Raw genomic sequence first — 50,764 nt, forward strand, 5'->3', positions numbered from 1 at the left:
CCGCTGCTGACGAAGGGCGCATCGGTGATTCTCACGGGCTCGACGGCGGGCAGCGCGGGCACGGCGGCGTTCAGCGTGTATGCGGCGTCGAAGGCGGCGGTGCGTTCGTTCGCCCGCAACTGGATTCTCGACCTCAAGGACCGCCAGATCCGCGTGAACACGATCAGCCCCGGCGCGACCCGCACGCCCGGCCTGCTCGACCTGGCCGGCGACGACGCCGCCCAGCGCCAGGGTCTGGCCGACTATCTGGCCGCGCAGATCCCGATGGGCCGTCTGGGCGAGCCGAACGAAATCGCCAGCGCCGCGCTGTTCCTCGCCTCGGACGATGCGAGCTTCGTGAACGGCGTCGAACTGTTCGTCGATGGCGGCCAGCAGCAGATCTGAGCGTGATGCGGGCGCATTCGGGGCGCGCAGGAATCGAGCGCGCCCTGGCCGTCGCGTTCGAAGCGAACATCGGCCTGATCATTCGCGGCAGTGCCGCATATTTCTTGCGCGGCACAGCAATTGCTCATGGAAGGCGTGTCGACTATCCCGTCGATCCACCCACCACGGAGCCGGCCATGCAATTCGTATTTCAATCGTGCCTGATCAGCACTTGCGCGAGCATCGATGACGGAAGAATCGTGGCGAACGCGAGAATCTTCAGCCCGGCTTCGGACGGTTCATTCGACGACGACGTCCACGATCTGTGTCTCGACGAGAATTTCATCGACGAGCACGAAGCGCTCACGTTTGCCCGCGAGCGCGCGATGCTCTGGGTCGAGGAGCATTGCGTGAGCGCGATGTAAATCGCGCAATCGGCGTGTAATCATCGCTTAATCGCCGCTTGATAGCCGCTTGATAGCCGCTTGATAGCCGCGCAACGGCGAGCGAAACGGACCGCGCACTGCGCCGCTCGTCGCCGAATGGCGGTAAAGTCGCAACGTTATCGCGTCAATCCGTCCGCATAATCGGTTCAATGCTCGTGCGCGGTTGCAAAGCCAGGTTGCAAAGCCGGCGCAAGCCGCAACGGCTTCGACCGCGTCCAGTTCGCGCATCCAGAAGACGGTACAGGGCAATGGGACCATGTCCACCACGCAAGACCGGACCGCCGAACCGATTCGGCTCCCTCGCGAGCCCGAAGCTGCACCCGAAGCCCAATCCGCTACCGACGCCCGCTGCCTGATGGGACCCGGCGAAACTACGCCGCGAGCGTGGGCGTCGTGCCCATCGACGCCAATTCGCTGGCCTGCGGACTCGCGGCCTACAAGCGCGAAGCCGTGATCACGCCCGACGTGCGGACCGACCCGCGCTGGAAGGACTGGGCGTGCCTCGCGCAGGCGTATCGCTATCGCGCCTGCTGGTCGTTTCCGGTCGAGGCGACGAGCGGCAAGGTCGTCGGCACGTTCACGCTCTATCGCGAGGAGGTGGGCGCGCCGACGGCGCGCGACCGCGAACTGGCGATGCGCTTCGCGCAGTCGGCGGCCATCATCATTTCGCGCCAGCAGGAAGCCGACGAACGCGCGCACGGCGTCAAGGCGCTGCGCCGCGGCGACCGCCAGAAGGACGAGTTTCTCGCGATGCTCGCGCACGAACTGCGCAATCCGCTTGCGCCGATCGCCAACGCGGGCGAACTGCTGACGCGCGTGCTCACCGGCCATCCGGGCGCACAGGCGGCCGTCGACATGATCAAGCGTCAAGCCGCGCAGTTGACCCGTCTCGTCGACGAACTGCTCGATATCTCGCGCATCACGCAGGGGCGCATTACGCTGCAGCGCGGCCCGGTCGATCTCGCGGGCGTGGTGACGCAGGGCATCGAGCCCGTCGAGCCGCGGCTGCGCGAAAAACGTCATACGCTGACGGTCGAAACGACGACGAGCGACGAACCGCTGTTCGTCGAAGGCGACAGGGCGCGGCTCGTCCAGTGCGTGGGCAACATCCTCACGAACGCCGTGAAGTACACGGACCCAGGCGGCGTGATTCGCGTCTGGACGCGCCCGCGCGGCGCGCACGCCGTCATCGGCATTTCGGACAACGGCTCCGGCATCTCCGCCGAGTTGCTGCCCCACGTCTTCGATCTGTTCGTGCAGAGCACGCGCACGCTCGATCGCGCCCAGGGGGGACTCGGCATCGGGCTGGCCGTCGTCAAGCGGCTCGTCCACATGCATCAGGGCGAGATCGCGGTTCATAGCGAGGGCGTCGGTCACGGCGCGACCTTCGAAATCCTGCTGCCGCGCATCGCGCGGCCGAGCGAAAGCGCGGTCGAAACCGACATCGCGAAGATCAGCCCGCGCCGCGTGCTGGTCGTGGACGATAACCGCGACGCGGCGGATTCGCTCGCGATGCTGCTCGCGCTACAGGGACACACGCCGGTGGTCGCGTATCGCGGCGACGAAGCGATTGCGCGGGCGCAGACGTTCCTGCCCGAAGTGGCGTTGCTCGCCATCGGACTGCCCGGCATGAGCGGCTACGAACTGGCGCGGCGGTTGCGCGCGATGCCGCAACTCGCGGGCATTCGCCTCGTGGCGATCACGGGCTATGGTCAGCCCGAGGATGATCAGCACACGCGCGAGGCCGGCTTCGACGAGCATCTGATCAAACCGATCGACCATAAGGCGCTACAGCGTAGTTTGAGTGGGCGGGCGGGATCGGAGCGCAGTGGGGGCGCGTGAACCGCGAAGCCTGCGTTAGCGCGCTCGCTCGCCATCGTGATGATGGGTGTGTGCAGACCGCCGTCCTTCGACAAGCACGCGCCAATCGCCGACAATGGTCCGAAGCCATCGAATCCGCATGACAAACGGCACTACCGACCGCACTACCGACGATGAATCTGTCCCAGCCCTCCCGCCTGCGCGGCGGCCTGTTCGGCCTGTTGATCGGCGACGCCCTGGGCGTTCCCTACGAATTCCACAGCGCCGCATCGATACCCGAATCGAGCGCGATTGAGATGACGCCGCCGGCGCACTTCGAGCGCGCGCACGCAGGCGTCCCGCCCGGCACCTGGAGCGACGACGGCGCGCAAGCGCTCGCGCTGCTCGACGCGCTCCTGCACAACCGCGAACTCGACCTCGATACGTTTGCCGACAATCTGCTCGACTGGGCTCAGCGCGGCGCGTTCACGCCGGACGGTCGGGTCTTCGACGTGGGATTGCAGACGCAGCGTGCATTCGAGCAGCTTCGGTCGGGCGTTCCCGCAGCGAACGCGGGCCCCGACGACGAACGCGATAACGGCAACGGCTCGCTCATGCGATGTCTGCCCGTCGTCCTGGTGACGACCTCGCGCGACGAAGCCATTCATCTGGCGCGCAAGCAGAGTCGGGTCACACACGGACACGCGCGCGCGCAATTGACGTGTGCGCTCTATTGCGTGACGGCGCTCGGCATTGTCGAAGGCCTGTCTGCCGCAGATGCCGTGCGCGCCGCCGAAGACGAACTGCTGCAGCGCTACGCCGATTCACCCGATGAAGCCGAACTGAAGATCGTGCTGGACGGACGCTTCGACGCGCCTCAAGGGTCCGGCTATGTCGTCGACAGTTTCTGGTCCGCCATCCACTGCGTCTTGTCGACGCGTTGCTACGAAGACTGCGTCAAGCGCGCGATCTCGCTTGGCAACGACACGGACACGACCGCCGCCATCGCAGGCGGCCTCGCGGGGATCGTGTACGGCGAAGACGCCATACCCGGGCGCTGGATGGCCACGCTGCAGCACAAGGCCCTCGTCGACGTCATGCTCGCTAGAATCTAGCGACCGCCGGCATCACGGCGCGTTCTGCCACTCCGTCAACTTCTCGCGTGCATTGAGGTCCAGGAATGCCGGCCTCGCACGCAAGCGCTCGATGTAGCGCGCGAGATGGGGCCACGTCGTTGCCGGACGCGGCATGTTGCGCGTCCAGCGCATCAGCGTGATCGCGAGGAAATCGGCCGTACTCAGCCGATTGCCGACCAGATAATGGCGTCCGTCGCCCAGCAGACGATCGAGATTGTCCATGGATGTTTCGATCTGCCGACGCTCGAACGCTCTGACTGCGGCCGCACCTTCCGGCTCGCCGTCGGTGTCTGCGTAGAACCAGCCTCGCATGGCCGGCAACACGGCATTCGCGAGATAAATCATCATCTCGAGCCACTCGGCGCGTTCGGGTTCGCCCGGCAATGGCGCAAGCCCGGACTCGGGATGCCGTTCCGCAAGCAGCATCAACAAGGCGGTCGACTCGCCGCGCGGTGCGCCGTCGACAAGCAGCGTCGGCACACGGCCCGTGGGATTCAGGCGCAGATACTCCGGCGAACGCTGTGCACCCGTGTCGATATCGACGAGTCGCGTTTCGAACGGCACGCCCAGCTCCAGCAACATCCAGTGCACGGCCATACTCGCCGCGCCGGGGCTGTAAAACAAAACGTAGGACATAGGCGGATTCCTTGTTCAGGTTGCGCTGCCAGCAATATGCCCACCATGTTACATCGCGCCCGCCGAAGATTTGCACGGCGCACCGCCAGCCAGACGACGAGTGCGTTCGATGCGTCTGCGGCATGAAGGCATGAGTGTTACGCCCGCTTCGCCGTCAAATACGCAATCCGCTCGGCGCCAAGCTGCTTTCCGCTTTCAAAAATCGCGCGCATGCGCACTTCGAGATACGCGCGCTCGTCGCGTGTAAACGCCGTATCGAGAATCTCGTCCAAAGGCGGCGCCAACGGATGCGGCGAAGTGCGAATAAACATCTCCCAAGGCAGACAGTCCTCGGTGCGTACGTCGATATGCAATTCCAGATGAATGTCCGTGAATCCCGCGTCCATCGCATACCGCACGAGATCGCGCTCGCCATAGTTCGTAATGGGCATCGACCGCAACTTCTCCTCGGTATCGGGAAACTGCGCGGCGCGGCATCGAAGCAAGAGCGGAAAGAACGGATCGTCGGCGTGGAAAGTGCCTTCATCGACGAGGCGCTTGAGCATGCAAACCTCCAGCGCTTCGTCGCGCAGAATCGGCTCTGCGATTGCGAAACGGCCGCCCGGTTTGAGTATGCGGAACAACTCGCGCATCGCGGCAGGCTTGTCTTCCACATACGCCAGAACGGCGCGCATCGTGGCGGCGTCGACGGAAGCATTGGCGATATCCTCAAGCCGCTCGGCAGAGCCGTGAACGAAAGCGCACTGCCCGCTGACACCGCGACTGCGCGCGGTCGCTTCGGCATGTTGCAGCAAAGGCAGCGAAATATCCGTCATCACCACGTTGAGCGACGCACCGGCGCGCTCGATCGCCCGGAGCCCAACGAGACCGTCTCCCGTGCCGATGTCGGCCAATGTCATGCCTGGGCGCAGTCGAACGGAATCGAGCACACGGTCGGCGTATTTCGTAATTTCGACACGGACGTTGCGCTCATGCGCGCGGTCATCGCCATGACGCTGCCGGAGAATCCATGTGGACCAGTTATCGTGAGTGGCAGTGTTCGTGTGCAGTGACAAGGTGATTTCCACAGGAATTCGAGCGAGCGGCGCAATGCTAGCTTTCTATTCTGATGAGCACCTTAACGATTGCAATTCGAATGCAATTCGAAAGCAATCTCCAATCTGGCGCGTCATTTTCAAAAGAACGCAATCCGTCCGCTTTCAGACTGAATAAAAGGCATTGTCATTCCAGGCATTCCATCGACGATTTCGATGGGCTGGCTGACATGGTGCCATTTTGATTCGTCGCCGCGCGAATCAAACCGCAGCTTATGCAAGCCTTAAGGAAACTCATTACCGGAAAATAAATACTTCTTAAGAGTTTGAAAGATCCTCCGATAAACCGGGCGCAGTACGCGGTTTTCTTTTCTTTCTGGAGATTCTTCTATGACCATCCCCGCCGTTTCCAGCCAACCCGCAAGCGTAAGCGCAGCGGCAACCACGAGTGCCGGAACGCAGAAGCAAGCGGCAAGCGCCTCGCAAACGACTGCCACGACACAGGCGCAATCGCAAACGCAGTCCGGCACGTCGACGCAAAGTTCGACGCCATCGGCTTCCTACACGGTGAATATCAGCAGCCTCGCGCGCGCCGCATTTGCCGAGGCCACGGAAACATCGGTGCAAACCGCGCAGGAAGCCAACCGGGGCGACAGGCAGGCGCAACGTCTGCTTGCAAAGGAGCAGGCCAACAAGGTGGATTAACGTCGAAGCGCGTCATCAATCAATGACGCGCGGCGGCCTGCACTCAGGCGAGAAAGCGACGCTCGGTCGATTCGATCAAGTGTCGCGAACGGATCGTGGATTCAATAGCTCAATGAATCAATCGACACTCAACCACGCGTCGACGAGTCACGCCATATTGATCGCACAAACGCGCCCCTTCACGCGATTTTCGCCAGACGTCCGTGTGCGCCGACTGCATCCGTCGACATCGATTCGCGCACATAGCGCGCGAATTCCTGCGCCGTTGGCTTCATCGTCGCGGGTAATTGCAGGCAGATCGCGAATGGCGGCAGCGCGGGCAAACCCGCCGCGTGAGGCGCAAGCGTCTCCAGATCAGCGGGCACGGTGGAGACGAGCCACGCCGTGATGGCGAGTCCCGCGCGCACCGTGGCGGCCGTCGCCTCGATGTTGCCGCTCTCGAACACGGTGCGCCACGCAATGCCTTGATCCGCAAGCGCGCCGAGCACTACAGGACGAAACGCGCAACGCTCGTCCACCATCGAGAGCGGCAGCGGACGCTTCTGCCAGGCGTCGCTGCGCTGACCCGCGACCCACACCAGCGGCTCGATCCGCACCACTTCGCCCTCGGCTTCGCTCGCCACGTATTCGACCAGCGACACGTCCACGCGCCCGTTCTTCACCGCCTCGCTCAACTCCGGCGACGCCGCGCACACCAGCGAGATCTCCACTTGCGGATAGGCCTCGGCGAACGCCTTCATCGCGGGCGCGAGCGGCGTGACGAGATCGTAAGGCACGCCCACACGCAGGCTTCCGGCGAGCGAACGGCCGGTCATGTCCGCCCAGATTTCGTCGTTCAGCCTGAGCAACTGACGCGCCTTCACCAGAAACTGCTCGCCATGGCGCGACAGTTCCAGCTTGCGCGCCTTGCGCACGAACAGCAGACAATCGAGCAGGTCTTCAAGACGCTTCACCTGCTGGCTCACGGCGCCTTGCGTCATATGCAGCAGATTCGCGGCGACCGTCATGCTACCGCTGTCGGCGACGGTCACAAAGGTGCGGATCAAATCGATGTCGAGATTTCGGCTCATTCACGCATTATGCCGCGTAATGGATCACATCAGAATTATTGCCTTTGCTGATGTGTCGGCGGTCCGTACAGTGCAGGTCTTTACCACGTGAACCTGCGCCGATGACCTCGATCCTGCCACTTCTCCTGTTTGTCGCCGTCGCGACCGTGACGCCCGGCGGCGCCACCACGCTCGCCACCGCATCGGGCGCGCGCTTCGGCTTCGTGCGCTCGATTCCGCTGATATTCGGCATCGCGATGAGCCTCGCGTTATTGGCCGCCGTCGCCGGACTCGGGCTGGGCGGCCTGCTGATCGCGCTGCCCTCGCTGCAGGCGGCGGTGAAGGCAATCGGCTCCGCGTATTTGCTATGGCTCGCGTGGCGCATCGCGCGCAGCGCTCCGCCGGTCGGCGGCGCCGGTCCCGCGCGCCCGATCACGCTCGCAGGCGGCTTCGTCCTGCTGCTTCTGAACCCGAAAAGCTGGGCGATGACGGTGAGCGCGGCGGCGTCTTTCGCGCTGCTCGCCAGCAATCCGAACCGGCTTGCGATGCTGCTTGGCGCGTCGTTCGGCACCGCCGCCTGTCTGTCGCTCGCGCTGTGGTGCGCGCTCGGCGTGCTGCTCGCGCGGCTCTTTCGCACGCCGCGTCATTGGCGCATTCTGAATCTTGCGATGGGCGCGTTGCTGGCCGCATCCATCATTCCCGCATGGAGATAACGATGACTTCCCTTCCCTTCGCCGAATCGTTCGATCTCGAACACGTGTTCGCCGGCGTATCCGAATACTGGTCGCCGAAAGTCGTCGCCCAGGTCAACGATCAATACGTGAAAGTCGCCAAGGTACGCGGTCAACTCGTGTGGCACGACCACACTCACGAAGACGAACTGTTTTACGTCTTACGCGGGCATCTGAAGATCGAATATGAAGGCGGGCGCGTAGTGGATCTGCCCGCCGGTTCGATGCATATCGTGCCGCGCGGCACCTTGCACAATCCCGTCGCCGACGAGGAATGCTGGATCGTGCTGATCGAACCCGTGCAGACCAAACACACCGGCGACGTGAATTCACCGCTGACGAAGACCATCGACGCGCAATTGCGTTGATCGCATCGAGCATTGCGTCCGGCGTTACCAGATCGCGCCTGCGGAAGGCGAAAGCGCCAACGGTGTGCCCGTGCGCTCCCAGCCTCCGCCCATCGCCCTGAAGAGCGCGATTTGCGCGCTCAACTCGCCCACCTGCTCACGCACGAGCGCGGCTTCGCTGTCCACGAGCGCGAGTTGCGCGCGATCGAGATCCATGCGCCCCACTTCGCCCACGCGCAACTGCGTTTGCGTCTTGCGCAGAATCGTGCGGCGTTGCGCGACTTCGTTGGTGCGCGCGTCGCGCAACTGCGCTTGCCGCGAGAGCCGCGCGAGCGCCTGCTCGACGTCGAAAAGCGCGCCCTGCGCCGCTTTTTCGTAGGCCAGTTCCGCCGCGCGCGCCTGCGCATCGGTGGCCTGAACGCGCGACTCGCGCGCGCCGAAATCGATCAGCGGCATCATGGCGGCCGCGCCGAACAACCAGAGTGTGCTCGGCCCGAGCGACTGTCCCGCGATTTCCCATCCGTTGCGCGCGAGCACGGCGCTCAATGAAAACGTCGGCCAGTAATTCAGGCGCGCGACATCCGACTGACGCACGGCGGCAAACAGACGATCGCGTGCCGCAATCAGATCCGGACGCCGCTCCAGCAGATCGACCGGCTGTCCCGGCGCGATAGCCGGCAACGCTTGCGGCAGCTCAGTGGTTTCGTCGAGCACACTCGCGAGTTCACCGGGCTGCGCCGCGCAGATCTGCTCGATCGACAGACGCGCGCTCACGAGCGCACGATCGACTTCCTGTTCGCGCGCCTGAATTTGCGCCAGGGCGGCGCGCGCGGCATCGATATCCGTACTCAGCACGACGCCCGCGACGAAGCTGTGCTGCGCAATCACGACGAAGTCTTCGGCAATTGCGCGGCTCTGCTCGATCAGCCGACGCTGCACGATCAGGCCGCGGTAAGTCATATACGCGTCGGCCACCGTCGCGACGACCGCTAGCCGCGCGGCCTGTGCGTCGCCTGCCGCCGCCAACGTCATTGCACGCGCGGCGGCCAATCTCGCGCGGCCACGCCCGAATACGTCGATCTCCCATTGCGTCTGCAATCCGACGCGCCAGAATTGCGCGTCGAGATCGTTGACACCCAGAAACTGCGCGAATTCGAGCTGGGTTTCGCCACCATGATATTTCGCCGCCTCGACCCCGACGCCCACGCTCGGCAGCAACGCCGAGCGCGCGGCCAGAATATTGGAGCGCGCATCGTCGACGCGGGCGGCGGCGAGCCGGAGATCGTAATTGTTTTTCAGCGCTCGTTCGATCAGCGCATTGAGCGCCGGGTCATCGAACTGGGTCCACCAGTTCACGAGTCTGGTTTCGTCGATCGATTGCTGCGCGTTCGCTTCCGCCGCGTTCTGTTGCTGCTCGAAACCGGCGGGCATCGCGGGCGGGTGATCGAGCTTCAACGGTCCATTGCATGCGCAAAGCGCGGACACGACCGTGAAAGCGACGGCGCAGATCGACGCCTTACAGCTGCCGCGCACAGCGAATTCACGTGGCCTCATGACGTTCTCCGTCGGCCGCGCCCGGCCCCGTCTCGTCGCTGCGGATCGAGAAGAACACGACATAAAGCGCGGGCACCGCGGCCATCGTCAGCACCGTTGCGAACGCGAGGCCGGCCATCATCGTAATCGCCATGTCCTTGAAAAAAGGATCCCAAAGCAGCGGCACCATGCCGAGTATCGTCGTGCCGGCCGCGAGCGCCACCGGTCGCAAACGGCTCTTCGAACCGTCGATGACGGCACGCATGCGCGGCACACCGGACGCGATCTGAAGATCGATTTCATCGACAAGCACGACGCCGTTCTTGATCAGCATGCCGATGAGACTGAGCAAGCCGAGCAGCGACATGAAACCGAATGCGCCACGAAACGCCAGCAGGCCGATCGTCACGCCGCAGATCGACATGGGCACGACCAGCAGCACAATCAACGCGGGTTTCAGGCGACCGAACATAAAAAGAACGAGTAACAACATGCCTGCAAAACCAATTGGCAATTGCGTGAATAAACTCTCTTTCGCTTTGTTCGACGACTCGTATTCGCCGCCCCATTCAAGTTCGTAACCGGGCGGCAGCGCGATCGCCTCGATGGGCGCGCGCACACGGTCGAAGGCGGCCACGCTGTTCTCGCCATAGCGCGTGCCCGCCGACACCGTGAGCGTGCGGATTCGGTCGCGCCGGGCGATCACACCGTCTTCCGTGCCATACGTGACACCGCCGAGCACGTCCGCCATCGGCACATAGCGGCGCTGGCCGAGGCTGTACACCTGCAACCCCTGCAGACGCTCGATGCCACCCATGCCGGGCGGCTCGTTGAGCACGATGGGCAGCAGCAGATCCTCGTCGCGAAACAGGCCCACGCGCAGGCCTTCCGTCGCATACGCGAACGTGTCGTTGAGTTGCCGCCGCGTCACGCCGAGCGAGCGCGCCCGCGTATCGTCGAACACGGGACGCACGACGTTGACGCGGTTTTCCCAATCGTTGCTGATCGATTGCAGGCCACCGTCTTTACGCAATACGGCCTGCGCCTGCGCGCCCAGTTTGCGTAGCACGGCAGGATCGGGACCGAGAAAGCGCGCCTGAATCGGCAGCCCGCTGGAAGGACCGAAGTTCGGGCGCGTGACGGACCAGTTCACGTCGGGAAACTGTTTGCGCAAGTCGTGATCGAGCGTCGGAATCAGGGTGTCGATACGCGCGGCGTCATCGACTGTCACGATGAATTGCGCATACGACGGGTCCTGCGTCTCCGGATCGTAGACCAGAATGAATCGCGTCGCGCCGCCGCCAATATACGTTCCGACACTCTCCACACCGGGTTGCGCGAGCAACAGTTTTTCCGGACCTCGTGTTCGTTCCATCACGGTGCGAATATCGGCGCCGCGCGGCAAACGCATATCGACATAGAAAATCGGATTGGTCGACGCCGGAAAGAAACTCTGCTCGACGAACCGAAAACCCCAGATGCAAACGACCAGCAACACGACCATCGAGCCGATGACCCAGAGTCGCCTGCGTTCGACCCAGCCCAATAGCCGACCGTATTGCCGATACAGCCGCGTGTCGAACGGATTCTTCTGTTCGCCTTCGCCTCGTTTGAAAAAATAAAAGCCGAGCAGCGGCGTCAATGCGATGGCAATCACCCAGCTAAATAGCAGCGAAATGGCCGCAACCGCGAAAAGCGATGCGCAAAACTCCCCTACCGCATCGGGCGACATGCCAATGCCGGAAAACGCGAGAATGCCGACGACCGTGGATGCAAGCAGCAACCATTGCCCTTGTTTGAGCACTTCCGCTGCGGCCTCGATGTGCGAAAGTCCTCTTTGAACGCGGACGAGCATACCCTCGCACACCACAATCGAATTGTCGGTCAGCATGCCCATCACGATGATCAGTGCGCCGAGCGAAATGCGCTGCAATTCAATACCCGCCGCATACATGACAAAGAGCGTGCCGAGAATCGACAAGAACAATTCGATGCCAAGCACGACACCCGCGCGCCATCCCAGCCCGATACCGAGCGCGACCGTTACGATGCCGACCGAGAGCATCACATCCAGCACGAACCCGCGCACGGCGGCATCGACGGAATCGGGCTGGTCGTAAAGCACGTGCAATTCGATGCCTAACGGCCGGACCCGTTCGAGTTCCTTCAGCTTTTCTTTCACCTCGTCGCCGACCTTCACGACGTTGACCCCCGAGCGCGCGCTGATCCCGATCGTCAGCGCATCCTGCCCGTTATAGCGAATCGCCTGCGTGGGTATGCTCGCGTAGCCGAAATTCACGCGGGACACGTCGCCGAGCAGCAATTCGCCCGGCGTCGTGCCGACCGGCAATGCGCGCACCGACGCCAGCGTGTCGAGCGTGCCGGTCGGCGAAATACGGATCAACTGGTCGCCGACACGCTCGCGCCCCGCGCTGCGAACCTCGTTTTGCACGCCCAGCGCCTGAGCAATGTCGTCCGACGAAAGATTGTTGGCGACAAGCAGTGACTGGTCGGCCGTGATCGTCACCTGTTGCTGCTGATTACCCGCAATCACGATATCGGCGACGTCCGGCAAAGTGAGCAGGTCTTTGCGCAATTCGCGCGCGTAATCGAACAACTGCGCCTGTGAATAACCTTTGCCGGTAATAGCATAGAAAAGACCGTACACGTCGCCGAAACGGTCCAGCACGATTGGCGGACCTGCGCCTGGCGGCAGTCGTGGCGTGAGGTCGCCAATCTGCCGCCGCAATTGCTCCCAGATCTGCTGCAATTGATTCGACATGTACTGATCGCGAATCTGAATACGCACTTCGGAATAACCCGCCATCGAACGCGAACGAATAAAATCCACCTGCTCCAGTTGCTGCACGGCGCTTTCGATGCGATCGGTCACCTCGCTCTCGACTTGTTTGGCGCTCGCGCCCGGATAAAGCGTAACCACCACGGCCGTCTTGATCGTGAATTTCGGATCTTCCAGCCGCCCAATGTCGATATACGCAATGATCCCGCCGATCAACGACACCAACGCGATAATCCATGCGATTAGCGGCCTCTCGATTAGCGTGCGCGCCAGGTTCATGGATTCGTTTCCATCGGACGGACTTCTTCGCCTTCGGTAACGAATTGGGCTCCGCCTGCCACGACTTGATCGCCCACCTGCAACGCGCCGGTCACGACGGCATCGTCTCCGCGAATCTCGCGCAACGCCACGGCAGTGCGCGTCACGCGATGACTCGTCGTGTCGTATTTCCAGACCGCGCGGCTATCGTCGCCGCTAACGACCAGTGCGTTGACCGGCACGACGAGCGCGGATTGCGTAGTGGCCGACGCGGGAACGCGAACGCGCACACGCAGCGCCATGCCCGGCAGCAGATTGAGATTGTCCGGTCGCGCGAGAGAAAACAGCAGACGATACACGCTGCCGCCAGGTGTCGTGAGCGTCGAGTGCTCGCGATAGACGAGCGGAAAGATTGCCGAGGGCCGGTCGGGCGGCCATGCCTCGGCGCTCAATGTGCGATCGAACGGCAGTGAGTCGGCGATATTCTGCGGCAGCGCCACGCCGACTTCGAGGCGCGATCGCGCTTCCAGTTGAAACACCGGTGCGCCGGCTTGCGCAATCTGCTGCGCTTCGATCGTGCGCCGTGCAATCCGGCCGTCGAACGGCGCCAGCAGTCGGGTATTGCGTAAGTCGCGGCTCGCGAGATCGCGCTGGGCCCGCGCCATTTCCACGGCGGCTTTGAGTTGGTCGTACGCCGCGCCGGAGAGAATGTTTTCGTCACGCAACGCTGCCTTGCGCTTGAGGTCGTCGGCGAGCTGCTGATATTGCGCGTCCGCACGTTGCAGTTGAAGGCGGTAAGGCTCGTCGTCGATGCGGGCAAGCAACTGGCCCTGCGTGACGCGCGCGCCGTCGAGCACCGCAATCTGCACCACGCGGCCCGATACTTCAAAGGCGAGCGCGGAAACGTTGGTGGCTTCGACTTGTCCGGAAAACACGCGCAACTCACTTGCTCCGCTCTCACCCACGGGCGCGATTTCCACCATGCGCGGCTCGTTCGCCCGTTCACTGGGTGTGGGCTTTCCGCACGCCCCCAACATGAAAACGAGCAACACGAGAGAGCAGACCTCGCGACCGCGCACACGCGCAGAATGACCGGCCGTTGCGTTGGCACCGGAATTCGAGTGTGAACAGGCATCCACGATGCTCATCCGTCCCCTCTCAGTGACATTGCCCAATACCTATTCAACACATGATCAGCGACGCAGAAACGTTCGTGAACGTCGCTGAATGAATCGAGTGCGAAAAGTACGCGATCCGATTTGAGGCGAGCATAGCTGAATATTTAAAAACGAGTTTCATACGCGACGCGTGGCAATCTGCGCATCGACACGTTTAAATAGCGATTATGATCAGACCGTCGAACTCGCGCGGCACTGCTCACGCGGTTGAACCGATAAGAAATAGGTGAAGTGGAAATTCAAAACTCACGAGTCCGCCGTGTTATTGCCATTTCCCGCAAACGTATCCTAACGAATCGCTCACGATGACTCTCCCGTCTCGATGCGCCTCCTGGTATGGAAAAACTCCATGTCCATCCGCTCCGCCCTGAAACGATCCCAACTGGCGACGGCCGAACAGCGCGCCATGAAGGTGTCGATGTACGTGGTTTGCCTGGGCTTCGTCTCCAACGTCGGCTACGGCTTTTTCGTGCAGTCCGACACGCTGATCCTGACCGCGATTTTTTATCTGCTCAATTTCGTGAGTTCTGCCTTGGGGTGGATGGCGGCATCGCTCGTCAACCGTCCCGCGACCGACCGGTTTCAGTATGGATTCTGGTTTCTGGAGCCGCTCGTGAACGGCATCAACGGCCTGATGATGTTGATTGTCTGCGTCTACGGCCTCGTGAACGGCATAGAGGGCATTCGCTCGGGCGGTCATGCGATCGACGCGCGTGGCGTTATCTGGTTTAGCGTCGCGAGCTGCGTGGTCTGTTTCGCGATGGTCGTTTACAAAAAAGCAACAGCCAGACGGATTAATTCCAAACTCTTGAAGACTGACAGTTTCAAATGGATCATGAAGTTCGCGTTCAGTGCGGCCACGCTGCTCGGCTTCGTTGTGTATTCAGTGCTGCCGGCGGGGATGCGTGATCAATGGTACCCGTACGTCGACAGCGTCATGACAACGGGCTTGTCGCTGCTCTTCCTCCTTGTTCCTGTGAAAATCATTCGCAGCAGCTTTGCTGAATTGCTGCACATGACTCCGGATGAGAACAATCCGCGTCTGGGCATTGAAACCATGCTCGACGACATCAGTCGCGATTTCGGCATCATTCGCCATTACACCCATGTCGTCCAGGCGGGAAGACGTAATTTCGTCGAGATCAATATGCTTGTCGATGCCCTGTCGACGTTGCGCGACATTGGCGCGCAGGACCGCCTGCGGGAGCAGATATGGAAGTCGCTGGGGTCGATTCCAATAGAAAACCGTCTAACCATACAGATCACCGCCGATCCACGATGGGAAGACGGTCGGGAGCCGGATTGATCTCGACCGCCTGATTCAATTCATGTTGGGAAAAAGCGTCATAATTTTCAGAATTCACTCTTTATTCTGAACATTTATTAGTCATCCAAATCAACATGAAATACGCTGAAACCTGTCAATGCGACATCGATTTGAGATGTCACGTATGCGAATGTTGTTCTTCGACACTCAACCTGACAAGCGCTCGCTGGCATAACCAACCGTATGGCAGGGCATCGCGTGGTGGCACAGCGACGTGACAAAGGAGACACGATGAGGTCAATGCCCGTTTGCACCGTTTCCCTGGCGCTCCTTGGCGCCGCAAGCAGTGCCAGCGCTCAAAGCAGCGTCGCGCTCTACGGCTTGCTCGATCAATCGGTTCAATATGTCAGCAATGCCACACCGTCCGGCGGTCACCTCTGGCAAATGTTCGGCGGAAATCTTCAAGGAAACCGGTTCGGCCTGAAAGGCAATGAGGATCTCGGCGGCGGTCTTCAGGCCATATTCCAGTTGGAAAACGGCTTTGACATCAACACCGGAAAACTCGGCCAGGGCGGCCGTCTTTTTGGTCGCGAAGCTTATGTCGGGCTGAGCGCGGAAACATGGGGGACCGTGACCGCGGGACGGCAATACGATCCGCTCGTCGACATGATTCAACCGCTGACCGGTGACGGATATTTCGGCGCCCCCTTCGCGACACCCGGCGACGTCGATAATAACGACAACAGTTTCCGTGTCGATAACTCGATCAAGTACGTCTCGCCGAAATTCTATGGCTTGCAAATCGAGGGCATGTATGCGCTGGGCGGCCAGGCGGGATCGACCGGATCCGGGCAATCGTGGTCGGCCGCAGCCGGTTACTCGGGCGGTCCATTCAGCATGGCGGCGGGCTACTTTCACACCGACAACCTGTCCTCGTCGATACCGCGCACCGGATGGGGCGGAACGACCGGGGCAGCCACGTTCAACTCAGGATTTCCAGACTCTGCGGGCATCAACAGCGCCTACGTCACGGCCAAATCGATTGGCATTGCGTCCGTGGCATTTCAGTATGAAGACGGACAATTCACGGGCAACATCAGCTACAGCAACGCGCAATACAAGCCTGACGCCGCTTCAGCTTTCCAGAATACGCAGCGATACAACATCGGTCGCGCTTTCCTCGGCTATCAGATCACGCCTGCGAGTCTGATCGGCGTCGGTTATGCCTATGTCCGCGCAACGGGCGACGCATCGGCGACGTATAACCAGGTGTCGCTGGGCGGCGACTACGCGCTGTCGAAACGAACCGATCTGTACCTCGTGGGTGCCTGGCAGCATGCGGCCGGCGATCAGCGTGTGCCATCGCAAGGCGGTACGGGTGGCGGCCTCGTCCCGGCAACCGCATCCATAGGTTCCTATGGAAACCAGGCGAGCACCGATAACCAGATACTGGTGAGCTTCGGTATTCGACATCGATTCTAGGTTGAATGATCGATGCGCATGTCATTCAGACGCCTCGTTTTCCGACGCTTCCGTGGCCGCGTGAGAAGTACGCGGCATGCGGATGCCAGCATACGCAAACGCTATGGTGATGATCGGACTGAGCATGCAAAACACCGCGTAGGGACCGTAGACGAACGTCGATACGCCAAGCGTCGCGGCCATATACGCCCCGCAACTGTTCCAGGGTATCAATGCCCCCGTCGTAGTGGCCGAGTCGCCCACCGACCGCGATAGCACAGTAGGCGCATAGCCACGTGCAGCAAACGCGTTCTTGAACATTCTCGCAGGCAGGACGACGGCAATGAACTGGTCTGCCGCCACCACGTTCGTGGCAATCGTGGCTGCAACCACGGAGGCCACCAATGCACCACGGCCTTTGGCCCAACTGACCACGGGCGCGATGAGTCGTTCGATGACGCCGCATTTCTCCACCACGCCGCCAAATCCCAGCGCGGCGATGATCAGCCAGATCGTACTCAACATGCTATCCATGCCACCGCGCGTGAGGAGCGCGTCGATCACCGGTTCGCCGGTTGTCGATTTGTAGCCGCTTGCGATGGCAAGCCAGATGCCTTTGATCACGGCGATCCAGTTCGGCACGCCCTCGCGTGCCGCAGCGAATGTGATCACTCGCCCTGGCGCGACCACGGCGGCCACGACACCGCCGGCCAGTGCGCCAAGGAAAATCGTCGTAAAGGGCGGCAGTCTGAGCAGTGTCAGCAGCACAACCAGAATGAGTGGCGCAAACAGCACAGGGGAAAGATGAAACGCATTCTGCATGGCCGCGACTTCCGAACTGGCATCGAAGTGATTCGGTTCACCCAGCCAATAGAATACAAATAGCGTAATGACGAGCGCGACAAGCGAAGTCACCAGCGTCTCTCGCACGTGCTCGTAAAGTCCAACACCCGCCGCAGCCGCCGCCAGATTCGCGGAATCGGAGAGTGGCGACGACTTGTCGCCGAAATACGCACCCGAAATCACGGCACCGGCTGTGATGGCCGTGCTGAGTCCCATACTCTGCGCGATGCCCATCAAGCCAATCCCTATCGTTCCTGCCACGGTCCACGATGTGCCGATGCAAAATGAAATCAGCGCGCAGATCGACGCTGCCGTGACGTAAAAGTAATCCGGGCTCAGCAGTTTCAGTCCGTAATACACCATCGCGACAATAGTGCCGCAGAGCGCCCATGTTCCAATCAGTGCTCCCACAGCGAACAGAATGAGTATCGCGCCGACGCCGGAACTGATACTCGCGTTGGCGGCCTCGCCCAGCGAGGCGAGCGAATGACCGCGCCGCCACCCGACCAAAACCGCGAGCATGCCCGCCACAACGAGCGCCACCTGGTTTGGCCCGCTTGCGCCTTCATTACCGAACAGATAATAGGAGAGACCAACGAGCAGAATAAGCGCCACGACAGGCACCAGCGCTTCGAATAACGACAAAGGTTGCGGTGATGCGGGCCGCTTCATGCCACCCTCCCTTCTCTCGCCGTAAGCGTCGGCCTACGCTGCCACGACAGCATGGGGTCCCGCTTCTCGCGACACGTTCGCGCTAGCGCGAGAGGCTGAAGCCAATTCGCGCGGCCCAGCGGTGCTGGTTGTAGTCGAGAATATCTTCGCCATAGCCATTAAAGTAACCAACCCACAGGTATCCGCCCCACGCGTTGCCGAACAGCTTGGCCAACGGGTAGGTGAATTCCGCGTTGACGCTGCCGTAGGTCGATTTCGTGCCTTTTCTCAGGGTCGTTGCGAGTTGCCAGCCGTCGGGGCTGCCGTATTTGATCAACAGATCGACATAGCCGCGGTAATCGGCAATATCCGAATTCTCTCCGGCAATATGCTCGTACCAATAGACCTTGGGCGCGACCGTCAAATGATTCGCATGGATGTCGCCAAAGTCCCAGATCGGTTTGACATACAGAATGTCGATCCCACGCGACTCGGGCCCGTCCCGACCGTTCGATTCGTGCTCATAGCCCGTCTCGATGCCCATTCGGCTAAACCAGTTGGCTTTCCAACCCGTGTCCGCAAGATAGTAAAACAGCGCGGGCTTGTAGCTCGTATCGCGGAACGGCGCGGAATACTTGCGGATATCCCACAAGGACGTCTGCGTATAGGCAAAGTAGAGATTGTCGACGAAGCCGCGCGAGCGCGGATCGTCGGGTAAAACAAAGCGGAATTTGAAACTGATCTGGAATTTGGCCAGACTGGTTTCATCGGATGACCAGCCGTCGGCGAAGTACGTGGGCTCGTAGAACGAGAAACGGCCCGCCAGGAATGTGCCGAGATCGGGAATAACCGCATTCGATGGCTTGACCGCCGACGGCGGCATCTGCGTTGCCATGGCTTCGTTGCCCGCCATGGCGTCGTTGTCCCCCGCGCTGCCGGGCGCGTTCGAAGCCGACGTTGCGGTTTGCGCGGCAGACGCTGCCGTCGCTCCGGACGCGGCGCTATTGGCCGCGACACTGGCTTTGCGCGTCAGCAGAACCAGCGAAGGCGACACGTCCACGCCTGGCACATCCACTCGAACCGCACCGCGCGCCCAGTCCGGCCACGGCGCGCTATAGCTCACGGCCTTCATCTCGCCTGCCGCGAGCTTCACATGTTCCGGCGCACCCGACTCGCGCGTGATCTGAACCGCCCGCGGCTGTTGCTCGCCGTTCGTGAGCGTGATGAGCAAGGTACGCGGCACATCGAACGAGGAACCGGTCGGCGCGTCGCCGGAATAGACAATCGTCACGACGAGCGGCTCGTCGGACCTGGCCTCTCGTGGCGGTCGCATGACGGACACCGCCGCACTAGTCGTTGGCACGTAGCCGGCATATGTCGTGATGGAAAGTGCAGAACACGCCAGCATTCGCCGTAGCATTCGCGTGCGCGGTGCTGTTCTCAACCCGTGTCGCCTGCGAAATGCGGGTTCCCGTGCCATGCAACCTCCTCTTTATCATGGAAACTGCGATGGACACTGCGCACTCACATCTATCCAGTCGATCAGTCAACATCTGCACAAGATCCAACTGCGCCATCACGGCGACAAACACCACTACGAGGCGTTCCGCAAGCATTTCGCAAGCAACAGGCACGAAGTCAGCATGCCTTTTCAGGTATGGATACAACTCAAAAACAACACCGAAATTAGCATCACTTAAAGAATCAATTCGCCAATTTCACCTCCGAATTCGAAGTTATGGAACGATGTCTAGATCATCTTAATCCAGAAATTTTTTTCAACGCCATCACGTGTCAATTTTCGATAAAGATTGCGAACATAGTTATCGATGCATCGGCATTTCAATACACTTGACTGGCGCGATCATTCCAAAGCGACTAATCTTTTGCAACGTTCTTGCGTGATGTCTGGCGAGACATCGTGATTGACTCACCATCGGAAAGCATGATGCGAACGCCTGCCTTGACTTGCATGGTTTGCGCGGCTTCGATTTTTTCTCTGACTGCCTGCGAGCATCCAACATCCGCCAGCACGTTCACGCCGTCTCAAGCTCAACAAGCTCAGGTAATCGAGGTTGGCGTGGTCGAATGGGTACGGCCCGTTACCATCCAGCCGCAGCAAAGCGGTGTAGGCGCGATCGCAGGCGGCGCACTCGGCGGCATTGCGGCCGGCAGTGCGATCGGGCGCGGCAACGGCTCGCTGGCAGCAGGCATAGGCGGTGCTGTGCTCGGCGGCATGGCCGGCAATGCGGTCGAATCAAACGCAACGCGGCGCGCCGGATTGGAGATTTCCGTCCGACTCGACTCCGGACAATTAATCGCGGTGACGCAAGATGCGGACCAACCTTTTTCACCAGGCGATCGCGTGCGCGTGCTATTTGGCTCTCATACGGTCCGCGTGACTCGATAATTTTCCTTTGTTTAAAACATCGAAAACAACAACCAGCCGGATTCGAATTTGTAAATAAATACACGATATTTTGATCGGCCTGACGCACTGCCAGACGAATTACAACACGAGACAATGAGGACTCCGATGAGTGAATCCGTGCAGAAAATGAGTCGCTTGCAGCTGACCGCCATGGTAGTCGGCGGCATGATCGGTGCGGGCATCTTCTCGTTGCCACGTACGTTTGCAAACGCAACAGGGCCGGTGGGCGCCGCCATCGCGTGGATAATCGCCGGTGCCGGCATGTATGCGCTCGCACGGGTCTTTCAGGCGCTCGCGGAACGCAAGCCCAATCTCGACGCGGGCGTGTTCGTCTACGCAAAAGTCGGCTTTGGCGATTACCCCGGCTTTCTCTCCGCATTCGGATACTGGATCGGCAGTTGCATCGGTAACGTGTCGTACTGGGTGCTGATCAAATCGACGCTGGGCGCCTTTTTCCCCATCTTCGGCAATGGCAACACGTTAGTCGCGATCATCGTCGCGTCGATCGGCATTTGGCTCTTTCATTTTTTGATCCTGCGTGGCGTCAAGCAGGCGGCGTTCATTAACACCGTCGTGACCGTGGCGAAAGTCGTGCCCATCGTCGTCTTCATCGTCATTCTGGTGTTCGCGTTCAAGCTCGACATGTTCACGCTGAACATTCACGCTGCCGCTCAGGAAGGCAGCATCGTCCAGCAGGTTCGGGCAACGATGCTGGTGACCGTCTTTGTCTTCATCGGCATCGAGGGCGCGAGTGTGTACTCGCGCTACGCGAAAGAACGCGCCGATGTGGGCCGCGCGACGATATTTGGTTTTTGCGCGGTGACGGCACTCATGGTGCTCGTTTCGATGTTGCCGTTCGCGATCTTGCCGCGCGGCGACGTGGCCGGCATGCGCCAACCTTCGATGGCTGCCGTGCTCGAAAGTCTGGTCGGTCCGTGGGGCGCAATTTTCGTGAGTATCGGGCTCGTTGTCTCGGTCCTCGGCGCCTATCTGGCGTGGTCGCTGATCTGCGCGGAAGTCATGTTTGCCGCAGCGCGTAACGCAGACATGCCCGCCCTCTTCTCGCGCGAAAACGCGAATGGCGTCCCGGCCAACGCACTCTGGATCACGAACATCATCATTCAGCTTCTGGTCGCCAGCACCTATTTTTCCAGCGACGCCTTCGCACTGATGCTCAACCTGACCAGTTCGATGTCGCTGATTCCCTATCTCTTTGTGGCCGCTTACGGGCTGATGATCGCCAAACGCTCGGAGAGCTACGAAATACGCCCCGAGGAACGCAATCGCGACCTGACTTTCGCGGCGATCGCCGTGATCTATACCGTGTTCATGATCATCGCGGGTGGACTGACTTTCATATTGCTGTCCGCGATTCTCTATGCACCGGGTACTGCGCTTTATGTCTGGGCGCGGCGAGAACGGAACATCCCAGTCTTCGTTCGCGGAAGCGACTGGATCATTTTCATCGTGGCAACGCTGGCCGCCATCGCGGGCATTGTTCTGATGGCCACTGGCTCCATTCAACTCTAGCCATTACGAGCGGAGATCGACGTGACAAAGCCTAAAACTGCTGATGAAAAATCGACCCATTCCGATAGCCCGCTGGGGGTCTATTCGGAAGTCGGGCAACTCAGGAAAGTCATGGTGTGCGCCCCCGGCATCGCACACTCCCGCCTCACGCCCAGCAATTGCGACGAACTGCTGTTCGACGATGTGCTCTGGGTCGACAACGCCAAGCGGGATCATTTCGATTTCGTCACGAAGATGCGCGATCGCGGCGTGGAAGTCGTGGAGATGCATAATCTGCTCGCGGAAACGGTCGCCGTGCCCGAGGGGAAAAAATGGATCCTCGATAACCAGATCGTTCCCAATCAGGTTGGCCTCGGTTTTCTCGACGAATTGCGCAGCTATCTGGAAGGACTCAACGATCGCGCACTGGCCGAAACCCTGCTAGGCGGCCTCTCGATTCACGACTTCCCCGAAGCTCACGGCGGCGCGGCGCTCAAGGTCGTACGCGAAGCGGCGGGCGCAACGGAATATCTTCTCGCACCGCTGCCGAACACGCTTTATACGCGCGATACCACCTGCTGGATATACGGCGGCGTGACGCTCAATCCGCTCTATTGGCCCGCGCGCCATGAGGAAACGATTCTTGCGGCCGCGATTTATCGATTCCATCCTGACTTCGCGGGCAAGGTCAATGTGTGGTGGGGCGATCCAACCGAAGATCACGGATTGGCCACGCTCGAAGGTGGCGATGTCATGCCGATCGGCAACAAGACGGTACTCATCGGCATGAGCGAACGCACGTCTCGCCAGGCCATCAGCCAGCTCGCGGCGACCTTGTTCAAACGCGGCGCCGCCGAGCGGGTCATCGTGGCGGCCATGCCGAAGATCCGCGCGGCCATGCATCTCGACACCGTATTCACGTTCGCCGACCGCGACTGCGTCCTGATTGCACCGGATTTCATGGCACGTACGCGCACATTCTCCTACCGGCCGAGCGATCATCCGGCCGGTGTGGAATTGCACCAGGAAAAGAAGTCCTTCGTGGAAGTCGTGACCGAAGCGTTGGGATTGAAGAAAATGCGCGTGGTGGAAGCTGGAGGCAGCGATTATCAACGCGAACGCACGCAGTGGGACAGCGGCGCGAATCTCGTTTGCACCTCGCCCGGCGTCGTGTTTGCGTATGACCGCAACACGTACACGAATACGCTGCTGCGCAAGGCCGGGATCGAGGTCGTGACGATAGTCGGTGCGGAACTGGGCCGTGGCCGCGGCGGCGGACATTGCATGACGTGTCCGATCATTCGCGATGCGGTGGAATTCTAGTTCAGCGCGTCACACCATTCGCGCTCAACCGCCCTGGCCCACTCCCCGACACCCCAAGGCATGCGTCGAGAACTCATTACGGCCACGTGTATCAGCATCATTACGTTCATTGCCGGTGCGGTACTGTACGTTGGGCGTCCGGTTCTGATACCGATCGCGTTCTCGATCATCACCTGCTATGTCATTTACGGACTCGCCGAGATGCTGCATCGCCTGCCGCGTCTCGGCGCGCATTTGCGCGCAGGCGTTCGCTATTGGTGTTCGGCCTTGCTCATTTTCGCAGCGGCATACGGCGCGATCGAGCTATTGCTCATCGACAGCGCGCGAATCGAAGCCGTTGGTCCGAAATACGAAGCCACCTTGCTTGCACTGCTCGGCAAAATGGCGGCGCTGCTCCATATCGAAACCGATGCATCGTGGACGACATTTCGCCGGATTCTTCTCGACACCCTCAATATCAAGTCGATGATTTCGGTGCTGGTCGGCTCTATTTCGTCGATATTGGCCACGACGCTGCTCGTCATGCTCTACACGCTGTTCTTCATGATGGAGATCGGCAGGTTTCAGCATAAACTCTTCACGTTCATGGGCGGAAAAGCCAATCTCGCACCGCTCATTTACGCCATCAACTCCAAGATTGGAACCTATCTCGCACTGAAAGCCTCGCTCGGGGTCGTGGTCGGCGTGCTGAGCTGGATCTGCATGTGGATAGCCGGACTTGAATTCGCTTCTCTCCTCGCCGTGCTCATCGTCGTGTTGAATTTCGTTCCGTACGCGGGCTCGCTTATTTCCGTCGTACTACCGGGTTTGCTCGCCGCCCTGCAGTTCGGACAATGGAGCGAGCCGCTGGCCATTCTGATCGTGCTGGCTTCCATTAACTTCGTGATGGGCAATGTGCTCGATCCGTGGTTGATGGCGGGCTCCATGAATCTGAGCCCGGCAGTCATTTTGATGAGTCTCGCGGTATGGACCGCGATGTGGGGAGCCGCGGGTTCGTTTCTGGCGATTCCCGGCACCGTCGCGCTGACGATTATCTTTTCCGCGTTTCCGGCAACGCGTCCAATTACGCTCCTGCTGACCAAGGACGATCCTGGCGCGCATCGGTAGGACGAGAATAGCGGTTTACACCCGGCTATCTCAGCACTTTCCCTTTAAGGCGCCCGAAAAGCGCCAGCAATTGTTACACTGGCGTTGCAGCGAGGTGCAAGCACAAGCGTCGCTGATGCTCACCACGATCCGCCCGAACGCTGCCTAGTCGAGGGAAATCGCGCCCAGTCGCTTTTTTCAATCGTGCCGGATCACAACAAAGGAACGCGTTGACTACTGTAATTCTGAAACCTGACGAACCCGTGGACGTTGCCCTGCGCCGCTTCCGTCGCGCCATCGAGCGCACTGGCCTGATTCCGGAGCTGCGTGCCCGGACCGCCTATGAAAAGCCGACTACGGTCCGTAAGCGTAAAAAGGCCGCTGCGGTCGCGCGCGTGCGCAAGCAGATCAAACGGTCGATGCCGCCGAAAAAGCGCTACTGACCCAGGCAACGACGGGCGAGGCAGAGATTCAGGGCCATATTCGGCAGCCGCCAGACAGGCGCATGGCAAAACAGTTACAAATCAGATCTTGACGTTGACACACCTGCAAGGTTAGTGTGTCGGCCGAAGGTCAAGAAGTTCGATTGCTGTTCATCAATTGCTCGCTCCTCAGCGGTATTCGTGGTCCTCTCCCTCCTTGTCGCTTCACGTACTCTCTTTATGAGAGTGAATTCTCGTTTTTTTTCATCAAGGATTTTTCATGGAAACCGGTACCGTTAAGTGGTTCAACGACAGCAAGGGCTTTGGCTTCATCACCCCGGACAAGGGTGGCGACGACCTGTTCGCTCACTTCTCCGAGATCAAGACCGACGGCTTCAAGACGCTCGCTGAAAACCAGAAGGTGAGCTTCGAAACCAAGCAAGGCCCGAAGGGTCTGCAAGCGGCTAACATCAAGCCGCTGTAAAGTTTGAAGGACCCGGCCTCCGACAACGGACGCCGGGTTGCAGCGACACCCTCGCGGAGCAATGTCTCCCTAAGTTGGCGCGATCGCATTGAGTTGCCGCTATATCCGGCAACCTGCCCGACGCCACACGCCTCGTTGCACCTCATTCTCCCCTTCGGCGACTACGCCTTTTCGCTTTCCGTCTGCCTCAGATTCGGCTCGCAATGGCTTTGAATCGGCTCGCCCGTGCACGTCCTCACGTCACGCGCGCATTCAGACATTAATAGAATTAAAAATGCATACCAAACATACTCAGCAGTACAACGGCTATGCCGTCCAACCGTCCGCACATCGTTTGCCTGACGGGTGTTTTTCATCCAATCTGCTACTCGAACGCACTAACAGCGCGCAAGCCGAAGCCTCCTACCGGTTCTATTCGCTCGATTACTTCGAGAGCGAAGAACAGGCGCTGGAATTTTCAACGCGCTGGGCGCGCAACTGGGTCGATACGCGCGGATAAAACCGCGCCGGCCTGACGCGTTCGCTCGCACCCGAGCGAGCGCGAGCGCCGGATCAGCAATCAACGCTCACCCTTTTCGTGTGGCGAAAATGCCAAATCGGGCGCTCGCATTTTTGAAATGGATTTTTTTAAAGCCATCATGGCGCAACAAACCTTGATTCAGGTTTGTCGCCAAATGGGGGCATGTTATGGGCAGTGCGCTGGTATGGGCTGCAATCCCTCACAATAGTGACGGGGTCGTGTTTCAGGTTCGCGTGATTCGCGGGCTTCAGCGTTTTCATCTGTCCCGCCGGACGCTCGAGGACGTGTTTGACCTCGCGCCTCACGCATCGGATGCGCGGCAACTCGAACGCTTTTACGAGCACGCGCCTCAGATCTTGCGGCAGGCCATGCGAAAACGCCCGATTGCGGGCGCCGATACCGCCGCGCTTCAAACTGGCGATTTCATCTCGGCCGTCGAGACAGAATGGGCTGAAACCGCATATCTGCCGGAAATACCCGGCTATCTGACTTTGGACTGAGGAACGCGCGCAGCCGGCTGGATCGCACACAGCGCAGACAGCCCAGGCGCTCAAAAAAAACGGCATGGTTCGCCCGGTCGGCTATCATGCCATTCCTCTCCGAAGTAGCTTCTTATGATTTCCGTCCGTAATGTCACGCTGCGCCGCGGCGTCAAGGTCGTGCTCGACAGCGCCACCGTCACTTTCACCCCTGGCGAAAAGATCGGTCTTGTCGGCCGCAATGGCGCCGGCAAGTCGTCGTTCTTCGGCCTGCTCAACGGCTCGCTGCACGAAGACAGCGGCGAATTCTCGATTCCCGCTGCATGGCGGATGGGTCAGGTCGCGCAGGACATGCCGGAGACCGAACAGGGCGCAACCGACTTCGTGGTCGAGGGCGACACGGCCCTTCTGGCGGCCCAGGCTGAAGTCGCCGCCGCCGAGGCCAGCGACGACGGCATGCGCATGGCGCACGCCTACATGGCCCTGCACGACGCCGGCGCACACGATGCGCCCGCACGCGCACAGGCGCTGATCCTGGGTCTGGGCTTCACGGCCGCGCAGCTCGATCAGCCGGTCAACAGCTTCTCCGGCGGTTGGCGCATGCGACTCCAGCTGGCACGCGCGCTGATGTGCCCGTCCGATCTGCTGCTGCTCGACGAACCGACGAACCACCTGGACCTCGACGCACTGGTCTGGCTGGAAGCGTGGCTCAAGCGCTATCAGGGCACGTTGGTCGTGATCAGCCATGACCGCGAATTCCTCGATGCGGTGACGCAGGTGACGGTGCACGTCGATAACGCGAAGCTCGTGCGCTACGGCGGCAACTACAGCAAGTTCGAAGACATGCGCGCCGAACAGCTCGAGTTGCAGCAGGCCGCGCTCGCCCGCCAGGCGGACAAGATCGCCCATCTGCAGAAGTTCATCGACCGTTTCAAGGCCAAGGCTTCGAAGGCGAAACAGGCGCAGAGCCGGGTCAAGGCGCTCGAACGCATGGAGAAGATCGCACCGGTTCTGGCGGAAGCGGAGTTCAACTTCGAGTTCAAGGAACCGCTCAACGTCCCGAACCCGCTGTTGTCGATGCTGGACGCGAGCTTCGGTTACCCCGCGCCGGAGGATGCCGCGCCGGACACGCCGCCCACGGTCATCGTGCGCGGGATCAATCGCTCCGTGCTGGCCGGGCAGCGCATCGGCATTCTCGGCGCGAACGGCCAGGGCAAGTCCACGCTCGTGAAGACGGTGGCGCACGCGCTCGCGCCGATTGCCGGCGAAATCAGCGAGGGCAAGGGGCTGAACATCGGCTATTTCGCGCAGCAAGAGCTGGACGTGCTGCGCCCGCAGGACACGCCGATGGAACACATGATCCGCCTCGCCCGGGACACGCCGCCGCACATGCGCGCGCCCGGCCAGAGCGGCACCGAGCAATCGCTTCGCACCTTCCTCGGCACCTTCAATTTCAGCGGCGATACGGTTCACCAGGCCGTGAGCACGATGAGCGGCGGCGAAAAGGCGCGGCTCGTGTTGTGCATGATCGTGTGGCAGCGCCCCAACCTGCTGCTGCTCGACGAGCCGACCAACCACCTCGACCTCGCCACGCGTGAAGCGCTCGCCATGGCGTTGAACGAATTCGAGGGGACGGTGATGCTGGTCAGCCACGACCGCGCGCTGCTGCGCGCCGTGTGCGACGAATTCTGGCTGGTCACCAAGGGCGGCGTCGAACCCTTCGACGGCGATCTGGACGATTACCAGCAGTTCCTGCGCGACGAAGCCCGCCGCATGCGCGAGCAGGCCGACGCGGCGTAAAAAGCGATTGCCCGAGATTGCGCTCGGGCTTTCATCAGAACTTGCCCGGCGCGTGTCCGCACGCGCCGCGGCAAATACCCATTCCCGCACGCGTAAGTCTCACAGCGCAATGCGAATACCGGAAGCATTAATCGGTGCGCTGAGTTCCGCATTATCCTCATTTCAACGCCTGTTATTCCGATCGGCATTCGGCTGACTGGATTTGCCTTTGCTATTGGCTTCTGCGTCATCGGGCTGCCGCACCAGAAAGTCGTGATAGCTCCGATTACGAATCCAGGACGGTGCGCGACCGCGACCGCTCCAGGTCGCGCCCGTAACGGGATCCTGATACTTCATCTGAACAGGCCTGGTGTTATAGATGCCGCGCCGATCGACACGTAATTGATTCGGCACCAGGTTGAAAACATTCATGACCTGGCGAATGTGCTCGATCGCGGCTTTCTGCTCCTGTTGCCACGCGGCCGTAATGCGTTCATTGAGTTGCACGAGTTGCTTTTCCAACACTCTGACCTTGTTGTTCATGCGCTCTTTCCGTATTGCATGGCCTGGTTGGTGCAACGCACGTCCAGTTTTATTGCCATTGCGCGCGCCCTGCCTTTGCAGGCGCGCTCGTTAGGTCCTGGTGAAATGCACGGGTATCATCATTACGATCACATATCAGTTGATATGCGAATGTAATAATATCCATTTGATATTTAAATATCAACTGATATCCTTGCGGCCATGAACGCGGCCCCCTCCTCACCGCGGCGAAGCCGCGAAGAAAGTCGATTGCAGACTCGTGCGCATTTGCTTGCAGCGGCGAAACGGTTGTTTGTCGAAAAAGGCTTCGGCGCCACCTCGCTCAGGGATATTGCGGCCGAGGCGGGCTACACGCAGGGCGCTTTCTATTCGAATTTCGCCAGCAAGGAAGCGCTGTTCGTGGAATTGATGCGGGAGCGCTCGAAGGCGCAAGTCACTCACATTGCGCAGGCGCTGGGCGACCCGTCGGCTTCAGCGGAGCAAATATTGAATGCGCTGGAGATCTGGGCGCAGACGCTCGACGCCGAGCCGGAGTGGTCGGTGCTGGGCGTGGAATTCAAGCTTCAGGGCCGTCGCAATCCCCTCTTTGCCACGGCTTCCGAGGCACTGCTGAACGCGCACCGCGATGGTCTGGCCTATTGCATCACGCAGATCTTCGCCCGACTGGAGAAGGTGCCACCGGAATCGCCGGCCGTCCTGGCCGCGGCCTTCATGGGGCTCTCACAAGGGCTCGCATTGCAGCGGCCCCTGCTTTCCGAGGCGCCGATCGGGCACATGATCATGGTGTTCTTGCGCAGCTTGCTGGCCGCCGCGCCGCCGGCGAAGTGATACGCGGATAACCCTCGGCGCCCGACACACATCACGCCGTCGCGCCATCATCAAAGACACCGACCGCCGCTTCAACGCGCGCGCCAACGCCCAGCGCGAATCCCTGAAAGCGACCGCTCCCCGGCCCCACCGGCCATGACATCAAGTTATGCCGGCTCCAACAATTTCGGCGTTGTAGCGCCGAAATTGACTCACTATAGTCGAATCAACCCGATGCCCGAATCCCCCAGTCAGGCGCGCCCTCAAGCCGACGCGCCCGACCGGGCAAGCTTTCCCCTTCAACCCTGTCGAGGAAGAGTCGTGATCAAACTGCAGAGCTGGCGCCCGGTCGCCATAACAATGACGTCGATCGCCGCGCTCGTGGCCACGGCGAGCCACTCCGCCCAGGCCGCCGGAAAAATCACCTTCGTCTCGCAAGGCGGGGCGTATCAGGAAGCGCAGACGAAAGCCATCCTCGATCCGGCGGCAAAGCAACTCGGCATCACGATCGCGCAGGACAGCATCCCCGACGCGTGGCCGCAGGTGAAAGCGCAAGGCGCGACCGGCAAGCCGATCTGGGACGTCATCGACACGCCCACGTCGAACTGTCTGCGCGGCGGCCGCGAAGGGCTGATCGAAAAGCTCGACTTCTCGAAGATGCCGAACGCCGCCTCGATTCCGGAAAAATATCGCACGCCCTATTCCGTCGCGTACGAGTTCTATTCGACGGTCATCGGCTACAACAAGAAGACGCTCAAGAAAGTCCCGCAGAATTGGGCCGATTTCTGGAACGTGAAGGGTTTCCCCGGCACGCGCGCGCTGCGTAACGATCCGCAGACCGTGCTCGAAGCGGCCCTGCTCGCCGACGGCGTCCCGCGCGACAAGCTCTATCCGCTCGACGTCGATCGCGCCTTCAAGAAGCTCGAGCAGATCAAGCCGGATATCGCCGTCTGGTGGACCTCGGGCGGTCAGTCCGCGCAGTTGCTGCACGACGGCGAAGTCGACATGGAGATGATCTGGAATGGCCGCGCGAGCGCCGTGCGCAAGGACAATCCGGACATCGCGTTCACCTATAACGACGGCATCCTGCAGAACACGCAGCTGTGCATCCTGAAAAACGCGCCGAATCTTCAGACCGCCGTGCGTTTCGTCGATGTCGCGGTGTCGCCGGATCTGCAGGCGAATCTGCCGACCTATATCGATTACGGCCCAGGCAATCCGGCCGCGTACAAGACCGGCAAGATTTCCGCCGCGCGCGCGGCCGAGTTGCCGAGCGCACCGGAAAACGCGGCCAAGCAGGCCCTGATGTCCGAAGAGTGGTGGGCGTCCGACGCCGGCATCCAGGCGAAGGCGCGCTGGCTGAAGTTCATGCAGCAATAAGCCATCGCCGCCAGGCTGGTGCAGCGCGAGGCCTGACGCCACGGCAGGCCTCGCGCGTTTCGTCCGTCCTTCTGAATCGGCCCTCCCTATTGTGTTCGACTACCTGATTCTCGGCGGCGGCTCGGCCGGCTGCGTGCTCGCCGCGCGGCTGTCCGAGGACGCCCGCCGCACGGTCTGCCTCGTCGAGGCGGGCCGCAATCTGAGCCAGGCGACGCTGCCGCCTGACATCCGCAGCCGCTATCCGGGCCGCGCCTATCTCGACACGCGCAATCTCTGGCAAGCGCTGCAGGCGCGCATGAGCGCCCCGGCCGCGCCGCGCCGCTATGAACAGGCGCGGCTGCTCGGCGGCGGCTCCGCGATCAACGCGCTGATGGCCAACCGCGGCGCGCCCGCCGATTACGACGAGTGGGAAACGCTCGGCGCCGCCGGCTGGAACTGGGCGACCTGCCTGCCGTTCTTCCGCAAGCTCGAACACGATGTCGATTTCGACGGGCCGCTGCACGGCAAGCACGGCCCGCTGCGCGTCACGCGCGCGCCGCGCGCGCGGCTTTCGCCGTTCGTGCGCGGGGTGATCGACGCGCTGGGCCGCCGCGGCTATCCGCTGCGCGCCGACCAGAACGGCGCGTGGGAAGACGGCACCTTCGTCGGCACGCTCGGCGTGAGCGCGTCGGGCGAGCGGATTCCGACCTCGGTCTGCTATCTCGACGACAGCGTCCGCGCGCGCCGCAACCTGACGATCGTCACCGACACCCAGGTCGAACGCGTGCTGTTCGACGGCGCGCGCGCAACCGGCGCGCAACTCATACACCACGACGGCACGCGCGACTCGATCAGCGCCGCGCGCGTGATCGTCAGCGCGGGGGCGATCCACAGCCCGGCGTTGCTGATGCGCAGCGGCATCGGTCCGGCCGACGAACTGGCCGCGCACGGCATCGCCGTCGTCGCCGCGCGTGACGGCGTTGGCCGCAATCTGATGGAGCATCCGTCGATCGCCGTTTCCGCGTTCCTGCCGCCCGCGGCGCGCACGCCCTTCCCCGACGAGCATCACGAGCAGGCCATCGTCCGCTATTCGTCGGGACTGCCCGGCACGCCGCGCGGCGACATGCACGGCGCGATCCTGTCGCGCTCCGGCTGGCACTCGGTCGGCTACCGGCTCGGCACGATGTTCTTCTGGGTCAACAAGTCGTATTCGCGCGGGCGCGTGACGCTCGCCTCGCCGCACGCGCAACAGGAACCGACCGTCGAATTTTCGATGCTGTCGGACGCACGCGACCTCGAACGCCTGAAAGGCGCGGTGCGCTTCGGCGCGCAGACGCTCGCCGATCCGGCGCTCGCGGCCACGCTCGGGCCGCGCTTTCCGTCGAGCTATTCCCCGCGTGTTGCCGCGGTCGCGCGCCCCGGAAACTGGAACGCGTTGCAGCGCGGGCTGCTCAGCGGGTTGCTCGATGTCGCCGGACCGTTAAGGCCTGCGTTGATCGAACGCGTGATCACGCAGGGCATGACGCTCGACACGCTGCTCGCCGACGATGCGGCGCTGACCGAATTCGTCACGCAGTCGGTGGGCGGCACCTGGCATCCGTCCGGGACGTGCAGGATGGGCGCGCCCAGCGATCCGCTCGCCGTCACCGGTCCGGACGGCGCGGTTCACGGCGTCGACGGCCTGACGGTCTGCGACGCGTCCGTGATGCCGTCGATTCCCTGCGCCAACACGAACGTGCCGACGATCATGATCGCCGAACGGATCGCCGATACGCTGAAGTAAGCTGAAATAAAAACGCGCCGGCTTTTGGGCCAGGCGCGTTTTGCTCTCTTCCTTCGATCAACTTCGTAGGACAAGTTCAAGCGGCCAACTTCACTCGCCGTATCCCACCACGCCCTTGACCTCCAGAAACGATTCGATGCCCCATTCGCCGTACTCGCGGCCATTGCCCGACTGCTTGTAGCCGCCGAACGGCGCACCGGCGTCCCAATCCGGATAGTTCAGATACACGCTGCCCGCGCGCAGCCGATACGCCACGCGACGCCCGCGCTCCACGTCCGCCGACTGCACGTACGCGGCCAGCCCATACGGGCTGTCGTTCGCAATCGCGATCGCGTCTTCGTCGTCGCGATAAGGGATGATCGTCAGCACCGGGCCGAAGATCTCTTCGCGGGCGATCCGCATGTCGGGCGTCACATCGGCGAACACGGTCGGCTTGACGTAGTAGCCGCGCTCAAGCCCGTCCGGCCGCCCCACGCCGCCCGCGACGAGCGTCGCCCCTTCGGCGATGCCCGCGTCGATCAGCGCCTGCACCCGCCCGAACTGAACCTCGCTGACGACCGGCCCCAGCGTCGTGTCCGGCGCATCCGCCGGACCGACCTTGTGCGCGAGCGCCGCACGCCGCGCAATTTCGACCGCCTGCGCGTGACGCGCGGCGGGCACCAGCATGCGCGTCGGCGCATTGCACGACTGGCCGCTGTTGCCGAAACAGGCGTTCACGCCCTTCGTCACCGCGACGTCGAAATCGACATCGTCGAGCAGCAGGTTCGCCGACTTGCCGCCCAGTTCCTGATGCACGCGCTTGACCGTGGGCGCCGCGAGTTGCGCGATCTGGATACCCGCGCGCGTCGAGCCCGTGAACGAGACCATGTCGATATCCGGATGCGCCGCCAGCGGCGCGCCGACCGACGGCCCGTCGCCCTGCACGAGATTGAACACGCCGGGCGGCACGCCGGCCGCATCGAGCACTTCGGCGAACAGCACCGCGTTCAGCGGCGAGACCTCGCTTGGCTTCAGCACCATCGTGCAACCGGCGACCAGCGCGGGCGCGACCTTGCAGACGATCTGGTTGATCGGCCAGTTCCAGGGCGTAATCAGCGCGACGACGCCGACCGGTTCGTAACGCACGCGCGTGGTGCCTTTGTCGCGCTCCCAGACGAAGCTCGCGCAGGTCTTCAGCAGTTCTTCCAGATGACGGCGGCCGATCCCGGCCTGCCATTCGTACGCGAGCGCGCGTGGCGCGCCGATCTCGCGCGAGATTGCCGCGGCGATCTCGTCGTAGCGCGCAAGGTACATCTCAAGAACGCGGCGCACGAGCGCGACGCGCTCGTCCGGCGTCGTCTGCGAGAACGATTCGAAGGCGCGCTTCGCCGCGGCCACCGCGCGATCGACGTCGCGCGTATCGCCCGTCGCGATCTCGGCGAACGGCAGTTCGGTGCACGGATCGATAACCGGCAGGCGCGCGTTGGCGGCAGGCGCAACCCACGCGCCGTCGATATAGAACTTCAGGGCATTGTCTGTCATGTCGGTTTCCGGTCGCGGAAAGTGGTTCAAACCCGGTCGGCTTCAGGCCCGCGCCGGCTGCAGCTGGCGCTGACCGCTGCGACGGCTGACGACCACGAGCAGCACGAGCGCAAGCGTCAGCGCGGTCAGCATCGTGCTGATCGCGGCGATGGTCGGATCGATTTCGTCGCGCAGCGTGACGAACATCCGGCGCGTGAGCGTCTGGTTGTCGCCGCCCGACACGAACAGCGCGACGACCGTTTCGTCGAGCGCCTGAATGAACACGAACACCGCGCCGGAGATCACGCTCGAACGGATCTGCGGCAGCGTCACAGTCAGAAAGCTGCGAAGCCGGTTCATGCCGAGGCTGCGCGCCGCCATTTCCTGCGCGTGATCGAACGAGCGCAGATCGGCGCCGACCGAAATCAGCACGTAGGGCAGCCCGAGCATCGAATCGGCGATGATCAGACCGCCGAGCGTGTTCACGTAGCCGAACTTCGAATAGACGAAGAACACGCCCACCGCGACGATGATGATCGGCACGATCATCGGCAGCATCAGCACGGTCTTCAGCGGGCGGATCAGCGGATGCTCGCCGTGCTCGATCGCGTAGGCGGCCGCCACACCGACCGGCGTCGCGATGCACGCGGCGGACAGCGAAGCGATCAGCGTCACGCGGGCGGCCGACAGCCATTCAGGATTGCCGAAGAACGACGCATACCAGCGCAGCGACAACGCGGGCGGCGGGAACGTCATGAAGCGCGTGTCGGAGAACGAGATCGGCACGACGATCAGCACCGGAATCATCAGGAACGCGAGGATCAACACCACCAGCACGATCAGCGCGCCGCGCACGAACGGGTTCGGTCTCATTTCGCCCCCAGGGTCTTGTCGAGCGGAATCACGCGGCTCGCGAGGTAGAAGATCGCGAACACGCACAGCAGCAACACGACGCACACGGAACTCGCCGCGCCCCAGCTGTTATAGATTTCGACGTTGCGGCTCACCACCATCGACACCATGATCGATTTGCCGCCGCCCATCAGCTCGGGCGTGATGTAGAAGCCGAGGCACAGCACGAAAACAAGCGTCACGCCCGCGACCACGCCGCCGAGCGAGAGCGGCAGGAACACGCGCAGGAACGCGTGCAGCGGCGTCGCGCCGAGACTCGCGGCCGCCTGCGAGAGATTGGTCGGGATCTTCTGCATCGCCGAATACAGCGGCAGCACCATGAACGGCAGCAGGATATGAACCATCGCGACGATCGTCCCGAACTCGTTGTAGGCGAGCTGAACGGGGCGATCGACGAGGCCGAAGGCCAGCAGCAGCTTGTTCACGACGCCGGTGCGCTGCAACAGCACGAGCCACGCGTAAGTCCGCACCAGCACGCTGGTCCAGAACGGCAGGATCACCATGCCGAGAATCAGCGCGGCGAAGCGCGGCCGCACCGACGCGGCGAGATAAGCGACCGGATAGCCGAGCAGCAGCGTCGCGGCCGTCACGATCAGGCTCAGCTTGAACGTGAGCAGGAAAGTGTCGAGATAGGTGCCGCTGAACACGCGATAGTAGTTCGCGAGCGTGAAGCCGCCGTCCTGGCGGACCGACTGCCACGACAGCCACGCGAGCGGCACGACGAGCAGAATCACGACGACGGCCAGCGCCGGCGTCATCAGCAGAAGCATCGTGCGGTTTTCTCGGCGCTGATGGTGCCGCGCCGCGTCGGTCTCGTCGTGTTGCATCGGTGCGGATCCGGAGTCTGAAACAAACGCTCTGGCAGTCGTCATCATGCCCCCATGGCATCGAGGAACTGGTACCACGCGGCCACGAGTCTGACACCTGGCGCACGCAGTGCGTGGAACGGCACGGGACGCAGCCCGTCCTGCGCGAGCAGCGCAAGATCGGGCGTCTCGCCGAGTGCGAGCGCGGCCGCGTGCTGGCCGATCAGGCTCGCCATCGCCACGCCCGCGCCGTTATAACCGACGCAGAACACCGTCGCGTCGTCCGCGCGGCCGACATGCGGCAGCGCATTGAAGGTCATCCCGACATAACCGGACCAGCGGAACTCCACGCGAATATCGGCGAGATCCGGAAACAGTCCGACCATCGCGCGCCGCAGCGCCTCGAAGCCGGTGTCCTGGCCTTCCTTGCCGAACGCGTCGCGGCCGCCGAACAGCATGCGACCGTCCGCGCGCCGGAACCACTTCATCATGCGGCGCGTTTCGGTATAGCTGCGCCGCTGCGTCATCAGCTTCGCGTCGAGCGCGGCGGGCAGACGTTCGGTCGCGATCATCGCGCTGCGAAACGGCACCAGCTCGCGACGCATGGCGTCGGTCGCGGGCGTGAGGTCCGAATAGGCGTTGGTCGCGACGATCACCTGCCGCGCGCGCACCGTCGCGCCCGCCGTGCGCAGCGTGACGCCCGCGACGCCGGGCGCGCGGTCGATCGCGAGCACGGGCGTCGAGGTGTGGATCGGCACGCCGCGCGCCGCGAGCGAGCGCGCGATGCCCAGCACGTATTCGAGCGGCAGGATCGTGCCCGCATCGGCGCTGAGCACGCCACCGACAAAACCGGTCGAGCCGGTTTCGGCGCGCACTGCCTCACGCGACAGCACGGTCATCGAGCGGTCGCCGAGCGATGCGCGCACCCACACGGCTTCCGCGACGATCGACGCGAGCGCGCGCTCGGTATGGGCGCAGCGCAGGCTGCCGGTGCGTTCGAACTGCGCGCGCCCGATGCCGCATTCCTCGACCAGCGCCTCGACGGTGCGCACGCCGTCGTGCGCGAGACGATGCATGCGCTTCGCAACGTCGAGCCCGTGTGCACTGGCGATCGCCGAAAACGACGGGCGAAACTTGGACGACACGACGCCGCCGTTGCGCCCGCTCGCGCCCCACCCGACCGGATTCGCGTCGAGCACCGCGCACGACACGCCGCGCTGATGGAGCGCATGGGCGGCGCACAGGCCGGAATAACCGGCGCCGATCACGGCGACATCGACCTGCAGATCGCGCGTGAGCGGCCCCGCGCCGACCGGCGCGTCGAACGAACCGGCCTCGCCGGCCAGATGACGCCAGAGCGAATCCGGCTGCGGCGAGGTCGAAACGGGCGGCGCGAGCATTGTCAGGCCGCGCAGAGTTCGGCTTCGACGGCGTCGGCGAGCGCCGCGAGCGTCGGGAAGCAGAACGTCGGCGTCGTCACTTTTTCCGGCTCCGGCGTGCCGCCGAAACCGGCCTGGCCGCGTCGGCGCTCGATCCAGCAGGTCGAATAACCCAGTTCGGTCGCAATGCCGATGTCGTGATACTGGCTCTGCGCCGTGTGCAGGATTTCGCCGAACTTGTAGCCGAACGCCGCCTGGCGGCCACGGTTATAGGCAAAAAATTGCGGATCGGGTTTGGCCACGCCGGTTTCGTCGCAGCAGACGGTGTCGTCGAACGGATCGCCGAGCGTGTGCGCATACGCGGAGAGCGCGACGCGGTCGGCGTTCGTCATCGCGACGAGGCGGAAGTGTTTGCGCAGCCGCTTCAGCGCCTCGACCGAATCCTCGAACGCCGGCCAGTCGAGCACGTCGCGCTGGAACGCGGCGGCCGTCGTCGCATCGCCCGGCAGATCCAGTTCGGCGGCCAGCGACAGCCACACGTTGGCCATTTCGTGGCTCGACCGGCCGTAGAACTTCGCCCGGCCGCGCAGATACGGCGCGAAAATCTGGTCATCGGTCAGATCCTTCGCGGCCGGACCGCCTAGGCGGCGAACCGAAGTCAGCACGCCTTGTTCGAAGTTGATCAGCGTGCCGACGACGTCGAACGTCAGCACCTTGAAATCGGTGAGCTTCATGAATGGATCCTTGATTGCGTTGCGGTTGGCTGGAAAGACGGCATGCGCGGCGATCGCGCCGCACGGTCACGCCGGTACGACGATCGTGTCGCGTGGACTGAGGGCGACGGAAACGGGAGAGCCGGGCGCAGGAATCCGATGCCGCGCATCGTGATTGCCCGGCTGGCGCAGGCTGAGCGACGTGCCGTCCGCGAGCTTCGCGAACACGCGCAGACTCTCGCCCTGATACAGCACTTCGGTCACGCGCGCCGAGAGGCGGTTGGCGTCGGGCGCGGCGTCGCCGCTGTCGATCACGAGCTTCTCGGTCTGCACCGCGAGCAGCAGTTTGTCGGCGTCCGGCAGCGGTTCGGCGGAGCGCAGCACCGCATCGCCGAGGCGCACCGCGTCGTCGCCCGCGCGCGTGACGGGCAGCAAGGTCGCCTCGCCGATAAAGCTCGCCACGAACGCATTGCAGGGCCGGTCGTACAGGCGCTCGGGCGTGTCGATCTGCACCAGCTTGCCATTCTTCAGGACAGCGACACGATCGCTCATCGTCAGCGCCTCGCGCTGGTCGTGCGTCACATAGACGATCGTCGCGCCAAGCCGGCGATGCAGCGCGCGCAGCTCGATCTGCATCGTCTCGCGCAATTGCTTGTCGAGCGCGGACAGCGGTTCGTCCATCAGGATCAGTTGCGGTTCGAACACCATCGCGCGCGCCAGCGCGACGCGCTGGCGCTGGCCGCCCGAGAGTTCGCTGATGCGCCGGCCCTCGTAGCCGCGCAATTCGACCATCGCCAGCGCGTCGGCGACCTTGCGGGCCCAGCCCGCTTTCGGCTCGCGGCGCGCGCGCAGCGGAAAGGCGACGTTCTCGCCCACCGTCATGTGCGGAAACAACGCGTAGTTCTGGAACACGATGCCGATGTCGCGCTTGTGCGGCGGCGCGAATGTAATGTCGCGCTCGCCGACCCAGACGCTGCCGCTGGACGGCTGCACGAAACCGCCGAGAATCCCGAGCAAGGTGGTCTTGCCCGAGCCGGACGGCCCGAGCAGCGAGACGAATTCCCCCTGAGCGACGTCGAGCGACACATCGTCGAGCGCGACGACATGGCCATAACGTTTGACCGCCGATCGAATCGATACGCCTGCCTTTACTCGTGCGTCCATCGTCGTGCTCCCGCCTTTCAGTCAGTGTTCAACCAAGAATAGGCGGCGATTTTTTTGGCGGCAATTCCCGAATTGTTGGATCAGGCATAACATCAGGTCATGCCAAACCTTCGCCGAAAACTGCCGAGCGCCAACGCGCTGTTCGTCTTCGAGGCGGCGGCGCGTTGCGGGAACTTCACGCGCGCCGCCCAGGAGCTCTATGTCAGCCAGCCCGCCGTGAGCCGCATGCTGGCGCGCATGGAGGATCACATCGGCGTGCGGCTGTTCGAGCGCGTCCATGGCGGCATCGAGCTGACCGAGAACGGCCGCATTCTGTACCGCAAGATTTCCGAGGGACTGAACGGCATCGAGGAAGCGATTCTCGATATCGAGGCCCGCGCGACGGGCGTCGAGCCGGTCACGCTGTCGGTGTCGACCGCCTTCACCACGCACTGGCTGATGCCGCGCATGAGCCGCCTGAACGAGGCGTTTCCTTCCGTGGATCTGCGCTTTCAGCTGATCTCGGGCCGGATCGGCGGCCCGCTCGGCGACGTCGATCTTGGCATGCGTTTTCTGCACGAAGCGGAAATGGGGGAAAACAGCATCAGGGTTATGCCTGAGGTGCTGCTGCCCGTCTGCAATCCGCACTATCAGGAACTCGCGCGCGGCGTCGACTGGCTGGCGCACGGCGACACCGTGATCGTCATGGACGACGAGGAACGCGGCTGGCACGCGCGCTTCGCAGCGTTCGCGAACGAGACGCGGCGCGCGGCAAGCGTATTGAGCTTCAACGATTACGCCATCGTCGTGCAGGCCGCGCTGCTCGGTCAGGGCCTCGCGCTCGGCTGGGTCAACGTCGTGATGCACTGGCTCGCGCAACGCGCGCTGGTGCCCGCCGTGGACGAACTGCAGGTGACGAACCGGCTGTGCTGCCTGTCGTGGGCGCCGGGACGACCGCTTCGGCCCATCGTCGCGGAAGTGCGCGACTGGCTGCTGGCCGAGATGCGCGCCGACCTCGCCGCGGTCGACAGCGCGTATCCGTCGCTCGGGCTCGCCGCGGCGCTTTCTTGTACGACGTGATGCCCCGCTTGCCCCCGCATTTTCTACGGAGCCGCCCTCCGTCATCGCGATTTGATACTGCCTGACGCGGGCAAATGAGTTTTTTCGGTGGCACGAGCAATCGTAAGCTCTCCACTATGAAATTCATGTCCGACCTTGCTCAGGCAGCGAGCGCCGCCAACGCTGCAGCCATGAACGCATCTTGCGTCCGCACCGGCGGCACGCGCGCGCTGAACGGCTTGCGCACGCGTGCGGGCGTCGAACTCGCGATTGCGCAGATTCACGCCAGCCCCGCCAGCGATCTGAGCGTCGCGGCGCTGGCCGCACGCGCCTGTCTCAGCATGTGGCGCTTCACCGTCATCTTCAAAGGACTGACCGGCGAATCGCCGCATCGCTATGTGACGCGCGTTCGGGTTGGGCATGCGCAGCACCTGCTGCGCCAGGGCGTCACGCCCGTCGACGCCGCGCAGGCGTCGGGCTTCTACGACCAGAGTCATCTGTCGCGCAGCATGAAAGCGAGCTGCGGGATGAGCCCCAAACAGTTTCAGCAACATCACACCGGCGACACGTCGGCTCTCTTCTCTTCCCTTTCATCCGCGAGCTATACATGAGTCTGAAACGCTTCAAAGTCTTGACGTTCGACGTCGTCGGTACCCTCATCGATTTCGAGCGCGGCATGCTGAACTACCTGCATCAGGTGGCCGGCGACGCCAAAGTCTCGGACGAAGATTTCCTCGCCGCCTATCGCCAGGCGCGCAAGCGCGCGGGCACGATCTGGTATCCCGACGATCTCGAACTGTGCTGGAAGCTGATCGCGCCGCGCCTCGGCCTGCCCGAGAGCGACGAGGTCGCAAAAGGCTTTCGCGATTCGGTCTCGGAGTGGCCCGCATTTCCGGACTCCGTTGAAGCACTCAAGCGCCTCGCCCAGCACTTCAAGCTGGTGACGATGACGAACGCGCAAACGTGGGCGCTCGCGCATTTCTCGAAGACGCTCGGCGAGCCGTTCTCGATGCTGCTCGCCTGCGACGACGCGCTGTGCGAAAAGCCGGACGCGCGCTATTTCGCGTACGCGCGCGGTCGCTACGAACAGGCCTGGGGCTTCCGCCAGGAAGACAATCTGCACGTGGCGCAGAGCCAGTATCACGACATCGGCATCGCCCGCGAGCTGGGCATCACGAGCTGCTGGATCGAGCGCCGTCATGGCATGCCCAGCTCGGGCGGCACGATCGAGTCCGCTCACACGGTCCCCGACTACCACTTCCACACACTCGCGCAACTCGCCGATGCCGTGGAAGCCGGCCAATAAACGGGACGCACGATCACATCATGCCGATCACCATTCTTTCGCAAAGCGCGCAATGCCAGGACCTCACGCCCGCGGGCGCGGTGGGCGCGCCGCTCACCGAACCGGCCTGCACGACGCAGACGCTGGAAGTGCCGCTCGAAGGCTCGGGCGACAATCGCTCGGGACTGTGGGAGGTGTCAGTGGGACGCTTCTCGCGTCATCTGGCCAATGCCGAAGTCATGCACATTCTCGCGGGCGAATGCACGTTCACGCCGACCGGCGGCGAAGCGCGCGCGATCAAGGCAGGCGACACGCTGTTTTTTCCGGCGAACACCACCGGCGTCTGGGATATCAAGACCCCGCTGCGCAAGGTCTATGTCGTCATGGCCGATAACTAATATTAATTAATATTGATTCGGACTTCGTAGCATTTGAATGACGATGCGCTCTCATCGCGAGAGCGCATCGTATGTCACGGCATACTCAGACTTTACCGCCAAAGACTTTCTCGATCGGATAATGCGTCTTGATGAAAGGCGATTTGATCACGATATAGCTGAAGTATTTCTCGATGCCGACGTTGCGCTCCAGCAGCCCTTCCATGACTTCCTGATAGTGATTGACGCCGCGCGCCACGACCTTGAGCAGATAATCGTAGCCGCCGCTCACCAGATGACATTCGATCACTTCGTCGAGTTCCTTGACGGCTTTCTCGAAGCGGATGAAATCCTCGCGATGATGGTCGGACAAGGTGACTTCCGTGAACACGGTCAGGATGTCACCGATCTTCTCCATGCAGATCTGCGCGCTGTATCCGCTGATAAAACCCGCCTGCTCCAGGCGCTTGACCCGGTTGAGGCACGGACTCGCCGACAACCCGACCGCTTCGGCCAGATCCACGTTGGTCATGCGCCCGTTATTCTGAAGCTGGCTCAGGATCCGCAAATCCAGTCGGTCCAGCTGCATATTTGTACTCATACCGCGGTTCCCTAATGTTCCGATACGGGTCGTCTAACCCAGAGCCTGAGCAGCAACGGCAAAGGTGTGCAGGTCGGCGGCGCCATGCGCGGCGTCGCCGAATGTCATTTTGGGGACACGATTCACGCAGGTCAACCCAAGGCTTTCGAACCACGCGCCGATCGGCACCGCGTAGTGTTCGACCGCGTCGAGGCGCACGAATTTGCCGGCGGCCTTGCCGCAGAGATGCGCGATCAGCGCTTGCGCCAGTTGCGGCTCCGACGCGACGACCGGACCGATGAGCAGGCCGCGCCCGAAGCGGCGCAGGAAGGCGAAACCCCGAATGCCTTCATCCGACGATTCGCTGTCGAGCACGATGGCCTGGACATGCTGATCGAGCCACGCGGCGATCAGCCGTTCGCGCCGCATGCCGTTGGCGCGGGCGTCCAGTTCGCAGAGCGCGGCTTCATCCGCGTGGTTCGCCGGACGCAGACGCGTGCCCGCAGGAAGGGCGATTAACGGCGCCGAACGCGGACGGCCCTGATACTGGAGCACCGCGCCGCTTTCGCGAAAGCCGAGGCGCTCGACCGCGTGGCGCCAGTGTCCGAACGCATGCACCGTCACGCCGCGCGTGCCCGCGCGTTCGAGGAGATCGCGCAGCAAGACGGCTTCGGCCTCGCCCGCGCGATGCGCCGCGTCCGAAACCAGCAGACTGATCGAAGCCGCGTGCTCGTCCCACACGAAGATCTGCCCGAGCGACGCGATCTGCCCGTCGCACATCACCACCCGGCCGATCCCGAGCGCACTCAACGACTGCCAGTCGCTCAGCCGATGCGGCCAGCCTGCTTCTTCCGAGAATTGCTGCGCGACGGGCAAATCCGCCTCGCACAGATCGCGCAGCGAAAAGCGCGCGGCGTCTACCCGCTCATGTTGGTTCGAATCGTTCATGAAGGTCGAATGGTTGTATCTGCCCCATGATCACTCGCCGGAATTTCCACGCGATAGGAAAAACGCCACCTGTTTTTTTGCGTGAAAACGCCGTCCATTAGCACAAACCTCAATAGCAAACTCGCGCATTTTTTTGACTCGCTGCTGAATCGGCGAGCACGTGCGACGTCATTTTCGCCGCACGGCAAACAATGCTGTCGAGCCCCCCATAAACCGCAGTTCCGCCTGTGCGAACCGGTCAATACGACGCGAAGCCTCTGTTTTGGCGTGATTCAATTTCAGCACTGTTCATCACCCGCGCGGTCACTGACCGCCCGACCCTGTCGCCACGCCGAAAACGCAAGCCGATCCGCGTGAACGATGCGTCGATTGAACCTGCATGACCCTGGAGATCGCATTAGTCGATGAAACTCGATTCGTATTGGAAGGAAGGTGTCGAACTGACGGAGCATACCGCGGCGCTGCCGTCGAGCGCGGACGTGGTCGTGATCGGCGCAGGATTCTGCGGACTCTCCGCCGCGCTAACGCTGGCCCGCGCCGGCGCGCGCGTGGTGGTGCTCGAAGCCAACGACACCGTGGTCGCTGAAGCGTCCGGCCGCAACGGCGGTCATGTGAACAACGGGCTCGCCGTCGATTACGCGGCGCTGGCCGCGAAGATCGGTGCGGACAAAGCGCGCGCGTTCTATCAGCTTTACGACGCCGCCGTCGATACCGTCGACAGCATCGTGCGCGAAGAAGCGATCGACTGCGATTTCATGCGTCACGGCAAGCTGAAACTGGCGTCGCGTCCGGGGCATTACGACACGCTCGCGCGCAGCTACGAACGGCTGATCGCCGATGGCGTGGACACCGATATCGAACTGCTCGACCGCGGTACCGTGCGCGCCGAGGTGAACAGCGACAGCTATCACGGCGGTCTGCTCTATAAAAAAAGCGCCCAGATGCACATGGGCCGCTTCGGCAAGGGACTCGCCGATGCCGCGATCCGCGCGGGCGCGCAGATTCATACGCGCACGGCGGCGCTGCGTCTGGAGCGCATCGCGCAGACGGCGCACGGCTATCGCGTGCAGACCGCACGCGGCACCGTGAAAGCCGACAAGGTCTTGCTCGCGACGGGCGCAACGCGCCACGGCAATTACGGCAGCTTCGGCTGGATCCGCCGCCGCGTGGTGCCGATCGGCAGCTTCATCGTGGCGAGCGCGCCGCTCGGCGAAGCACGCGCCAGCGCGCTGCTGCGCGAGCGCCGTACCTACGTCACGACCTCGAATCTGCATCACTACTTCCGCGTGTCGCCCGATCACCGGCTGATCTTCGGCGGCCGCGCGCGTTTCGCGGTGTCCAATCCGCAGTCCGATGCCACCAGCGGGGAGATCCTGCGCGAAGGGCTGCTCGCCACCTTTCCGCAACTCGCGGACGTGCCGCTCACGCACTGCTGGGGTGGCATCGTCGATATGACGCAGGACCGGCTGCCCCACGCGGGCGAGCGCGACGGCCTGTTTTACGCACTGGGCTTCAGCGGCCACGGCACGCAGATGTCCACGCATACGGGCCGCTGCATCGCCCGCACGATGCTCGGCGAGCGCGCGGCCAATCCGTGGGCCGGGCGCGACTGGCCGGCGGTGCCGGGCCACTTCGGGCCGCCGTGGTTCCTGCCGTTGATCGGCCTCTACTACAAGATGAAAGACGCCATTGCCTGACGACCCGCGCAAGCGAATTCCGTTTTCAACCATGACTTTGCCTCCAGGAACGTGTAGCCATGTCTGAACGTAAAAAACTCGAAACTCTCGTTGGCGCACCGGAATCGGATCGTCTGATCGGCGCGCTCCAGCACGGCGCAACCCGCCGCGACGTGCTGCGCCTGCTCGCAGCGGGCGGCATGCAGCTCGCGATGGCCGGCACGCTCGCCGGCGTGGCGGGCGCCGCGTACGCGCAAACGCCGCGCAAGGGCGGCAAGATTCGCGTCGCGGGCGACAACGGTTCGGCGAACGACACGCTGGACCCCGCCAAACAGTCGAACAAAACCGACTATTGCCGCGGCACGATGCTGTACAACAACCTCGTCGAACTCGACGGCACGCTCGCGCCGCGCCCCGCTCTGGCCGAGTCGTTCAAGACGACCAACGCGCGCGTGTGGGTCTTCACGTTGCGCAAGGGCGTGACCTTCCACGACGGCAAGGCGCTCTCGCCCGCCGACGTGGTCTACTCGATCATGCGCCACAAGGACCCGGCCGTCGCGTCGAAGGCCAAGACGCTCGCCGACCAGATCGACAGCGTGAAAGCAACCGGCCCGAACGAAGTCACGGTGACGCTCTCCGCGCCGAACGCCGATCTGCCGGTGATTCTCGGCACGTTCTACTTCCATATCGTCAAGGACGGCACGACTGACTTTACGAAAGGCATCGGCACCGGCCCGTTCAAGTTGCAGACCTTCCAGCCAGGCGTGCGCTCGATCGTCGTCCGGAATCCGAACTACTGGAAACCCGGCCTGCCGTATCTCGACGAAATCGAATTCGTCGGCATCGGCGACGAGAGCGCGCGTGTCAACGCGCTGCTCTCGGGCGACATGGATCTGGTCGCGTCGATCAATCCGCGTTCGGTGGCGCGCGTCAAAGGCTCGTCGAATGCGAGCGTCTTCGTCACGCAGTCGGGCCAGTACACCGATCTGATCATGCATCGCGACACCGGCCCCGGCACCAATCCGAACTTCGTGCAGGCCATGAAGCTGCTGCTCGACCGCAACCTGATGAAGCAGTCGATCGCGCTCGGCTATGCGGTGACCGGCAACGATCAGCCGATCGATCCGACCAACCGTTTCTACACGCCGGGCCTGCCGCAAACGCAGATGGATCTGGACAAGGCGAAGTTCTACCTCGCCAAGGCCAATCTCGGCAGCACGCCGATTCCCGTGGTCGCGTCGCCCGCCGCGATGTATTCGGTCGACATGGCGCTGATCCTGCAACAGACCGCGCGCAAGGTCGGCCTGAATCTCGACGTCAAGCGCATGCCCGCCGACGGCTTCTGGTCGAACTACTGGCTGAGCGCGCCGGTCGGTTTCGGTACGGTCAATCCGCGCCCGAACGCCGACACGCTCTTCACGCAGTTCTTCAAGTCGGATGCGCCGTGGAACGAGTCGCGCTGGAAAGATCCGAAGTTCGACCAGTTGCTGCTCTCGGCGCGCGCCGAGATGGACGTCGCGAAGCGCAAGCAGATTTACGCCGACATGCAGACGATGATCCGCAGCGACGCCGGTATCGGCATTCCGCTGTTCCTCGCCACCATCGACGGCCACAGCAACAAGCTGCAGGGCCTGTCGCCGATTCCGCTCGGCGGCATGATGGGTTACGCGTTCGGCGAGCACGTATGGCTGTCCGCCTGATCCGCAATCGAAGCACACTTCGCCGCCTATCGCAGGGATGGGCGGCGAGCGGTCCATTTGAGGGGTGTCCGATATGAACACTGTGATTGTTCGCCTGCTGGCGCGCCGCGTGAGCGCTGCCGTTCTGTCGCTACTCGCGATCTCCGCCATCGTGTTCGCGATCACCGCGGTGTTGCCCGGCGACGCCGCGCAATCGCAGCTCGGCCAGGACGCCACGCCCGAAGCCGTCGCGGCGCTGCGCGCGCAAATGGGCCTCGATGTGCCCGCGCCCGTGCGCTACTGGCACTGGCTGACCGGCATGCTCACGGGCCATGCTGGTGAATCGATGCTCACGCATCTGAGCGTGGCGAGCCTCGTCGGCGATCGCCTGTCGCATTCGCTGCTCCTCGCCGGCATCACGACGCTGGTGTCCGTGCCGATCGCGCTCGCGCTCGGCATTCTGTGCGCCGTGCTGCGCGGCCGCGCGTTCGATCGCACGGTCAGCGTCGGCGTGCTTGCAGTCGTCTCGGTGCCGGAGTTTCTGGTTGCGTCGCTCGCCGTGCTGCTTTTCGCGGTCAAGCTGCAATGGCTGCCGGCGCTCGCCTATCTCGACGATGGCGCGCCGTTCGGCCGCGTGCTGCGCGCGCTGGCGATGCCGGTGATGTGCCTGTGCTGCGTGATCGTCGCGCAGATGGTGCGCATGACGCGCGCCGCGCTGATCGATCAGTTGAAGGCGCCCTACATCGAGATGGTGCGGCTCAAAGGCGCCACGTCGTTCCGCATGGTGATGTTCCACGCGCTGCCCAATGCGATCGGACCGATCGCCAATGCCGTTGCGTTGAGCCTCTCGTACCTGCTCGGCGGCGTGATCATCATCGAGACCGTCTTCAACTATCCGGGCATTGCCAAGCTGATGGTCGACAGCGTCAGTCAGCGCGATATGCCGGTCGTGCAGGCCTGCGCGATGATTTTCTGCTTCGCTTACCTCGTCCTCGTCACGCTCGCCGACGTCTGCGGAATTCTGGGCAATCCGCGTCTGCGCCACCGCTAACGCGACCTCACCCTTTCGTTTGTGGAGCTCACCAAGATGACCCAATCGACCTCTGAAGGCAAACTCGCGCCGCCTCCGGCCGACGCCGCCGCCGACCTGAGCGCGCACCCGCGTTTCATTCACCTGCGCCGCACGCTGAGCGGACTCGGCGTGCCGGGCTGGATCGGCCTCGCGATCGTGCTCGTATGGATCGCCGCCGCGATCGCGGGTCCGCTGGCCGGCGACGGCGCCAGCGCATCGACCGACAACGTGCAGATCTTCGCGGGCGCGAGCGCGCACCATCTGCTCGGCACCGACTATCTGGGCCGCGACATGCTCGATCGCGTGATGATGGGCGCGCGCTATACCGTGGGACTCGCGCTGATCGCGACGCTGCTGGCCAGCGGCGTGGGCACCGCGCTGGCGTTGCTGGCGATCGTCGGCGGCCCGAAGCTCGACGCCGTCATGAGCCGCACGCTCGATACGCTCACGGCGATTCCGAGCAAGATGTTCGCGCTCATCATGGTGGCGGCGTTCGGCTCCTCGACCGTCATGCTGACCGCGACCGCCGCGATCATCTACCTGCCCGGCGCGTACCGCATCGCGCGCTCGCTCGCCGTCAACATTCACGCGATGGACTATGTGGCGGTCGCCCGCACGCGCGGCGAAGGCACGGCCTACATCATGCTGCAAGAGATCCTGCCCAACATCCTGAGCCCGATGCTCGCGGATCTGGGGTTGCGTTTCGTCTACGTCGTGCTGCTGCTCGCCAGCCTGAGCTTTCTCGGCCTCGGCATCCAGCCGCCCGACGCCGACTGGGGCTCGCTCGTGCGCGAAAACCTCGACGGACTCGCCGAGGGCGCACTCGCCGTGATCGCGCCGGCGCTCGCCATCGCGAGCCTGACGATCGCCGTGAATCTCGTGATCGACAACCTGCCGGGCGGTGCGCGCAAGGCGAGCCGCGATGCACGTCGCCAGGCGAAGCTCAACGAACAATTCAACGCTTCGCGTCGTGCGCAGATCGCCGCCACGACCGATGGGGAGGCACGCTAAATGGGCGCGGCAATTCATGTCAGGGACCTGACGATCATGGCAGGCGAATCCGTGCTGGTGGATCGCCTCGCATTCGATATCGCGCCGGGCCAGGTGCTCGCCCTGATCGGCGAATCCGGCTCCGGCAAGACCACCACGGCGCTCGCCTTGATGGGCTACGCGCGCGACGGTTGCGCGATCGCGCCGGACAGTGTGGTCAATGTCGGCGAGCGCAACGTTACCGCGCTCGATGTCGCCGCCCAGCGCGCACTGCGTGGCCGCGTGGTCACGTATATCGCGCAGAGCGCGTCGGCATCGTTCAATCCGTCGCGCACGATTATGGATCAGGTGGTCGAGCCGGCGCGCATCCACAAGACGATGCCGCGCGCCGAAGCCGAAAAACGCGCCGTCGAACTGTTCCGCGAACTCGCCTTGCCGAATCCCGAAACCATCGGCGCGCGTTATCCGCATCAGGTGTCGGGCGGTCAGTTGCAACGGCTGATGGCCGCGATGGCGCTGATCACCGACCCCGATCTCGTGATTCTCGACGAACCCACGACGGCGCTCGACGTGACGACCCAGGTCGAAGTGCTGCGCGCGTTCCGCCGCGTGGTGCAGCAGCGCAAGACCAGCGCCGTGTATGTGAGCCACGATCTGGCGGTGGTCGCGCAGGTGGCCGATCATATTCTCGTGCTGCGCCACGGCAAGATGCGCGAATACGGCGAGTCGGATCAGATTCTGCATGCGCCCGCCGACGACTACACGCGCAGCCTGCTCGCCGCCGCGCGCCCGAAGGAGCGTCACGCCGATGCACCCGACGATGCGGTCCACGCGCGCGCCGACGCCCCGTTGCTGCGCACGGACCCCGAAGGCACGCGCCGCGCCCCGCAACCGCTGTTGCAGATCGACGCGCTTTGCGCGGGCTACGGTCCGCTCGACGCGCAGGGCCGCCCGCAGAATCGCATTCTCGACAAGGTCGATCTCAAGCTCTATCGCGGGCAGGCGATCGGCGTGATCGGCGAGTCGGGCTCCGGCAAGACGACGCTCGCACGCGCGGTGGCCGGTCTGATCGCGCCGTTCGAAGGCCGCATTGCGTTCGACGGCAAGACCATGTCGCCGCAGCTCGATCAGCGCAGCCGCGACGAGCTGCGCCGTATCCAGATCGTGTTCCAGATCGCCGATACCGCGCTGAATCCCGCGCATACCATCGAGCGCATTCTGGCGCGGCCGCTGCAGTTCTATCATGGCCTTCAGGGCAAGGCGCTGCGCACGCGCATCGCGCAACTGCTCGACATGGTGCGCCTGCCCCGCACGCTGATGGAGCGCCCACCGGCTGCGCTCTCGGGCGGACAGAAGCAGCGCGTCAACCTTGCCCGCGCGCTGGCCGCCGAACCCGATCTGCTGCTGTGCGACGAAGTCACTTCGGCACTCGATACGGTCGTCGGCGCAGCCGTGCTCGATCTGATGGCCGATCTGCGCAAAGACCTCGGCGTGTCGTATCTCTTCATCAGCCACGATCTGCATACGGTGCGTGCGATCTGCGATGAAATCGTCGTCATGCAGCATGGCCGCAAGGTGACGCAGGTCGCGCGCGAAGATTACGATCGCGGTCCGCATCATCCGTACTACGAATTACTTTCTCAATCGGTGCCCGAGCTGCGGCGCGGCTGGATCGACGAAGTCCAGTTGCCGAAGACCGAAACCGTCGCGTAACGCTACAAGACGCGACCTCATACCCTCACTCTTCACGAGATCAAGGAAAGCAACATGTCTCTGAGCATCAGCAACGATTCCCTGCTCCCGGGCCGCAATTACATCGACGGCGCCTGGGTGGAAGCCGTCGACGGCAGCACGTTCCCGGTCAGCGATCCGGCCACCGACG

47 protein-coding genes are annotated in these 50,764 nt (G+C 62.8%); 30 read left to right on the forward strand and 17 right to left on the reverse strand.

The window, feature by feature from the left end; translation table 11 throughout:
- The 4 genes from BMY06_RS35930 to BMY06_RS35945 form a co-directional block, all read left to right on the forward strand.
- Window positions 1-384, forward strand: a 384-nt coding sequence (locus BMY06_RS35930; protein ID WP_143064455.1) for an SDR family oxidoreductase, incomplete at its 5' end; no start/stop codon positions are given.
- Between the two features lie 176 nt (window positions 385-560).
- Window positions 561-788, forward strand: a complete 228-nt coding sequence (locus BMY06_RS39255) for a hypothetical protein (RefSeq protein WP_065065850.1) — start codon at window positions 561-563, stop codon at window positions 786-788.
- Window positions 789-1,202: 414 nt separating this feature from the next.
- The gene (locus BMY06_RS35940; RefSeq protein WP_124263349.1) at window positions 1,203-2,651 is read left to right on the forward strand and encodes a hybrid sensor histidine kinase/response regulator; all 1,449 of its coding nucleotides are present in this window, start codon (window positions 1,203-1,205) and stop codon (window positions 2,649-2,651) included.
- A 152-nt stretch (window positions 2,652-2,803) separates the two neighbouring features.
- On the forward strand, window positions 2,804-3,724 hold the full coding sequence (locus tag BMY06_RS35945; protein ID WP_074987607.1) for an ADP-ribosylglycohydrolase family protein: 921 nt from the start codon (window positions 2,804-2,806) through the stop codon (window positions 3,722-3,724).
- 12 nt (window positions 3,725-3,736) lie between these two features.
- Here the strand turns inward: BMY06_RS35945 and BMY06_RS35950 are convergent, their stop codons facing one another.
- Both BMY06_RS35950 and BMY06_RS35955 read right to left on the reverse strand, forming a co-directional pair.
- Window positions 3,737-4,381 (reverse strand): glutathione S-transferase family protein, encoded by a 645-nt coding sequence (locus BMY06_RS35950; RefSeq protein WP_065065840.1) that lies wholly within the window; start codon window positions 4,379-4,381, stop codon window positions 3,737-3,739.
- Window positions 4,382-4,518: 137 nt separating this feature from the next.
- Window positions 4,519-5,448: a class I SAM-dependent methyltransferase gene (locus tag BMY06_RS35955; RefSeq protein WP_074987608.1), complete on the reverse strand. Its 930-nt coding sequence runs from the start codon at window positions 5,446-5,448 to the stop codon at window positions 4,519-4,521.
- Between the two features lie 357 nt (window positions 5,449-5,805).
- On the opposite strand from BMY06_RS35955, the gene BMY06_RS35960 reads away from it, so the two are divergent.
- Window positions 5,806-6,120: a hypothetical protein gene (locus BMY06_RS35960; protein ID WP_074987609.1), complete on the forward strand. Its 315-nt coding sequence runs from the start codon at window positions 5,806-5,808 to the stop codon at window positions 6,118-6,120.
- Between the two features lie 179 nt (window positions 6,121-6,299).
- On the opposite strand, the gene BMY06_RS35965 is transcribed toward BMY06_RS35960, so the two are convergent.
- A complete protein-coding gene (locus tag BMY06_RS35965; protein WP_074987610.1) occupies window positions 6,300-7,190 on the reverse strand; it encodes a LysR substrate-binding domain-containing protein in 891 nt (296 codons plus the stop codon).
- Window positions 7,191-7,291: 101 nt separating this feature from the next.
- Between BMY06_RS35965 and BMY06_RS35970 the strand changes: the two genes are divergently transcribed.
- Window positions 7,292-7,882: a LysE family translocator gene (locus BMY06_RS35970; RefSeq protein WP_065065843.1), complete on the forward strand. Its 591-nt coding sequence runs from the start codon at window positions 7,292-7,294 to the stop codon at window positions 7,880-7,882.
- Window positions 7,883-7,884: 2 nt separating this feature from the next.
- Window positions 7,885-8,268 (forward strand): cupin domain-containing protein, encoded by a 384-nt coding sequence (locus BMY06_RS35975; RefSeq protein ID WP_074987611.1) that lies wholly within the window; start codon window positions 7,885-7,887, stop codon window positions 8,266-8,268.
- Between the two features lie 24 nt (window positions 8,269-8,292).
- On the opposite strand, the gene BMY06_RS35980 is transcribed toward BMY06_RS35975, so the two are convergent.
- The 3 genes from BMY06_RS35980 to BMY06_RS35990 are packed head-to-tail and all read right to left on the reverse strand — an operon-like array spanning window position 8,293 to window position 13,821.
- Window positions 8,293-9,864 (reverse strand): efflux transporter outer membrane subunit, encoded by a 1,572-nt coding sequence (locus BMY06_RS35980; protein WP_409372389.1) that lies wholly within the window; start codon window positions 9,862-9,864, stop codon window positions 8,293-8,295.
- Window positions 9,788-12,859, reverse strand: coding sequence for an efflux RND transporter permease subunit (locus BMY06_RS35985; RefSeq protein ID WP_074987613.1), 3,072 nt, complete (start codon window positions 12,857-12,859; stop codon window positions 9,788-9,790). Before BMY06_RS35985 ends, BMY06_RS35980 begins: the two co-directional genes overlap by 77 nt.
- Window positions 12,856-13,821: an efflux RND transporter periplasmic adaptor subunit gene (locus BMY06_RS35990; protein WP_244144383.1), complete on the reverse strand. Its 966-nt coding sequence runs from the start codon at window positions 13,819-13,821 to the stop codon at window positions 12,856-12,858. The genes BMY06_RS35985 and BMY06_RS35990 overlap by 4 nt, the downstream gene beginning before the upstream one ends.
- 544 nt (window positions 13,822-14,365) lie before the next feature.
- Here BMY06_RS35990 and BMY06_RS35995 point away from each other — a divergent pair.
- Together BMY06_RS35995 and BMY06_RS36000 are read left to right on the forward strand one after the other, a co-directional pair.
- Window positions 14,366-15,322: a cation diffusion facilitator family transporter gene (locus BMY06_RS35995; protein ID WP_161495529.1), complete on the forward strand. Its 957-nt coding sequence runs from the start codon at window positions 14,366-14,368 to the stop codon at window positions 15,320-15,322.
- 252 nt (window positions 15,323-15,574) lie between these two features.
- Entirely contained in the window at window positions 15,575-16,765 is a 1,191-nt protein-coding gene (locus tag BMY06_RS36000; RefSeq protein WP_074987615.1) for a porin, read from the forward strand.
- A 21-nt stretch (window positions 16,766-16,786) separates the two neighbouring features.
- Here the strand turns inward: BMY06_RS36000 and BMY06_RS36005 are convergent, their stop codons facing one another.
- Together BMY06_RS36005 and BMY06_RS36010 are read right to left on the reverse strand one after the other, a co-directional pair.
- The gene (locus tag BMY06_RS36005; RefSeq protein WP_074987616.1) at window positions 16,787-18,259 is read right to left on the reverse strand and encodes a Na+/H+ antiporter NhaC family protein; all 1,473 of its coding nucleotides are present in this window, start codon (window positions 18,257-18,259) and stop codon (window positions 16,787-16,789) included.
- Window positions 18,260-18,341: 82 nt separating this feature from the next.
- Window positions 18,342-19,529 (reverse strand): phospholipase A, encoded by a 1,188-nt coding sequence (locus BMY06_RS36010; RefSeq protein WP_237181570.1) that lies wholly within the window; start codon window positions 19,527-19,529, stop codon window positions 18,342-18,344.
- A gap of 681 nt (window positions 19,530-20,210) precedes the next feature.
- On the opposite strand from BMY06_RS36010, the gene BMY06_RS36015 reads away from it, so the two are divergent.
- The 9 genes from BMY06_RS36015 to BMY06_RS36055 all read left to right on the forward strand — a co-directional run bounded on the left by BMY06_RS36015 (window position 20,211) and on the right by BMY06_RS36055 (window position 28,292).
- Window positions 20,211-20,648 carry an outer membrane lipoprotein gene (locus BMY06_RS36015; RefSeq protein ID WP_074987639.1) on the forward strand — a complete coding sequence of 146 codons (438 nt, stop codon included), beginning with the start codon at window positions 20,211-20,213 and terminating at the stop codon, window positions 20,646-20,648.
- 126 nt (window positions 20,649-20,774) lie between these two features.
- Window positions 20,775-22,199 carry a basic amino acid/polyamine antiporter gene (locus tag BMY06_RS36020; protein ID WP_074987618.1) on the forward strand — a complete coding sequence of 475 codons (1,425 nt, stop codon included), beginning with the start codon at window positions 20,775-20,777 and terminating at the stop codon, window positions 22,197-22,199.
- 111 nt (window positions 22,200-22,310) lie between these two features.
- Complete coding sequence (locus BMY06_RS36025; RefSeq protein ID WP_208490370.1) at window positions 22,311-23,501, forward strand: arginine deiminase; 1,191 nt, start codon at window positions 22,311-22,313, stop codon at window positions 23,499-23,501.
- A gap of 60 nt (window positions 23,502-23,561) precedes the next feature.
- Window positions 23,562-24,608 (forward strand): AI-2E family transporter, encoded by a 1,047-nt coding sequence (locus tag BMY06_RS36030; protein WP_074987620.1) that lies wholly within the window; start codon window positions 23,562-23,564, stop codon window positions 24,606-24,608.
- 209 nt (window positions 24,609-24,817) lie between these two features.
- Window positions 24,818-25,030, forward strand: coding sequence for a 30S ribosomal protein S21 (gene rpsU / locus BMY06_RS36035; RefSeq protein WP_065065050.1), 213 nt, complete (start codon window positions 24,818-24,820; stop codon window positions 25,028-25,030).
- 259 nt (window positions 25,031-25,289) lie between these two features.
- Window positions 25,290-25,493, forward strand: coding sequence for a cold-shock protein (locus tag BMY06_RS36040; protein ID WP_065065051.1), 204 nt, complete (start codon window positions 25,290-25,292; stop codon window positions 25,491-25,493).
- A gap of 274 nt (window positions 25,494-25,767) precedes the next feature.
- Window positions 25,768-25,992 (forward strand): hypothetical protein, encoded by a 225-nt coding sequence (locus tag BMY06_RS36045; protein ID WP_065065052.1) that lies wholly within the window; start codon window positions 25,768-25,770, stop codon window positions 25,990-25,992.
- 188 nt (window positions 25,993-26,180) lie between these two features.
- A complete protein-coding gene (locus tag BMY06_RS36050; protein ID WP_074987621.1) occupies window positions 26,181-26,513 on the forward strand; it encodes a hypothetical protein in 333 nt (110 codons plus the stop codon).
- Between the two features lie 114 nt (window positions 26,514-26,627).
- The gene (locus tag BMY06_RS36055) at window positions 26,628-28,292 is read left to right on the forward strand and encodes an ABC-F family ATP-binding cassette domain-containing protein (protein WP_065065053.1); all 1,665 of its coding nucleotides are present in this window, start codon (window positions 26,628-26,630) and stop codon (window positions 28,290-28,292) included.
- A 162-nt stretch (window positions 28,293-28,454) separates the two neighbouring features.
- Here BMY06_RS36055 and BMY06_RS36060 read toward each other — a convergent pair whose 3' ends face one another.
- Window positions 28,455-28,814: an H-NS histone family protein gene (locus tag BMY06_RS36060; RefSeq protein ID WP_074987622.1), complete on the reverse strand. Its 360-nt coding sequence runs from the start codon at window positions 28,812-28,814 to the stop codon at window positions 28,455-28,457.
- A gap of 201 nt (window positions 28,815-29,015) precedes the next feature.
- Here BMY06_RS36060 and BMY06_RS36065 point away from each other — a divergent pair, with 201 nt between their 5' ends.
- The 3 genes from BMY06_RS36065 to BMY06_RS36075 all read left to right on the forward strand — a co-directional run bounded on the left by BMY06_RS36065 (window position 29,016) and on the right by BMY06_RS36075 (window position 32,763).
- Window positions 29,016-29,642, forward strand: coding sequence for a TetR/AcrR family transcriptional regulator (locus BMY06_RS36065; RefSeq protein ID WP_065065055.1), 627 nt, complete (start codon window positions 29,016-29,018; stop codon window positions 29,640-29,642).
- A gap of 339 nt (window positions 29,643-29,981) precedes the next feature.
- Window positions 29,982-31,001, forward strand: coding sequence for an ABC transporter substrate-binding protein (locus tag BMY06_RS36070; RefSeq protein ID WP_065065056.1), 1,020 nt, complete (start codon window positions 29,982-29,984; stop codon window positions 30,999-31,001).
- 91 nt (window positions 31,002-31,092) lie between these two features.
- Entirely contained in the window at window positions 31,093-32,763 is a 1,671-nt protein-coding gene (locus BMY06_RS36075) for a GMC family oxidoreductase (protein WP_074987623.1), read from the forward strand.
- A gap of 90 nt (window positions 32,764-32,853) precedes the next feature.
- Here BMY06_RS36075 and BMY06_RS36080 read toward each other — a convergent pair whose 3' ends face one another.
- The 6 genes from BMY06_RS36080 to BMY06_RS36105 all read right to left on the reverse strand — a co-directional run bounded on the left by BMY06_RS36080 (window position 32,854) and on the right by BMY06_RS36105 (window position 39,237).
- Window positions 32,854-34,284, reverse strand: coding sequence for an aldehyde dehydrogenase family protein (locus tag BMY06_RS36080; protein ID WP_074987624.1), 1,431 nt, complete (start codon window positions 34,282-34,284; stop codon window positions 32,854-32,856).
- A gap of 42 nt (window positions 34,285-34,326) precedes the next feature.
- Complete coding sequence (locus BMY06_RS36085) at window positions 34,327-35,136, reverse strand: ABC transporter permease (RefSeq protein ID WP_074987625.1); 810 nt, start codon at window positions 35,134-35,136, stop codon at window positions 34,327-34,329.
- Window positions 35,133-36,002, reverse strand: coding sequence for an ABC transporter permease (locus BMY06_RS36090; protein ID WP_237181568.1), 870 nt, complete (start codon window positions 36,000-36,002; stop codon window positions 35,133-35,135). Before BMY06_RS36090 ends, BMY06_RS36085 begins: the two co-directional genes overlap by 4 nt.
- Window positions 36,003-36,046: 44 nt before the next feature.
- The gene (locus BMY06_RS36095) at window positions 36,047-37,381 is read right to left on the reverse strand and encodes an NAD(P)/FAD-dependent oxidoreductase (RefSeq protein WP_074987627.1); all 1,335 of its coding nucleotides are present in this window, start codon (window positions 37,379-37,381) and stop codon (window positions 36,047-36,049) included.
- A gap of 2 nt (window positions 37,382-37,383) precedes the next feature.
- Window positions 37,384-38,094, reverse strand: a complete 711-nt coding sequence (locus BMY06_RS36100) for an HAD-IA family hydrolase (RefSeq protein ID WP_065065062.1) — start codon at window positions 38,092-38,094, stop codon at window positions 37,384-37,386.
- Window positions 38,095-38,160: 66 nt separating this feature from the next.
- Entirely contained in the window at window positions 38,161-39,237 is a 1,077-nt protein-coding gene (locus BMY06_RS36105; protein WP_074987628.1) for an ABC transporter ATP-binding protein, read from the reverse strand.
- Between the two features lie 99 nt (window positions 39,238-39,336).
- Between BMY06_RS36105 and BMY06_RS36110 the strand changes: the two genes are divergently transcribed.
- From BMY06_RS36110 to BMY06_RS36125, 4 genes are all read left to right on the forward strand, one after another.
- Complete coding sequence (locus tag BMY06_RS36110; RefSeq protein WP_074987629.1) at window positions 39,337-40,296, forward strand: LysR family transcriptional regulator; 960 nt, start codon at window positions 39,337-39,339, stop codon at window positions 40,294-40,296.
- A gap of 170 nt (window positions 40,297-40,466) precedes the next feature.
- Window positions 40,467-40,886: a helix-turn-helix domain-containing protein gene (locus BMY06_RS36115; protein ID WP_074987630.1), complete on the forward strand. Its 420-nt coding sequence runs from the start codon at window positions 40,467-40,469 to the stop codon at window positions 40,884-40,886.
- Window positions 40,883-41,581: an HAD family hydrolase gene (locus tag BMY06_RS36120; RefSeq protein WP_074987631.1), complete on the forward strand. Its 699-nt coding sequence runs from the start codon at window positions 40,883-40,885 to the stop codon at window positions 41,579-41,581. Before BMY06_RS36115 ends, BMY06_RS36120 begins: the two co-directional genes overlap by 4 nt.
- Window positions 41,582-41,601: 20 nt before the next feature.
- Window positions 41,602-41,958, forward strand: coding sequence for a cupin domain-containing protein (locus tag BMY06_RS36125; protein WP_074987632.1), 357 nt, complete (start codon window positions 41,602-41,604; stop codon window positions 41,956-41,958).
- Window positions 41,959-42,043: 85 nt separating this feature from the next.
- Here BMY06_RS36125 and BMY06_RS36130 read toward each other — a convergent pair whose 3' ends face one another.
- Entirely contained in the window at window positions 42,044-42,538 is a 495-nt protein-coding gene (locus tag BMY06_RS36130; protein WP_065065067.1) for an Lrp/AsnC family transcriptional regulator, read from the reverse strand.
- A 33-nt stretch (window positions 42,539-42,571) separates the two neighbouring features.
- A complete protein-coding gene (locus BMY06_RS36135; protein WP_074987633.1) occupies window positions 42,572-43,465 on the reverse strand; it encodes a GNAT family N-acetyltransferase in 894 nt (297 codons plus the stop codon).
- Window positions 43,466-43,869: 404 nt separating this feature from the next.
- On the opposite strand from BMY06_RS36135, the gene BMY06_RS36140 reads away from it, so the two are divergent.
- The 5 genes from BMY06_RS36140 to BMY06_RS36160 all read left to right on the forward strand — a co-directional run bounded on the left by BMY06_RS36140 (window position 43,870) and on the right by BMY06_RS36160 (window position 50,595).
- On the forward strand, window positions 43,870-45,162 hold the full coding sequence (locus BMY06_RS36140; protein WP_074987634.1) for an NAD(P)/FAD-dependent oxidoreductase: 1,293 nt from the start codon (window positions 43,870-43,872) through the stop codon (window positions 45,160-45,162).
- Window positions 45,163-45,221: 59 nt separating this feature from the next.
- Window positions 45,222-46,841 (forward strand): ABC transporter substrate-binding protein, encoded by a 1,620-nt coding sequence (locus BMY06_RS36145; protein WP_074987635.1) that lies wholly within the window; start codon window positions 45,222-45,224, stop codon window positions 46,839-46,841.
- A gap of 73 nt (window positions 46,842-46,914) precedes the next feature.
- The gene (locus BMY06_RS36150) at window positions 46,915-47,871 is read left to right on the forward strand and encodes an ABC transporter permease (RefSeq protein WP_074987636.1); all 957 of its coding nucleotides are present in this window, start codon (window positions 46,915-46,917) and stop codon (window positions 47,869-47,871) included.
- A 36-nt stretch (window positions 47,872-47,907) separates the two neighbouring features.
- On the forward strand, window positions 47,908-48,903 hold the full coding sequence (locus tag BMY06_RS36155) for an ABC transporter permease (RefSeq protein ID WP_080180153.1): 996 nt from the start codon (window positions 47,908-47,910) through the stop codon (window positions 48,901-48,903).
- The gene (locus BMY06_RS36160) at window positions 48,904-50,595 is read left to right on the forward strand and encodes an ABC transporter ATP-binding protein (RefSeq protein ID WP_074987637.1); all 1,692 of its coding nucleotides are present in this window, start codon (window positions 48,904-48,906) and stop codon (window positions 50,593-50,595) included.
- The last annotated feature ends 169 nt before the right edge of the window (window positions 50,596-50,764 follow it).

Source organism: Paraburkholderia tropica (genome assembly GCF_900109265.1).
In the GTDB taxonomy this organism is placed as follows: Bacteria; Pseudomonadota; Gammaproteobacteria; order Burkholderiales; family Burkholderiaceae; genus Paraburkholderia; species Paraburkholderia tropica.

Bases quoted from the DNA above. Each gene is read 5' to 3' on its own strand.
- BMY06_RS35945 (WP_074987607.1), top strand. From the start codon at position 2,804: ATGAATCTGTCCCAGCCCTCCCGCCTGCGCGGCGGCCTGTTCGGCCTG.
- BMY06_RS36015 (WP_074987639.1), top strand. From the start codon at position 20,211: ATGGTTTGCGCGGCTTCGATTTTTTCTCTGACTGCCTGCGAGCATCCA.
- BMY06_RS35965 (WP_074987610.1), bottom strand. From the start codon at position 7,190: ATGAGCCGAAATCTCGACATCGATTTGATCCGCACCTTTGTGACCGTC.
- BMY06_RS36125 (WP_074987632.1), top strand. From the start codon at position 41,602: ATGCCGATCACCATTCTTTCGCAAAGCGCGCAATGCCAGGACCTCACG.
- BMY06_RS36090 (WP_237181568.1), bottom strand. From the start codon at position 36,002: ATGCAACACGACGAGACCGACGCGGCGCGGCACCATCAGCGCCGAGAA.
- BMY06_RS36135 (WP_074987633.1), bottom strand. From the start codon at position 43,465: ATGAACGATTCGAACCAACATGAGCGGGTAGACGCCGCGCGCTTTTCG.
- BMY06_RS36150 (WP_074987636.1), top strand. From the start codon at position 46,915: ATGAACACTGTGATTGTTCGCCTGCTGGCGCGCCGCGTGAGCGCTGCC.
- BMY06_RS36060 (WP_074987622.1), bottom strand. From the start codon at position 28,814: ATGAACAACAAGGTCAGAGTGTTGGAAAAGCAACTCGTGCAACTCAAT.
- BMY06_RS36055 (WP_065065053.1), top strand. From the start codon at position 26,628: ATGATTTCCGTCCGTAATGTCACGCTGCGCCGCGGCGTCAAGGTCGTG.
- BMY06_RS36045 (WP_065065052.1), top strand. From the start codon at position 25,768: ATGCATACCAAACATACTCAGCAGTACAACGGCTATGCCGTCCAACCG.
- BMY06_RS36070 (WP_065065056.1), top strand. From the start codon at position 29,982: ATGACGTCGATCGCCGCGCTCGTGGCCACGGCGAGCCACTCCGCCCAG.
- BMY06_RS36100 (WP_065065062.1), bottom strand. From the start codon at position 38,094: ATGAAGCTCACCGATTTCAAGGTGCTGACGTTCGACGTCGTCGGCACG.
- BMY06_RS35980 (WP_409372389.1), bottom strand. From the start codon at position 9,864: ATGTCGTGTTCTTCTCGATCCGCAGCGACGAGACGGGGCCGGGCGCGG.
- BMY06_RS36000 (WP_074987615.1), top strand. From the start codon at position 15,575: ATGAGGTCAATGCCCGTTTGCACCGTTTCCCTGGCGCTCCTTGGCGCC.
- BMY06_RS36030 (WP_074987620.1), top strand. From the start codon at position 23,562: ATGCGTCGAGAACTCATTACGGCCACGTGTATCAGCATCATTACGTTC.
- BMY06_RS35995 (WP_161495529.1), top strand. From the start codon at position 14,366: ATGTCCATCCGCTCCGCCCTGAAACGATCCCAACTGGCGACGGCCGAA.
- BMY06_RS39255 (WP_065065850.1), top strand. From the start codon at position 561: ATGCAATTCGTATTTCAATCGTGCCTGATCAGCACTTGCGCGAGCATC.
- BMY06_RS36020 (WP_074987618.1), top strand. From the start codon at position 20,775: ATGAGTGAATCCGTGCAGAAAATGAGTCGCTTGCAGCTGACCGCCATG.
- BMY06_RS35970 (WP_065065843.1), top strand. From the start codon at position 7,292: ATGACCTCGATCCTGCCACTTCTCCTGTTTGTCGCCGTCGCGACCGTG.
- BMY06_RS36130 (WP_065065067.1), bottom strand. From the start codon at position 42,538: ATGAGTACAAATATGCAGCTGGACCGACTGGATTTGCGGATCCTGAGC.
- BMY06_RS36140 (WP_074987634.1), top strand. From the start codon at position 43,870: ATGAAACTCGATTCGTATTGGAAGGAAGGTGTCGAACTGACGGAGCAT.
- BMY06_RS36050 (WP_074987621.1), top strand. From the start codon at position 26,181: ATGGGCAGTGCGCTGGTATGGGCTGCAATCCCTCACAATAGTGACGGG.
- BMY06_RS36040 (WP_065065051.1), top strand. From the start codon at position 25,290: ATGGAAACCGGTACCGTTAAGTGGTTCAACGACAGCAAGGGCTTTGGC.
- BMY06_RS36120 (WP_074987631.1), top strand. From the start codon at position 40,883: ATGAGTCTGAAACGCTTCAAAGTCTTGACGTTCGACGTCGTCGGTACC.
- BMY06_RS36115 (WP_074987630.1), top strand. From the start codon at position 40,467: ATGAACGCATCTTGCGTCCGCACCGGCGGCACGCGCGCGCTGAACGGC.
- BMY06_RS36110 (WP_074987629.1), top strand. From the start codon at position 39,337: ATGCCAAACCTTCGCCGAAAACTGCCGAGCGCCAACGCGCTGTTCGTC.
- BMY06_RS36005 (WP_074987616.1), bottom strand. From the start codon at position 18,259: ATGAAGCGGCCCGCATCACCGCAACCTTTGTCGTTATTCGAAGCGCTG.
- BMY06_RS35960 (WP_074987609.1), top strand. From the start codon at position 5,806: ATGACCATCCCCGCCGTTTCCAGCCAACCCGCAAGCGTAAGCGCAGCG.
- BMY06_RS36085 (WP_074987625.1), bottom strand. From the start codon at position 35,136: ATGAGACCGAACCCGTTCGTGCGCGGCGCGCTGATCGTGCTGGTGGTG.
- BMY06_RS36160 (WP_074987637.1), top strand. From the start codon at position 48,904: ATGGGCGCGGCAATTCATGTCAGGGACCTGACGATCATGGCAGGCGAA.
- BMY06_RS36105 (WP_074987628.1), bottom strand. From the start codon at position 39,237: ATGGACGCACGAGTAAAGGCAGGCGTATCGATTCGATCGGCGGTCAAA.
- BMY06_RS36095 (WP_074987627.1), bottom strand. From the start codon at position 37,381: ATGCTCGCGCCGCCCGTTTCGACCTCGCCGCAGCCGGATTCGCTCTGG.
- BMY06_RS36155 (WP_080180153.1), top strand. From the start codon at position 47,908: ATGACCCAATCGACCTCTGAAGGCAAACTCGCGCCGCCTCCGGCCGAC.
- BMY06_RS36080 (WP_074987624.1), bottom strand. From the start codon at position 34,284: ATGACAGACAATGCCCTGAAGTTCTATATCGACGGCGCGTGGGTTGCG.
- BMY06_RS35975 (WP_074987611.1), top strand. From the start codon at position 7,885: ATGACTTCCCTTCCCTTCGCCGAATCGTTCGATCTCGAACACGTGTTC.
- BMY06_RS35985 (WP_074987613.1), bottom strand. From the start codon at position 12,859: ATGAACCTGGCGCGCACGCTAATCGAGAGGCCGCTAATCGCATGGATT.
- BMY06_RS36065 (WP_065065055.1), top strand. From the start codon at position 29,016: ATGAACGCGGCCCCCTCCTCACCGCGGCGAAGCCGCGAAGAAAGTCGA.
- BMY06_RS35990 (WP_244144383.1), bottom strand. From the start codon at position 13,821: ATGGTGGAAATCGCGCCCGTGGGTGAGAGCGGAGCAAGTGAGTTGCGC.
- BMY06_RS36145 (WP_074987635.1), top strand. From the start codon at position 45,222: ATGTCTGAACGTAAAAAACTCGAAACTCTCGTTGGCGCACCGGAATCG.
- BMY06_RS35950 (WP_065065840.1), bottom strand. From the start codon at position 4,381: ATGTCCTACGTTTTGTTTTACAGCCCCGGCGCGGCGAGTATGGCCGTG.
- BMY06_RS36025 (WP_208490370.1), top strand. From the start codon at position 22,311: ATGGTGTGCGCCCCCGGCATCGCACACTCCCGCCTCACGCCCAGCAAT.